Annotated in this window: 59 protein-coding genes and 2 tRNA genes (2 of these 61 cut by a window edge); 19 read left to right on the top strand and 42 right to left on the bottom strand. The window is 63.4% G+C overall.

Annotated elements, in window-relative coordinates; translation table 11 throughout:
* From B7G53_RS10250 to B7G53_RS10220, 7 genes are all read right to left on the bottom strand, one after another.
* On the bottom strand, positions 1-354 hold the 5' portion of the coding sequence (locus tag B7G53_RS10250) for a sodium:solute symporter family protein (protein ID WP_096667225.1). It extends 1,092 nt beyond the left edge of the window; the window shows 354 of its 1,446 coding nt (coding positions 1-354); the start codon lies at positions 352-354; its stop codon lies off the left edge, out of view.
* 44 nt (positions 355-398) lie between these two features.
* On the bottom strand, positions 399-1,952 hold the full coding sequence (ubiB, locus tag B7G53_RS10245) for a ubiquinone biosynthesis regulatory protein kinase UbiB (protein WP_096667224.1): 1,554 nt from the start codon (positions 1,950-1,952) through the stop codon (positions 399-401).
* Positions 1,949-2,530, bottom strand: a complete 582-nt coding sequence (locus tag B7G53_RS10240; RefSeq protein WP_096667222.1) for a hypothetical protein — start codon at positions 2,528-2,530, stop codon at positions 1,949-1,951. The genes ubiB and B7G53_RS10240 overlap by 4 nt, the downstream gene beginning before the upstream one ends.
* A 127-nt stretch (positions 2,531-2,657) precedes the next feature.
* On the bottom strand, positions 2,658-3,608 hold the full coding sequence (locus B7G53_RS10235; protein ID WP_096667220.1) for a Tim44 domain-containing protein: 951 nt from the start codon (positions 3,606-3,608) through the stop codon (positions 2,658-2,660).
* A 35-nt stretch (positions 3,609-3,643) separates the two neighbouring features.
* Positions 3,644-4,375, bottom strand: a complete 732-nt coding sequence (gene ubiE, locus B7G53_RS10230; RefSeq protein WP_096667218.1) for a bifunctional demethylmenaquinone methyltransferase/2-methoxy-6-polyprenyl-1,4-benzoquinol methylase UbiE — start codon at positions 4,373-4,375, stop codon at positions 3,644-3,646.
* Between the two features lie 160 nt (positions 4,376-4,535).
* Positions 4,536-4,949, bottom strand: a complete 414-nt coding sequence (locus B7G53_RS10225; RefSeq protein ID WP_096667216.1) for a gamma-butyrobetaine hydroxylase-like domain-containing protein — start codon at positions 4,947-4,949, stop codon at positions 4,536-4,538.
* A 19-nt stretch (positions 4,950-4,968) separates the two neighbouring features.
* The gene (locus tag B7G53_RS10220; protein WP_255249962.1) at positions 4,969-8,922 is read right to left on the bottom strand and encodes a DUF3683 domain-containing protein; all 3,954 of its coding nucleotides are present in this window, start codon (positions 8,920-8,922) and stop codon (positions 4,969-4,971) included.
* A gap of 187 nt (positions 8,923-9,109) precedes the next feature.
* Between B7G53_RS10220 and ugpB the strand changes: the two genes are divergently transcribed.
* The 5 genes from ugpB to ugpQ all read left to right on the top strand — a co-directional run bounded on the left by ugpB (position 9,110) and on the right by ugpQ (position 14,004).
* Positions 9,110-10,423 (top strand): sn-glycerol-3-phosphate ABC transporter substrate-binding protein UgpB, encoded by a 1,314-nt coding sequence (ugpB, locus tag B7G53_RS10215; RefSeq protein WP_096667214.1) that lies wholly within the window; start codon positions 9,110-9,112, stop codon positions 10,421-10,423.
* A 95-nt stretch (positions 10,424-10,518) separates the two neighbouring features.
* Positions 10,519-11,400 (top strand): sn-glycerol-3-phosphate ABC transporter permease UgpA, encoded by an 882-nt coding sequence (gene ugpA, locus B7G53_RS10210; RefSeq protein ID WP_096667212.1) that lies wholly within the window; start codon positions 10,519-10,521, stop codon positions 11,398-11,400.
* Entirely contained in the window at positions 11,400-12,254 is an 855-nt protein-coding gene (gene ugpE, locus B7G53_RS10205; protein ID WP_096667210.1) for a sn-glycerol-3-phosphate ABC transporter permease UgpE, read from the top strand. The genes ugpA and ugpE overlap by 1 nt, the downstream gene beginning before the upstream one ends.
* Positions 12,254-13,270 carry a sn-glycerol-3-phosphate import ATP-binding protein UgpC gene (locus B7G53_RS10200; protein ID WP_096667208.1) on the top strand — a complete coding sequence of 339 codons (1,017 nt, stop codon included), beginning with the start codon at positions 12,254-12,256 and terminating at the stop codon, positions 13,268-13,270. The genes ugpE and B7G53_RS10200 overlap by 1 nt, the downstream gene beginning before the upstream one ends.
* On the top strand, positions 13,267-14,004 hold the full coding sequence (gene ugpQ / locus B7G53_RS10195) for a glycerophosphodiester phosphodiesterase (RefSeq protein WP_096667207.1): 738 nt from the start codon (positions 13,267-13,269) through the stop codon (positions 14,002-14,004). Before B7G53_RS10200 ends, ugpQ begins: the two co-directional genes overlap by 4 nt.
* Before the next feature lie 9 nt (positions 14,005-14,013).
* On the opposite strand, the gene B7G53_RS10190 is transcribed toward ugpQ, so the two are convergent.
* Complete coding sequence (locus tag B7G53_RS10190) at positions 14,014-14,304, bottom strand: hypothetical protein (RefSeq protein ID WP_096667205.1); 291 nt, start codon at positions 14,302-14,304, stop codon at positions 14,014-14,016.
* Between the two features lie 127 nt (positions 14,305-14,431).
* Between B7G53_RS10190 and hemA the strand changes: the two genes are divergently transcribed.
* The 4 genes from hemA (at position 14,432) to grxD (ending at position 18,319) form a co-directional block, all read left to right on the top strand.
* Positions 14,432-15,712 (top strand): glutamyl-tRNA reductase, encoded by a 1,281-nt coding sequence (gene hemA, locus B7G53_RS10185; RefSeq protein ID WP_096667203.1) that lies wholly within the window; start codon positions 14,432-14,434, stop codon positions 15,710-15,712.
* A 97-nt stretch (positions 15,713-15,809) separates the two neighbouring features.
* Positions 15,810-16,928 (top strand): peptide chain release factor 1, encoded by a 1,119-nt coding sequence (gene prfA, locus B7G53_RS10180; protein WP_096667201.1) that lies wholly within the window; start codon positions 15,810-15,812, stop codon positions 16,926-16,928.
* A gap of 81 nt (positions 16,929-17,009) precedes the next feature.
* Complete coding sequence (gene prmC / locus B7G53_RS10175; protein ID WP_255249961.1) at positions 17,010-17,900, top strand: peptide chain release factor N(5)-glutamine methyltransferase; 891 nt, start codon at positions 17,010-17,012, stop codon at positions 17,898-17,900.
* 98 nt (positions 17,901-17,998) lie between these two features.
* Positions 17,999-18,319, top strand: coding sequence for a Grx4 family monothiol glutaredoxin (grxD, locus tag B7G53_RS10170; RefSeq protein ID WP_096667198.1), 321 nt, complete (start codon positions 17,999-18,001; stop codon positions 18,317-18,319).
* 72 nt (positions 18,320-18,391) lie between these two features.
* Here grxD and B7G53_RS10165 read toward each other — a convergent pair whose 3' ends face one another.
* The 9 genes from B7G53_RS10165 to B7G53_RS10125 all read right to left on the bottom strand — a co-directional run bounded on the left by B7G53_RS10165 (position 18,392) and on the right by B7G53_RS10125 (position 25,512).
* Positions 18,392-18,637 carry a hypothetical protein gene (locus B7G53_RS10165; protein ID WP_141396317.1) on the bottom strand — a complete coding sequence of 82 codons (246 nt, stop codon included), beginning with the start codon at positions 18,635-18,637 and terminating at the stop codon, positions 18,392-18,394.
* A gap of 80 nt (positions 18,638-18,717) precedes the next feature.
* Positions 18,718-18,924 (bottom strand): DNA gyrase inhibitor YacG, encoded by a 207-nt coding sequence (locus B7G53_RS10160; protein WP_096667289.1) that lies wholly within the window; start codon positions 18,922-18,924, stop codon positions 18,718-18,720.
* A 56-nt stretch (positions 18,925-18,980) separates the two neighbouring features.
* Positions 18,981-19,736 (bottom strand): cell division protein ZapD, encoded by a 756-nt coding sequence (gene zapD / locus B7G53_RS10155; RefSeq protein ID WP_096667194.1) that lies wholly within the window; start codon positions 19,734-19,736, stop codon positions 18,981-18,983.
* A 38-nt stretch (positions 19,737-19,774) separates the two neighbouring features.
* Positions 19,775-20,374, bottom strand: coding sequence for a dephospho-CoA kinase (gene coaE / locus B7G53_RS10150; RefSeq protein WP_096667192.1), 600 nt, complete (start codon positions 20,372-20,374; stop codon positions 19,775-19,777).
* A 4-nt stretch (positions 20,375-20,378) separates the two neighbouring features.
* On the bottom strand, positions 20,379-21,239 hold the full coding sequence (locus B7G53_RS10145; protein ID WP_096667190.1) for a prepilin peptidase: 861 nt from the start codon (positions 21,237-21,239) through the stop codon (positions 20,379-20,381).
* Complete coding sequence (locus tag B7G53_RS10140; protein ID WP_096667188.1) at positions 21,239-22,456, bottom strand: type II secretion system F family protein; 1,218 nt, start codon at positions 22,454-22,456, stop codon at positions 21,239-21,241. Before B7G53_RS10140 ends, B7G53_RS10145 begins: the two co-directional genes overlap by 1 nt.
* A gap of 83 nt (positions 22,457-22,539) precedes the next feature.
* Positions 22,540-24,276, bottom strand: a complete 1,737-nt coding sequence (gene pilB / locus B7G53_RS10135; RefSeq protein ID WP_096667186.1) for a type IV-A pilus assembly ATPase PilB — start codon at positions 24,274-24,276, stop codon at positions 22,540-22,542.
* 156 nt (positions 24,277-24,432) lie between these two features.
* A tRNA-Pro gene (locus B7G53_RS10130) sits at positions 24,433-24,509 on the bottom strand.
* Between the two features lie 19 nt (positions 24,510-24,528).
* Positions 24,529-25,512, bottom strand: a complete 984-nt coding sequence (locus tag B7G53_RS10125; RefSeq protein WP_096667184.1) for a polyprenyl synthetase family protein — start codon at positions 25,510-25,512, stop codon at positions 24,529-24,531.
* Between the two features lie 159 nt (positions 25,513-25,671).
* Here B7G53_RS10125 and rplU point away from each other — a divergent pair, with 159 nt between their 5' ends.
* The 4 genes from rplU to proB all read left to right on the top strand — a co-directional run bounded on the left by rplU (position 25,672) and on the right by proB (position 28,713).
* Positions 25,672-25,983, top strand: a complete 312-nt coding sequence (gene rplU, locus B7G53_RS10120; RefSeq protein WP_096667182.1) for a 50S ribosomal protein L21 — start codon at positions 25,672-25,674, stop codon at positions 25,981-25,983.
* Positions 25,984-26,011: 28 nt separating this feature from the next.
* Positions 26,012-26,269: a 50S ribosomal protein L27 gene (gene rpmA, locus B7G53_RS10115; RefSeq protein ID WP_096667180.1), complete on the top strand. Its 258-nt coding sequence runs from the start codon at positions 26,012-26,014 to the stop codon at positions 26,267-26,269.
* Between the two features lie 131 nt (positions 26,270-26,400).
* On the top strand, positions 26,401-27,486 hold the full coding sequence (gene cgtA, locus B7G53_RS10110) for an Obg family GTPase CgtA (RefSeq protein WP_096667178.1): 1,086 nt from the start codon (positions 26,401-26,403) through the stop codon (positions 27,484-27,486).
* A gap of 90 nt (positions 27,487-27,576) precedes the next feature.
* Positions 27,577-28,713, top strand: coding sequence for a glutamate 5-kinase (gene proB, locus B7G53_RS10105; RefSeq protein WP_096667176.1), 1,137 nt, complete (start codon positions 27,577-27,579; stop codon positions 28,711-28,713).
* On the opposite strand, the gene B7G53_RS10100 is transcribed toward proB, so the two are convergent.
* Positions 28,703-29,200: a CNP1-like family protein gene (locus B7G53_RS10100; RefSeq protein WP_096667174.1), complete on the bottom strand. Its 498-nt coding sequence runs from the start codon at positions 29,198-29,200 to the stop codon at positions 28,703-28,705. The genes proB and B7G53_RS10100 overlap by 11 nt on opposite strands.
* Positions 29,190-29,879, bottom strand: coding sequence for an RNA pyrophosphohydrolase (locus B7G53_RS10095; protein ID WP_096667172.1), 690 nt, complete (start codon positions 29,877-29,879; stop codon positions 29,190-29,192). The genes B7G53_RS10100 and B7G53_RS10095 overlap by 11 nt, the downstream gene beginning before the upstream one ends.
* 113 nt (positions 29,880-29,992) lie before the next feature.
* Between B7G53_RS10095 and B7G53_RS10090 the strand changes: the two genes are divergently transcribed.
* Together B7G53_RS10090 and B7G53_RS10085 are read left to right on the top strand one after the other, a co-directional pair.
* On the top strand, positions 29,993-31,738 hold the full coding sequence (locus B7G53_RS10090; RefSeq protein WP_096667171.1) for a proline--tRNA ligase: 1,746 nt from the start codon (positions 29,993-29,995) through the stop codon (positions 31,736-31,738).
* 5 nt (positions 31,739-31,743) lie between these two features.
* Positions 31,744-32,427, top strand: a complete 684-nt coding sequence (locus tag B7G53_RS10085) for a lytic transglycosylase domain-containing protein (protein WP_255249960.1) — start codon at positions 31,744-31,746, stop codon at positions 32,425-32,427.
* A 126-nt stretch (positions 32,428-32,553) separates the two neighbouring features.
* Here the strand turns inward: B7G53_RS10085 and B7G53_RS10080 are convergent, their stop codons facing one another.
* The 5 genes from B7G53_RS10080 to B7G53_RS10060 all read right to left on the bottom strand — a co-directional run bounded on the left by B7G53_RS10080 (position 32,554) and on the right by B7G53_RS10060 (position 39,179).
* A complete protein-coding gene (locus B7G53_RS10080; RefSeq protein WP_096667169.1) occupies positions 32,554-33,024 on the bottom strand; it encodes an NUDIX domain-containing protein in 471 nt (156 codons plus the stop codon).
* A complete protein-coding gene (locus tag B7G53_RS10075) occupies positions 33,021-34,001 on the bottom strand; it encodes an ATP-binding protein (RefSeq protein WP_096667167.1) in 981 nt (326 codons plus the stop codon). The genes B7G53_RS10080 and B7G53_RS10075 overlap by 4 nt, the downstream gene beginning before the upstream one ends.
* A 17-nt stretch (positions 34,002-34,018) precedes the next feature.
* A complete protein-coding gene (argJ, locus tag B7G53_RS10070) occupies positions 34,019-35,260 on the bottom strand; it encodes a bifunctional glutamate N-acetyltransferase/amino-acid acetyltransferase ArgJ (protein ID WP_096667285.1) in 1,242 nt (413 codons plus the stop codon).
* A 37-nt stretch (positions 35,261-35,297) separates the two neighbouring features.
* Complete coding sequence (gene secA, locus B7G53_RS10065) at positions 35,298-38,063, bottom strand: preprotein translocase subunit SecA (protein WP_096667165.1); 2,766 nt, start codon at positions 38,061-38,063, stop codon at positions 35,298-35,300.
* Between the two features lie 135 nt (positions 38,064-38,198).
* Positions 38,199-39,179 carry a M23 family metallopeptidase gene (locus tag B7G53_RS10060; RefSeq protein ID WP_096667163.1) on the bottom strand — a complete coding sequence of 327 codons (981 nt, stop codon included), beginning with the start codon at positions 39,177-39,179 and terminating at the stop codon, positions 38,199-38,201.
* 35 nt (positions 39,180-39,214) lie between these two features.
* On the opposite strand from B7G53_RS10060, the gene B7G53_RS10055 reads away from it, so the two are divergent.
* Positions 39,215-39,532, top strand: a complete 318-nt coding sequence (locus B7G53_RS10055) for a hypothetical protein (protein ID WP_096667161.1) — start codon at positions 39,215-39,217, stop codon at positions 39,530-39,532.
* A 111-nt stretch (positions 39,533-39,643) separates the two neighbouring features.
* On the opposite strand, the gene B7G53_RS10050 is transcribed toward B7G53_RS10055, so the two are convergent.
* The 6 genes from B7G53_RS10050 to petA all read right to left on the bottom strand — a co-directional run bounded on the left by B7G53_RS10050 (position 39,644) and on the right by petA (position 43,988).
* A tRNA-Thr gene (locus tag B7G53_RS10050) sits at positions 39,644-39,719 on the bottom strand.
* Positions 39,720-39,731: 12 nt separating this feature from the next.
* Positions 39,732-40,262, bottom strand: coding sequence for a ClpXP protease specificity-enhancing factor (locus B7G53_RS10045; protein ID WP_096667283.1), 531 nt, complete (start codon positions 40,260-40,262; stop codon positions 39,732-39,734).
* A gap of 141 nt (positions 40,263-40,403) precedes the next feature.
* A complete protein-coding gene (locus tag B7G53_RS10040; RefSeq protein WP_096667159.1) occupies positions 40,404-41,015 on the bottom strand; it encodes a glutathione S-transferase N-terminal domain-containing protein in 612 nt (203 codons plus the stop codon).
* Positions 41,016-41,102: 87 nt separating this feature from the next.
* Positions 41,103-41,870: a cytochrome c1 gene (locus tag B7G53_RS10035; protein ID WP_096667282.1), complete on the bottom strand. Its 768-nt coding sequence runs from the start codon at positions 41,868-41,870 to the stop codon at positions 41,103-41,105.
* A 19-nt stretch (positions 41,871-41,889) separates the two neighbouring features.
* Positions 41,890-43,290 carry a cytochrome b gene (locus B7G53_RS10030; RefSeq protein WP_176491328.1) on the bottom strand — a complete coding sequence of 467 codons (1,401 nt, stop codon included), beginning with the start codon at positions 43,288-43,290 and terminating at the stop codon, positions 41,890-41,892.
* 74 nt (positions 43,291-43,364) lie between these two features.
* Positions 43,365-43,988 (bottom strand): ubiquinol-cytochrome c reductase iron-sulfur subunit, encoded by a 624-nt coding sequence (gene petA / locus B7G53_RS10025; RefSeq protein ID WP_096667155.1) that lies wholly within the window; start codon positions 43,986-43,988, stop codon positions 43,365-43,367.
* 237 nt (positions 43,989-44,225) lie between these two features.
* Between petA and mscL the strand changes: the two genes are divergently transcribed.
* Positions 44,226-44,648, top strand: coding sequence for a large conductance mechanosensitive channel protein MscL (gene mscL, locus B7G53_RS10020; RefSeq protein ID WP_096667153.1), 423 nt, complete (start codon positions 44,226-44,228; stop codon positions 44,646-44,648).
* A gap of 105 nt (positions 44,649-44,753) precedes the next feature.
* On the opposite strand, the gene pdxA is transcribed toward mscL, so the two are convergent.
* Positions 44,754-45,806: a 4-hydroxythreonine-4-phosphate dehydrogenase PdxA gene (gene pdxA, locus B7G53_RS10015; RefSeq protein ID WP_096667151.1), complete on the bottom strand. Its 1,053-nt coding sequence runs from the start codon at positions 45,804-45,806 to the stop codon at positions 44,754-44,756.
* Positions 45,807-46,005: 199 nt separating this feature from the next.
* On the opposite strand from pdxA, the gene B7G53_RS10010 reads away from it, so the two are divergent.
* Positions 46,006-47,298: a GGDEF domain-containing protein gene (locus B7G53_RS10010; RefSeq protein ID WP_096667149.1), complete on the top strand. Its 1,293-nt coding sequence runs from the start codon at positions 46,006-46,008 to the stop codon at positions 47,296-47,298.
* 13 nt (positions 47,299-47,311) lie between these two features.
* Here B7G53_RS10010 and B7G53_RS10005 read toward each other — a convergent pair whose 3' ends face one another.
* A complete protein-coding gene (locus B7G53_RS10005; RefSeq protein ID WP_096667147.1) occupies positions 47,312-48,103 on the bottom strand; it encodes a Nif3-like dinuclear metal center hexameric protein in 792 nt (263 codons plus the stop codon).
* Positions 48,100-49,023: a cysteine synthase A gene (gene cysK, locus B7G53_RS10000; RefSeq protein ID WP_096667145.1), complete on the bottom strand. Its 924-nt coding sequence runs from the start codon at positions 49,021-49,023 to the stop codon at positions 48,100-48,102. Before cysK ends, B7G53_RS10005 begins: the two co-directional genes overlap by 4 nt.
* 236 nt (positions 49,024-49,259) lie before the next feature.
* On the opposite strand from cysK, the gene B7G53_RS09995 reads away from it, so the two are divergent.
* Positions 49,260-50,414, top strand: a complete 1,155-nt coding sequence (locus B7G53_RS09995; RefSeq protein WP_096667143.1) for a S1C family serine protease — start codon at positions 49,260-49,262, stop codon at positions 50,412-50,414.
* Positions 50,415-50,482: 68 nt separating this feature from the next.
* Here B7G53_RS09995 and tatC read toward each other — a convergent pair whose 3' ends face one another.
* The 9 genes from tatC to hisA all read right to left on the bottom strand — a co-directional run.
* Positions 50,483-51,283 carry a twin-arginine translocase subunit TatC gene (gene tatC, locus B7G53_RS09990; protein ID WP_096667141.1) on the bottom strand — a complete coding sequence of 267 codons (801 nt, stop codon included), beginning with the start codon at positions 51,281-51,283 and terminating at the stop codon, positions 50,483-50,485.
* A 64-nt stretch (positions 51,284-51,347) separates the two neighbouring features.
* Positions 51,348-51,827 carry a Sec-independent protein translocase protein TatB gene (gene tatB / locus B7G53_RS09985; protein WP_096667140.1) on the bottom strand — a complete coding sequence of 160 codons (480 nt, stop codon included), beginning with the start codon at positions 51,825-51,827 and terminating at the stop codon, positions 51,348-51,350.
* A gap of 43 nt (positions 51,828-51,870) precedes the next feature.
* Positions 51,871-52,113 (bottom strand): Sec-independent protein translocase subunit TatA, encoded by a 243-nt coding sequence (tatA, locus tag B7G53_RS09980; protein ID WP_096667138.1) that lies wholly within the window; start codon positions 52,111-52,113, stop codon positions 51,871-51,873.
* Positions 52,114-52,386: 273 nt separating this feature from the next.
* Positions 52,387-52,761: a histidine triad nucleotide-binding protein gene (locus B7G53_RS09975; protein WP_096667136.1), complete on the bottom strand. Its 375-nt coding sequence runs from the start codon at positions 52,759-52,761 to the stop codon at positions 52,387-52,389.
* 24 nt (positions 52,762-52,785) lie between these two features.
* Complete coding sequence (locus B7G53_RS09970; RefSeq protein ID WP_096667134.1) at positions 52,786-53,160, bottom strand: DUF4870 family protein; 375 nt, start codon at positions 53,158-53,160, stop codon at positions 52,786-52,788.
* A gap of 22 nt (positions 53,161-53,182) precedes the next feature.
* A complete protein-coding gene (locus tag B7G53_RS09965) occupies positions 53,183-53,551 on the bottom strand; it encodes a phosphoribosyl-ATP diphosphatase (RefSeq protein ID WP_096667132.1) in 369 nt (122 codons plus the stop codon).
* A gap of 3 nt (positions 53,552-53,554) precedes the next feature.
* Positions 53,555-53,950 (bottom strand): phosphoribosyl-AMP cyclohydrolase, encoded by a 396-nt coding sequence (hisI, locus tag B7G53_RS09960; RefSeq protein ID WP_096667130.1) that lies wholly within the window; start codon positions 53,948-53,950, stop codon positions 53,555-53,557.
* A gap of 132 nt (positions 53,951-54,082) precedes the next feature.
* Entirely contained in the window at positions 54,083-54,862 is a 780-nt protein-coding gene (hisF, locus tag B7G53_RS09955) for an imidazole glycerol phosphate synthase subunit HisF (protein WP_096667128.1), read from the bottom strand.
* A gap of 27 nt (positions 54,863-54,889) precedes the next feature.
* Positions 54,890-55,037 carry the 3' end of a 1-(5-phosphoribosyl)-5-[(5-phosphoribosylamino)methylideneamino]imidazole-4-carboxamide isomerase gene (hisA, locus tag B7G53_RS09950; protein ID WP_096667126.1) on the bottom strand. Its footprint extends 593 nt past the window's final position, so 148 of the gene's 741 nt are visible here — the last part of the coding sequence; its start codon lies beyond the right edge, outside the window — the gene reads right to left on this strand; the stop codon is at positions 54,890-54,892.

The raw sequence follows: 55,037 nt of genomic DNA, 5'->3' as shown, positions 1-55,037 counted from the left end.
GGAGCACACCACTTCAATGCTGCGACCGTAACGCTCGCGGTAGTAGTCGCTGATGGTCAGCAAGGACATCTTGTAGAGCTTGCCCGCAAAAAACAGGCCCACCAGAATCAGACAGGTGCCGGCGCCAAACGGGTCTTCCACCACGCCGTTGAGGCCGCTGCTGACGAACTTCGCCGGAATGCCGAGCACGGTTTCCGAGCCGAACCAGGTCGCAAACGTCGTTGTCACAATCATGATCAGCGGCAGATTGCGCCCCGCGATCGCGTAGTCGGCGGTGTTTTTAACGCGCCGGGCGGCGTACAGGCCGATGATGATGGTGATCAGAAGATAGACAAAAACCAGGGTCAAGAGCACGGCGATCTCCTCAGGAATGCGTGATTATCACCAGATTTTCCGGCTCAAAAAACCCGGATTCTCAGCAGAATTTGCATGGCCAGCAGGCCCAGCGCAAAACCCAGACCACCATAAATCAGGCTTTGCAGCAGTTTGTTGGTGCGCCGCTGCTCCTGCAACAGGGCCTGAAGCTCCTGGCGGTTTCCGCCGCTCTGGCCCTTGAGGTACTGCTGCAACAGGCGCGGCAGGCCGGGCAGCAGCTTGGCGTAGGTCGGCGCCTCGGCCTTGAGTTGCTCCAGCAGTTTTTCCGGACCAACCTGCTCCAGCATCCAGGTCTCCAGAAAGGGCTTGGCCGTGCTCCACAGGTCCAGCTCGGGGTCGAGTTCCCGACCCAGGCCCTCGATGTTGAGCAGGGTTTTCTGCAGCAGCACCAGCTGCGGCTGGATTTCCACATGGAAACGGCGCGAGGTCTGGAACAGGCGCATCAGCACCATGCCCAGCGATATTTCCTTGAGCGGCCGGTCGAAGTAAGGTTCGCAGCAGGCGCGTATGGCCGACTCCAGTTCATCGACCCGCGTCTGCGGCGGCACCCAGCCCGACTCGATGTGCAGCTCGGCCACCCGTTTGTAGTCACGCTGGAAAAAGGCGCTGAAATTCTGCGCCAGGTATTCCTTGTCGACCTCGGTGAGCGTGCCGACGATGCCGAAGTCCAGCGAGATGTAGCGGCCAAAGGTCGCGGGATCCAGGCTGACCTGGATGTTGCCGGGATGCATGTCGGCATGAAAAAAACCGTCGCGGAAGACCTGGGTGAAAAAGATGGTGACGCCGTCGCGCGCCAGTTTTTTCATGTCCACGCCGGCGTCCCGCAGGCGCTGCACCTGGCTGATGGGCACGCCGTCCATGCGCTGCATCACCATCACGTCGGGCATGCAGAAATCCCAGACCATCTCCGGAATCAGCACCAGGTTCAGGTCCTGCATGTTGCGGCGCAGCTGGGCCGCATTGGCGGCTTCGCGCAGCAGGTCGAGCTCGTCATGCAGGTACTTGTCGAACTCGCCGACCACTTCACGCGGCTTCAGGCGCTTGCCGTCGGCCGACAGGCCTTCGACCCAGCCGGCCATCATGTGCATCAGCGCCAGGTCTTTTTCGATCGCGGGCAGCATGTTGGGACGCAGCACCTTGACCGCCACCTCACGGCCACCGGGCAACGTGGCGAAGTGAACCTGCGCAATCGAGGCGCTGGCCACGGGCTGGCGCTCGAAGGTCGCAAAGATCTGGCCGATCGGCCGGCCGAAGGCCTTTTCAATGATGGCAATGGCCACATCCGAGTCGAACGGCGGGACCCGGTCCTGCAGCCGGGCCAGTTCGTTGGCGATGTCCAGCGGCAGCAGGTCGCGGCGGGTCGACATGACCTGGCCGAACTTGACAAAAATCGGTCCCAGGCTTTCCAGGGCTTCGCGCAGGCGCTCGCCGCGGGGCGCTTTCAGGTTCCGGCCCAGCGACACAATACGCGTCAGTCTCCTGACCCAGGGCCTGCTGAAACTGGAAAGCACCAGCTCGTCGAGGCCGAAGCGCAGCACCGTCCAGACAATGAAAACGCCCCTGAACAGGCGGCTCATGCGGAAGCCTTCGGAGGCTCCGTCACCGGCGGCACACCGGGCTGCACCGGTGAAGCGGACGAAGACGGCCGCGGTGCCTGGGCCAGAAACTGCCGCAAGCCCGCCAGGCCCTGGCGCGCCGCGCTGCCCAGCGTATGGGCCGGCACATCGCCGATCAGGCGCGACAGGTCTTCCTCCACATCCCAGCGCAGGTTGTCCGCCAGCCAGCCGAGTTCGGCGGCAAGCTGGACATCGCCCTCGATCTTGACCGGCGGCGCTTTGCCTGCCAGCACCGACTGCAGCACCACGCCCGGGGACTCTGTCGCCACCGCCAGCAACAAATCCGGCCTGGCCGCGGCCGGCGCACGGTCCACGAGTCCCGCGGGGGTGATCAGCAAATCCAGCGCAAACGCACCCCAGCGGACATGGACCACGCTGCCCTTTTTGCGCAGAAGGCGGTTTTGCGCCTCCTTTTCCTGCATCAGGACATGGTTGAGCAACAGGACCAGCTTCTGCTGCCCTTCATCAACCGCCCAGGCAGGGGGCTGAAAACGGGTGGCCAGGGACTGCAGAAAAGAAAAAGGGGACGTGTTATTCATACGTCCCCGATTTTGCAGCAGATTGAAGAAAGCCCCTCCATCGACCAAACGATTGAAGGGGCTTTAATTCAGCAGGGGCCGCGGATCCGGCTTCGTCGGTCCGCAGGCGCAACGCGCGAACGTGGGGCTATTGCAATGCCTGCACGCCGGCGACCAGCCAGCCACCACCGTTGCGCGGCTTGGTCATGTTCCAGACTTCGCGGAATGGACTCGGGCCTGCCGAAGCGTCTTCCCGGATCATGCCGGAGAACTCCACGCTGGCCATGTAGACATCGCTGAGCTCTTCAATGCCCAGCAGCTGCGCATCGAGCATGACCACGTCGGTCTTGTTGGTCACGCCACCGGTGTGCGATTCACGGTCGGCCAGTTGCGCCTTGATCTGCTCGAGCATCTCGTCGGTCATCATGGCGCGCAGGCTGTTGACATCGGAGCGGTCCCAGGCGTCCTGCAGGGTCACGAAGTTGGCCTTGCAGGCCTTGAGAAAACCTTCGGCATCAAAGCCGGCCGGCACACCCCAAGACTGCGACCCGCCAAGGGAGGAGCCGATCATCGATCCGCCGGCAGCGGCGCCCGCGCCGGCCTTGTTGGCCTCAAACGCCATGCTGCCACGCTCCCAAGGCCGGGCTGACGCGTCGTTGCCGACATTTTCGGGACTGTAGTTGCGCGGTGTGGTGGCGTTGCCCGCCCCCTGCATGGCGTAAGGCGTCGCGCCCTGGCCGTTGTTGGCCTTGAGCCTGCGCATGATGAAGCCGACGGCCACCATCACCAGCATGGCGAGCAAGGCAAACATGATGATCTGCCCAAAAGCGCCGCCCAGACCGAGCGAGGAAGCCAGCCAGGCCAGACCCAGACCCGCGGCCAGCCCGCCCAGCATCGCGCCCCAAGGCTTCTTGGGCGCTGCTGCAGCGGCCCCGGTGTTGGCCGGCGCGGCCGGCGGTGTCGCCTGGCGCTGCGTCACGTTGGACGATTGCCGTCCGACGGAGCCGCCGCCGCCCATGCGTTTGGCTTCCGCTGGCGCGTACGCCAGCAGCATGGTGGTGGCCAGGACAGCCGCCAGAATCGCAGACCAAAGTTTCATACCGTCTCCTCTAATTAAATGTCTCAGGAAATATCTCAACACTTGATTCCAACATGCAATGCCACTACCCCGCCGGTGAGGTTGTGATAGTCCACATGGCCGAAACCACCTTTATGCATCAGGGCCTTTAGCTCTTCCTGGCTGGGATGCATGCGGATGGACTCCGCCAGATAGCGGTAACTCGAGTCGTCGTTGGCCACCAGCTTGCCCAGACGGGGCAAGACCTTGAAGGAATACCAGTCGTAGGCTTTTTCCAGCGGCTTGGCAATTTTGGAGAATTCCAGCACCAGCAGCTTGCCGCCCGGCTTGAGCACGCGGTTCATCTCCCTGAGCGCCTCGTCCTTGTGCGTCATGTTGCGCAAACCGAAGGCCACCGTCACCAGATCGAAACGGGCATCGGGAAACGGCAGGTGCTCGGCATCACAGACGGTGGTCGGCAAGACCTTGCCGGCGTCGAGCATGCGGTTGCGGCCTTCGCGCAGCATGGCTTCATTGATGTCGGTGTGCACCACGCAGCCGGTGCTGCCGACCTTGGGAGCGAACGCCAGGGCCAGGTCGCCGGTGCCGCCGGCGATGTCCAGCACATACTGGCCCTCCCGGACATCGGCCACCATCACGGTGTAGGCCTTCCAGACCCGGTGCAGCCCCATGGACATCAGGTCGTTCATCACGTCGTATTTCGGCGCCACGGAATCGAACACGCCACGCACACGGCGTGCCTTGTCCTTTTCGTCAACCGACTCAAATCCGAAATGGGTACTGCTCATAAGTCAATGCTAGGGGTGAATGCCGGCAATGCAAGCGACAACCCTGCCCCTGATTGGGGCATTGCCGCGGATTTATGTTGAAAAACAACAGCTGCGCGCCAACGCCGGACGCCAGCAGCTATGAAAACGATAGCGAATGAGGGTTTGCCCGCGTCAACCATCAATGGCTGCCACAGGCATGGCCGCCCGCCGCCACCATGGGCGCATCGCGCTGCATGCCGGCTGCCTCCAGGCGCTGCAGGTAATCGGTCCACAAACGCGCCTGCTCCGAGCCCAGGAAATAAAGGTAGTCCCAGGAAAAAATGCCGCTCTCGTGGCCGTCCGAAAACACCGGCTTGACCGCATAGTTGCCGATGGGTTCGAGTTCGACCACCGTGACCTCGCGTTTGCCGGTCTGCAGCACTTCCTGGCCAGGGCCGTGGCCCTGGACTTCGGCCGAGGGCGAATAAACACGCATCAGTTCGAACGGAATCCTGAACGCGGTGCCGTCCGAAAAGGCGATCTCGAGCACCCGCGACTGGGCGTGCACGGTCAGCGCGGTCGGGGTGGGGGTGTCGGGGGTCAGGCCTGCCATGAATGTCTCCTTCGGTGAATCAGACCAGCACGCGCTCGATGCCGCCGTTGTTGGCCGCCTCGACATAGCCGGGCAGCCATTGCTTGCCGAGGATCTGGTTGGCCATTTCCACCACAATGTAGTCGGCCTCGAGCAAGCCGTTTTGCAGGTCGTCGCCGTAGCGGGTCAACCCCTGCAGGCAGCTCGGGCAGCTGGTCAGGATCTTGACGTTCCCGGCGTCGGCCACGGCACCGCTGGCACGCAGTTTGGCTTCGTCCCTGCGCAGCTCTTCTTCCTTGCGAAAGCGGATCTGGGTAGAGATGTCGGGGCGCGTCACGCCCAGCGTGCCGGACTCGCCGCAGCAGCGCTCGGACTTGAGCACCTGGTCGCCGAGCAGCGCCTTGACGGTTTTCATCGGCTCCTGCAGCTTCATCGGGCTGTGGCAGGGGTCGTGGTACAGGTAACCCTGGCCCGGCTGATCCGTCCTCAGGGTAATGCCCTTTTCCAGCAGGTACTCGTGGATGTCGATGATGCGGCAGCCCGGGAATATCTTGTCGAACTCATAACCCTGCAGCTGGTCGTAGCAGGTGCCGCAGCTCACAACCACGGTCTTGATGTCGAGGTAGTTCAGTGTGTTGGCCACGCGGTGGAACAGCACCCGGTTGTCGGTGATGATTTTCTCGGCCTTGTCGAACTGGCCGCTGCCCCGCTGCGGGTAACCGCAGCACAGGTAACCGGGCGGCAGCACGGTCTGCACGCCGGCATGCCAGAGCATGGCCTGGGTCGCGAGGCCCACCTGCGAAAACAGGCGTTCCGAACCGCAACCGGGGAAATAAAACACCGCCTCGGTTTCGGCCGTGGTGGTTTTCGGATCGCGGATGATGGGGACGTAGTCCTTGTCCTCGATGTCCAGCAGCGCGCGTGCGGTTTTCTTGGGCAGGCCGCCCGGCATCTTCTTGTTGATGAAGTGGATCACCTGTTCCTTGACCGGCGCCGGGCCGACGGTCGCCCGTGGTCGGGCCGTCTGTTTGCGCGCCAGGCGCTTGAGCAGCTCGTTGGCCACGCGCTGGGCCTTGAAGCCGACGTCCACCATCGCGCTGCGCATGAACTTGATGGTCTGCGGGCTGGTGGCGTTGAGGAAAAACATGGCGGCGGCATTGCCGGGACGGAAGGACTTCTGCCCCATCTTGCGCAGCAGGTTGCGCATGTTCATGGACACCTCGCCGAAGTCGATGTCCACCGGGCACGGGCTCAGGCACTTGTGGCAGACCGTGCAGTGGTCGGCCACGTCCTCGAACTCTTCCCAGTGCTTGATGCTGATGCCGCGCCGCGTCTGCTCTTCGTAGAGAAAGGCCTCAACCAGCAGCGAGGTCGCCAGGATCTTGTTGCGCGGGCTGTACAGCAGGTTGGCGCGCGGCACATGGGTGGCGCAGACCGGTTTGCACTTGCCGCAGCGCAGGCAGTCCTTGACACTGTCGGCGATCGCACCGATGTCGGACTGCTGCATGATCAGCGACTCGTGGCCCATCAGGCCGAAGCTGGGCGTGTAGGCGTTGGTCAGGTCGGCCAACAGGCTCTCCGGCGCAGAATCATCAGTATTTTTGGTCTTTTGCGCAGTAGCCACGGGCGCAATCAGCTCCTGATTTCGTAGCAGCTTGCCCTTGTTGAAGCGCCCTTCGGGATCGACCCGGGTCTTGTAATCGGCAAAAGGCTGGAGCTCGGCGTCGGTCAGGAACTCCAGCTTGGTGATGCCAATGCCGTGTTCACCGGAGATCACGCCGTCCAGCGAACGCGCCAGCACCATGATGCGCGCCACCGCATGGTGCGCGGTCTGCAGCATCTCGTAGTCGTCGCTGTTGACCGGCAGGTTGGTGTGCACATTGCCGTCACCGGCATGCATGTGCAGGGCGGCCCAGACGCGGCCCTTGAGCACCTGTTTGTGGATGGCGCTGCACTCCGCCAGGATGGGCGCAAAAGCGGCGCCCGAAAAAATCGTTTGCAGGGGCGCGCGCAGCTGGGTTTTCCAGCTGGCGCGTAGCGAATGGTCCTGCAGCTGCGGGAACAGCGTGTCCACATCGCGCAGCCAGCCCGACCACAATGCGCGCACCTCGGCAATCAGCGCCACGGCCTGGCCAACGCGGTCCTCCAGCAGCTCGGCCGAGGGGATCTCGCCGGCGTCGTCCGACTTGCCCAGCGGCAGCTTGCCCTTGAGGAAAAAGGCCTCCAGCGCGTCGCACAGCCGGACCTTGTTGGCCAGGCTCAGCTCGATGTTGATGCGCTCGATGCCGTCGGTGTATTCGGCCATGCGCGGCAGCGGAATCACCACGTCTTCGTTGATCTTGAAGGCGTTGGTGTGGCGCGAAATGGCGGCGGTGCGCTTGCGGTCCAGCCAGAATTTCTTGCGCGCGTCCGGGCTGATGGCGATAAAACCCTCGCCGCGGCGCGAATTGGCGATGCGCACGACTTCCGAGGTCGCGCGCGCCACCACGTCGGCGTCGTCGCCGGCGATGTCGCCGAACAGCACCATCTTGGGCAGGCCGCCGTGGGTCTTGGACTTGGTCGCGTAACCGACCGCCTTCAGGTAGCGGTCGTCCAGGTGCTCCAGGCCGGCGAGGATGGCGCCGCCGCGCTTTTGCTCGGCGAACATGAAGTCCTTGATCTCGACGATGCTGGGGACCGCGTCCCTGGCATTGCCGAAAAACTCCAGGCAGACGGTGCGGGTGTGCGCCGGCATGCGGTGCACGATCCAGCGCGCGCTGGTGATCAGGCCGTCGCAGCCTTCTTTCTGGATGCCGGGCAGGCCGCTGAGGAACTTGTCGGTCACGTCCTTGCCCAGGCCTTCCTTGCGGAAGGTCTTGCCGGGGATGTCGAGGCGCTCGGTGCGCACCGGCGTCTTGCCGTCGGCCTCGAAATATTTCAGCTCGAAGCTGGCCATCTCGGCGTCGTGGATCTTGCCGAGGTTGTGGTTCAGGCGGGTGACTTCCAGCCACTGCGCCTCGGGCGTGACCATGCGCCAGGAGGCGAGGTTGTCCAGCGCCGTGCCCCAGAGCACGGCCTTCTTGCCGCCGGCATTCATGGCGATGTTGCCGCCTATGCAGGAGGCTTCGGCCGAGGTCGGGTCCACCGCAAAGACATAACCACCGCGTTCGGCCGCATCGGCCACGCGCTGCGTGACCACGCCGGCTTCGGTCCAGACGGTCGCCACGGGCTGGTCCAGCCCGGGCAGCGCCACCTGCTCAACCTCGGTCATGGCCTCGAGTTTTTCGGTGTTGATGACGGCCGACTTCCAGCTCAGCGGAATCGCGCCGCCGGTGTAGCCGGTGCCGCCGCCGCGCGGAATGATGGTCAGGCCGAGCTCGATACAGCCCTTGACCAGGCCGGCCATCTCGACTTCGGTGTCCGGTGTCAGCACCACAAACGGGTATTCGACGCGCCAGTCGGTGGCATCGGTCACATGCGAGACACGCGACAGGCCGTCGAACTTGATGTTGTCCTTGAGCGTGAACTTGCCCAGCCGGCGCGCGGTTTGGCGGCGCAGGTCGGCCATGTCCTCGAACGAGGTGGAAAAACGGTTGACGGCGGCGCGCGCGGTTTCGAGCAGCTCGCCTACGATGGCGTCGCGCTGGCTGTCCGCCTCGGGCGTGCGGCGTTTTTCGACCTCGAAGAGGCGGTGCTGCAGGGCCTCGACCAGCATCCGGCGGCGCTTGGGGTTGTCCAGCAGGTCGTCCTGCAAATAGGGGTTGCGCTGCACCACCCAGACATCGCCCAGCACCTCGTACAACATGCGCGCCGACCGGCCGGTGCGGCGCTCGTCGCGCAGCAGGTTCAGCAGGTCCCAGGCCCGTTCGCCGAGCAGGCGGATCACGACTTCGCGGTCGGAAAACGAGGTGTAGTTGTAGGGAATCTCGCGAATGCGGGCTTGCCCATGCTCCGCGTCGGGTGTCGCGTCGGAAGCGAAAACGTTCAGGTCTTGAAGGGTGTCAGGGGCGTTCATCGTGGGGGAAATTCCGCCGCGCTCAGCGGCCGTGCGTGCTGTGGGCCTATGTTACCGCAGTGCAACAAGACCCTGACACCGTCGCCGGCCTCATGGAAATCCCGCTTGTTAAAGCACCATGGGGTCGTTTAAATGACTTGTCACAATCAGTTCGTACACTGAACGTTACCCCAACTCAGGAGTTTTCATGAAGAACCGTTTTACGGCGGCGGCCCTTGCTGCCTGCGCTTTTTGCCTTCCGCTGGCCAGCCAGGCACAAACCGAAGTCCAGTGGTGGCACTCCATGGGCGGCGCCCTCGGCGAATGGGTCAATGACCTGGCCAAGGATTTCAATGCCAGCCAGAAGGACTACAAGATCACGCCCACCTTCAAGGGCAGCTACGACGAGTCCATGACCGCCGCCATCGCCGCCTACCGTGCCGGCAATGCGCCGCACATCCTGCAGGTCTTTGAGGTCGGCACCGCCACCATGATGGCCTCCAAGGGCGCGATCAAGCCGGTCGGCGAAGTCATGAAGCAATCCGGCCTGCCGTTCGATCCGGGCGCCTACGTGCCTGCGGTCGCCGGCTACTACACGGCACCCAACGGCCAGATGCTGAGCTTCCCCTTCAACAGCTCGACCCCGGTCTTCCACTACAACAAGGACGCGTTCAAGGCCGCCGGCCTGGACCCCGAGAAACCACCCACCACCTGGCCCGAAGTGGCGCTGGCCGCCGCCAAGCTCAAGGCCTCGGGCCACAAGTGCCCGTTCACCACCAGCTGGATCAGCTGGACGCAACTGGAAAGTTTCTCGGCCTGGCACAACGTGTTGTACGCCACCAAGAACAACGGCTTCGGCGGCCTGGACACACGTCTGGCCTTCAACACCCCGCTGCATGTGCGCCACATCGAAAACCTGGCGAACATGGCCAAAACCGGCCTGTTCGTCTACAAGGGCCGCAACAACGCGGCTGACGCGACCTTTGTCTCGGGCGAATGCGCCATGGCGACCGGCTCGTCGGCGCTCTACGGCAGTGTGGTGCGCAACGGCAAGTTCGGCTACGGCATCGGCACCCTGCCCTACTACCCCGATGTCCCGGGCGCACCGCAGAACACCGTGATTGGCGGCGCCAGCCTGTGGGCCATGTCGGGCAAAAAGCCGGAAGAATACAAGGCCATCGCCTCCTTCTTCAGCTACCTGTCCAAGCCTGAAGTGGCTGCGGCCAGCCACCAGCGCACCGGTTACCTGCCGGTCACCAAGGCTTCGTTCGAGATGACCGACAAGTCCGGCTTCTACAAGAAAAACCCGGGCACCGATGTGTCGGTCACCCAGATGATCCGCAAAACCACGGACAAGTCGCGCGGCGTGCGTCTGGGCAACTTCGTGCAGATTCGCACTATCATTGACGAGGAACTCGAAGGCGTCTGGAAAGGCAGCAAAACCCCGAAAGATGCGCTCGATACGGCCGTCAAGCGCGGCAACGAGCAGCTCGAGCGCTTCCAGAAAGCCAACAAGTCCTGATCAGGCGGGGCGGTGTCCGCACCGCCCTTTAAAGCCAATATAGCTGTCGACCCCCGTTCTACGGGATTCGGCGGCTATTATTTTTATAGCGTGTCATGGAAAAACGGGTTCTTTTCAAATCGGTCTGGCTGCCCTGGGTGCTGATTGCACCGCAGATGGCGGTGATCCTGGTTTTCTTTTTCTGGCCGGCCGGTCAGGCGCTCTACCAGAGCCTGCTGCTCGAAGATGCCTTCGGCTCCTCCAGCGAATTTGTCGGCCTGGAAAACTTCCGCCGCCTGTTCGCCGATCCGTCCTACCTCGAGTCCTTCTACACCACCGCCCTCTTCTCCGGCCTGGTGGCGGTCTCGGGACTGACCATCGCCCTGCTGCTGGCGGTCATGGCGAACCGCGTCGTGCGCGGCGCCGGCATCTACAAGACGCTGCTGATCTGGCCGTACGCCACCGCGCCCGTCGTGGCCGGCGTGCTCTGGCTGATGATGTTCGCCTCGCCCTACGGCGTGCTGGCCTATGCCCTGCGTGAAGTCGGCTTCGAGTGGGACCATGTGCTCAACGGCAACCACGCGATGGCGCTGATCGTCATGGCCGCGGTCTGGAAGCAGATTTCCTACAACTTCCTGTTCTTCCTGGCGGGCCTGCAGTCGATTCCGCATTCGCTGATCGAGGCCGCCACCATCGACGGCGCATCCCCGTGGAAACGTTTCTGGAGCATCGTGTTCCCGCTGCTGTCGCCGACCACCTTTTTCCTGCTGGTCGTCAACATCGTCTACGCCTTCTTCGACACCTTCGCCATCGTCGATGCGGCCACGCACGGCGGCCCCGGCAAAGACACCTCCATCCTGGTCTACAAGGTCTATTACGACGGTTTCAAGGCGCTCGACATCAATGGTTCTGCCGCGCAATCGGTGGTGCTGATGGTGATCGTCGTTGCACTGACGGTGATCCAGTTCAAGTTTGTCGAGAAGAAGGTGAATTACTGATGATCCAGAAAAACCCCATCCTCGATTTCTTCTCGCACCTGATCCTGATCCTCGGGGTGCTGATCGTGTTTTTTCCGATCTACGTGACCTTCATCGGGTCCACGCAAACCGCCGCGCAGATCATGACCAGCAACCCGATCTCGCTGCTGCCGGGCAACAATTTCATCGAGAGCTACAGGCTGGCGCTGTTCGGCGGCAAGACCGAAGCCGGCGCCAGCATCGGCGCGGCCGGGCCGATGATGCTGATCAGCCTGTCCAGCGCGCTGATCATCGCCATCGGCAAGATCGCGATTTCGCTGCTCTCGGCCTTTGCCATCGTGTACTTCCGCTTTCCCTTCAAGAACCTGGTGTTCTGGATGGTGTTCGTCACGCTGATGCTGCCGGTCGAGGTGCGCATCGGTCCGACCTACGAGGTGGTGTCCAACCTGGGCATGCTCAACAGCATGGCGGGCCTGACGGTGCCACTGATCGCCTCGGCCACGGCCACGTTTTTGTTCCGGCAGTTTTTCCTGACCGTGCCCGATGAGCTGGTGGAGGCCGCACGCATGGACGGCGCCGGCCCGATGCGCTTTTTCAAGGACGTGTTGCTGCCGCTGTCGAAAACCTCGATCGCCGCGCTGTTCGTGATCCAGTTCATCTACGGCTGGAACCAGTACCTGTGGCCGCTGCTGGTCACCACCGATGAAAGGATGTACCCCATCGTGATGGGCATCAAGCGCCTGATCTTCGGCGAGGTGTACATCGAATGGAACGTGGTGATGGCGACGGCCATCCTGGCCATGCTGCCGCCGGCCATCGTCGTGATGCTGATGCAGAAGTGGTTCGTCAAGGGTCTTGTGGATACGGAAAAATAATGGCTTCAATTCAACTCAAAGACGTCGTCAAGAAGTACGGCAAGGGCAAGCAGGAACTGCAGGTCATCCACGGCGTGAGCGCCGAGATCGCCGACCACGAATTCATCGTCATCGTCGGGCCGTCGGGCTGCGGCAAGTCCACCCTGCTGCGCATGGTGGCCGGCCTGGAAGAAATTTCCGGCGGCGAGATCTCCATTGGCGGGCGCGTGGTCAACGAGCTGGAGCCGGCCGAACGCGACATCGCCATGGTGTTCCAGAACTATGCGCTGTACCCGCACATGAGCGTGTTCGACAACATGGCCTACGGCCTGAAGATCAAGAAAATGCCGATTGCCGAGATCAAGCAGCGCGTCGACAAGGCCGCCGGCATCCTGGAGCTGGGCCACCTGCTCGACCGCAAGCCGCGCCAGCTCTCGGGCGGCCAGCGCCAGCGCGTCGCCATGGGCCGCGCCATCGTGCGCCAGCCGCAGGTGTTTTTGTTCGACGAGCCGCTGTCCAACCTGGACGCCAAGCTGCGGGTGCAAACCCGGCTGGAGATCCAGAAACTGCACCGCGAGCTCGGCATCACCTCGCTGTTCGTCACCCACGACCAGGTCGAGGCCATGACGCTGGCGCAACGCATGATTGTCATGAACGCCGGCCGCATGGAGCAGTTCGGCACGCCCGAAGAGGTTTACAACCGTCCGGCCACCACCTTTGTCGCGAGTTTCATGGGCTCACCGCCGATGAACCTGCTCAAACACGCGCCCAACGCCGACTTCGGCGGCCAAGCCGGCACCATCCTCGGCATCCGGCCTGAGCACCTGCAGATCGGCAGCACCGGCTGGGCCGTGCAGGTCGACACGATGGAAATGCTGGGTGCCGAGCGGCTGGTTTACTGCCGTTTCGGCAACGAATTCCTGATTGTCCGCACCGATGAAAGCCAGGCCACGCCCGAGATTGGCGCCACCATCCATGTGGCCCCCCGCGTGGACCGGCTGCACTGGTTTGACGCCGAAACGGGCAAACGGCTTTGACCCCCTGGCCCTATCCGCGCTGGATCGCCCACCGCGGTGCGGGCAAGCTGGCGCCGGAAAACACGCTGGCCGCTTTCCGGCTCGGGGCCAGCCACGGCTACCGCATGTTCGAATGTGATGTGAAGCTCAGTGCCGACGACCTGCCCTTCCTGATGCATGACGCCACGCTGGAACGAACGACCAGCGGCCAGGGCACCGGCGGCGCGCAGCCCTGGGGCGCGCTGTCGCGGCTCGACGCCGGCAGCTGGCACTCGCGCGCCTATGCCGGCGAGCCGCTGGCCAGCCTGGACCACGTGGCACGTTATTGCCTGCGCAACGGGTATTTCCTGAACATCGAGATCAAGCCCACCCCCGGCCTCGAGGCCCGGACGGGCACGGTCGTGGCCAACGCCGCGGCTCGTCTGTGGCAAGGCGCCGCCGTCCCGCCGCTGCTGACTTCTTTTCAGCCCGAGGCGCTGCAAGCTGCCCAAGCCGCGCAAGCGCAGCTGCCGCGTGGCCTGCTGCTCGACCATTTGTGGAAGGGCTGGCTGGAAACGGCGCTGACGCTGGACTGCGCGGCGCTGGTCTGCAACCAGGCCCTGTGGGACAGCTCCACCGTGCTGCAGGCCAAAAGCGCCGGGTTTCGCTGCCTGAGTTACACCGTCAACGACGAGTGGGCGGCCCAGCGCCTGCTTGATCTGGGGACCGACGGCATCATCACTGACCGGCTCGACCTGTTCGCGCCCGACGCCTGAGGCGGGCGGTCAGGCTCTCCAGCCGCGCAGCAACACCCACTGGCAGGTCGCCGCGCCCACGGCCAGCAAGGCATAACTGGCCATCTTGCCGTCGCGGCCAAAAATGACCAGCCCGGCCACCAGCAGGGCCAGAGAGACTACAAAAACAATAGCAAACTGCGCAACAGGGGAAAGGACAAACGGCCTTTTTGATCTGAAAAACCGGGCAAAGACACGGGCCACCAGCACCACGAACAGCGCCACAAAAGCGGCCGGGGCCATGAAATTGAGCAGCTGGTTGGTCAGGTTGAGTGCAGTCATGCCGGTGGCGGATTGAAAGAAGTCATTCGAAAAGGCAGACGGGCCGTCGGCACCCCGGCTTGCCCTGTATCAAGGGCATTGAAAGAATGTCCGCGTCCGGCCATCTCTTCAATTTTATAATCAGGCCATGTCAGTCTGGACCTTGGGCATCAACCATACCACCGCACCGCTCGATTTGCGCGGGCGGTTTGCGTTCGCCATCGACCAGATCGAGCCCACCTTGAGGGGCTTGCGCGAGTCGCTGGCGCGCCAGCCCGAAGCCACGCTGCTGTCGACCTGCAACCGCACCGAGATCTATTGCGCCGGTGACAAGTCCGACCTCGAGCACACGCTCGAATGGCTGGCGCACCGCGGCGGCGTCTCGCCGGCCCTGCTGCGCTCCCACGCCTACACGCTGGAAAACGACCATGCCGCGCGCCACGCTTTTCGCGTCGCCAGCGGGCTGGACTCCATGGTGCTGGGCGAGCCGCAAATCCTGGGCCAGATGAAGGACGCGGTGCGCGCCGCCGAAGACGCCGGCGCCATGGGCACCACGCTGCACCAGCTGTTCCAGCGCTCGTTCGCGGTCGCCAAGGAAGTCCGCACCAGCACCGAAATCGGCGCGCACAGCATCAGCCTGGCGGCCGCCTCGGTGCGCCTGGCCGGTCAGCTGTTCGAGGATCTGAGCGACATCAAGGTGCTGTTTGTCGGCGCGGGCGAGATGATCGACCTGGCCGCCACCCACTTTGCTGCCAAAAACCCGAAAGCCATGACCGTGGCCAACCGCACCCTGGAGCGCGGCGAAAAACTCGCCGGGCGCTTCGGTGCCGAGGTCATGCGCCTGGCCGACCTGCCGAGCCGCCTGCACGAGTTCGACGCGGTGATCAGCTGCACCGCCAGCACCCTGCCCATCATCGGCCTGGGCGCGGTCGAGCGCGCCGTCAAGCTGCGCAAGCACCGCCCGATGTTCATGGTGGACCTGGCCGTGCCGCGCGACATCGAGCCGGAGGTCAAGGAACTGCCGGACATCTACCTCTACACCGTCGACGATCTGGCGCATGTGGTGCAAACCGGCAAGGACAGCCGGCAGGCCGCGGTGGCCGAGGCCGAAGTCATCATCGACGCCGGTGTGCAGAACTTCATGCACTGGCTGGACCAGCGGCGCACCGTGCCGCTGATCCAGCAGCTCAACGCCCAGGCCGACGAATGGCGAGCGCTGGAAATTGCCCGCGCCAAAAAACTGCTGGCCAAAGGCGAACCTGTCGATGCGGTCCTCGAGGCGCTGTCGCGCGGGCTGACGCAGAAAATGCTGCACGGCGCACTCGCCGAGCTGCATGCCGGCAATGCGGACAACCGCGAAGCGACGGCGCAAACCGTCTCGCGGCTGTTTTTGCGCGGCAACCTGCCCCGGGAACAGAAAGAGCGTTAGCGCCACTGTCGCGCGAACCACAGCCCGCGCAGCGGGCTGAACGCGGGGCCGGGTCACCGGCCGCCTGTCTCCTGAACGTTTTTGCCCCCGGCCTTCAATGAAACCCTTTCTCCGCCAGACCCTTGACCGCCAGATTTTCCGGCTGCACGAGCTCGACGCGCTGCTGTCGGCCGCCGACGTGGTCAGCAACATGGAGCGTTTTCGCAACCTGACGCGTGAACACGCCGAGGCCAGCATCGTGGTCACCCAGTACCAGCAGCTGACGGCGCGCGAGGCTGATCTGGCCAGCGCGCAGGCCATGCTGGCCGAGGCCAGGGACGACCCCGAGATGGCGACCATGGCGGAAGAAGAGATCATGGCCGCGCAGGCCGACATTGCCCGCCTGGATGAAGCCCTGCAGCTGATGCTGATTCCCAAGGACCCGGACGATGCGCGCCCGGCGTTCATCGAGATCCGCGCCGGCGCCGGCGGCGACGAATCCGCGCTGTTCGCGGCCGACCTGTTTCGCATGTACACGCGTTACGCCGAGCGCAAGCGCTGGGCCGTCGAGATCATCAGCGAGTCGGTCAGCGAGCTCGGCGGCTACAAGGAAGTGGTGCTGCGCGTCGACGGCCCGCCTGATGCCTTGGGCGTCGGCGTTTACGGCAAGCTGCGTTTCGAGTCCGGCGGCCACCGCGTGCAGCGCGTGCCGGCCACCGAAACCCAGGGGCGCATCCACACCAGCGCCTGTACGGTCGCGGTGCTGCCCGAACCCGACGAGGCGGTGGCCATCCAGGTCAACCCGGCCGACCTGCGCATCGACACCTACCGCGCCAGCGGTGCCGGCGGCCAGCACATCAACAAGACCGATTCGGCGGTGCGCATCACCCACCTGCCGACCGGCATCGTCGCCGAGTGCCAGGAGGGCCGCAGCCAGCACGGCAACAAGGCCCAGGCGCTGAAGGTGCTGACCGCCCGCATCCATGAAAAAGACCGCTCCGAACGCGCCGCCAAGGATGCGGCCATGCGCAAGGGCCTGATCGGAAGTGGCGATCGAAGCGACCGGATACGGACCTACAACTTTCCGCAGGGGCGGCTGACCGACCACCGCATCAACCTGACGCTGTACAAGCTGCTGTCCATCATGGAAGGCGACCTGGACGACGTGGTCACCGCCCTGCAGGTCGCCCGCGGCGCCGAACTGCTGGCGGAGCTGGAAACCTCGTCCAACGGCTGAGGGCTGCATGTTTAATGCAAAATTGGCCTCCAACCCTTTATTGGCAAGCGCCGCTAGCTCCTGTTTTAATAGCAAATCACCGTGACTGACGCCCTCCCCGTGACCACCCTCACCTGCGCGCAGGCACTGACCGCCGCCCGGACATTGGGGCTGGAGCGGCTGGACGCCCAGCTGCTGCTGCTGCACGCGCTGGGCAAACCCGGCGCCGACCGCGCCTGGCTGCTCACGCATGACACGACCCCTTTGCCGGCAGAGGCGGCGCAGTATTTCCACGAACTCAGCCTGCGCCGCACCGCCGGTGAACCGCTGGCCTATCTGGTCGGCAGCAAGGCGTTCTTCGGCCTGGAACTGCAGGTTGATGGCCGCGTGCTGGTGCCGCGTCCGGACACGGAAACCCTGGTGGAATGGGCGCTGCAACAACTGGCCCAAGCGGGCATGCCGGCGTCCGCCCGGGTGCTCGACCTGGGCACCGGCAGCGGCGCGATTGCCCTGGCACTAAAAAAAACCCGGCCCGCACTTGAGGTCACGGCGGTCGATGCCAGCAGCGATGCGCTGGCGGTGGCGGTGGCCAACGCCGAGCAGCACCAGTTGCCAGTTCATTTCCTGCAAAGCAACTGGTTCGAAAATATAGGTGGGCCCTTTCACCTGATTGTCAGCAATCCGCCCTATGTGGCCGATGCCGATCCGCATTTGCCCGCCCTGCACCATGAACCCATCCAGGCATTGACGGCAGGAAAAGACGGCCTGGACGATCTCCGGCGAATCATCGCGCAGGCGCCGGCCTACCTGCAGCCGCAAGGCTGGCTGCTGCTCGAACACGGCTACGACCAGGCCCGGGCGGTGTGCGAACTGCTCCAGCAGCGGGGCTTTGCCGAAGTGCAAAGCCGGGCCGACCTGGCGGGCACCCTCCGCTGTTCGGGCGGGCGCTGGCCCGCCCCCGTTCTGCCCACCAACAGCCAAACGGCGGGATAATCCCCCATTGATTTACCGCGTCTGACATCCATTTATTTGAGCAAAGCAAAGGCCGACTTTCCCTCGGCCGCCAACCACTCCCATCCAAAGGACCCCTCATGAACGATACCCAGCAACGCATTGACCAGATCGTCAAGTCCAGTGAGGTTGTGCTTTTCATGAAAGGCACGGCCCAGTTCCCCATGTGCGGTTTTTCCGGACGCGCGATCCAGGTGCTCAAAGCCTGCGGCGTGACCAAGCCCGCCACCGTGAACGTGCTCGAAGACGAAGAGATCCGCCACGGCATCAAGGAATACAGCAACTGGCCGACCATTCCCCAGCTGTATGTGAAAGGCGAATTTGTCGGCGGCTCTGACATCATGATGGAGATGTACGAGAGCGGCGAATTGCAGCAGGTGTTGGGCACACCCGCCGAATAAAACCCTTCCCAGACCTTCCCCGCAAGCCTGCCCGGCACCGGCAGGTCATGGCGCCTTCAGGTCTGCCGGCTTTTACTGGGTGTACCCTTCACACGCCCCGGCATTGACGCGGCCCTTGCACTCGCGCTTGAGCCTGGCAGAGCGCTCCCTGGCGGTTTCCTGCGAGCCGGGCATGAACTTGACGCTTTTGCCTGGCGGGGCGCTGACCTTTTTCTGGGCCTTCTTGCTGGCCGCCAGGCTGGGGCCAGCCGCAAAGCCGAGCAGCAGGGTCGCCGCCAACACGGCCGCCGTGCGGCGCGCCAAGGATGCTTGAGTCATGGTCCCTCTCCTCCCTGTTGACCGACGGCCTGCCATTTTTTCCGTTCTGCCGTCTTGCCGTTTTTACACGATGACCGGCCCTATTGCAATCGGGCGTCGCCGTAGATCTGGTCATCCGGCGGTGCGTCGGCCGGCATGCGAAAACCCTCGCTGGCCCAGGCGCCCAGATCGATATTTTTGCAGCGCTCACTGCAAAAAGGCCTGAACCGGTTTTCCGGCGCATAAATGCTGGGGCCGCCGCAGGTGGGGCAGACCACTGTTTTGGGTGGGGGCTGGTCTGGGTTCATCATCGGGAATTCAAGCTGGAAATCAGGGGGTCAGCACTTGCGTCGACAGGCCGGTTTCAGGAACAAAGCGTCAGTTCAAACGCGGCGTCGTCGGTGCAGGCGTGCAGCCGGTCGTCGCTTTCATGGCGCATGAGGCGCACGGAAACCATCAGGCGGTTGCCGCTGATCTCCGGAATCAGCCCCAGGCCCGGATCGATCAGCAGGCGCAGAAGCTGGAAAGTACGTCCCTGCGGCAGGGTTTGCTGGTACTGCCCGCCCGCCGCCACGACTTTTTGCGGCAGACCGGAGTCGCGCAGCAGCTTGAGCAACATCCGGACCGACTCGGCCAGCGGCACCAGCGTGGCGATCCAGCGCTGCAAGTCCTGCTGCCGCTGGTGTGCGTCAAAGTGTTGCCAGGCAAAATAGGCGGGAAGATCGAATTCACAGGTTCCGCCGGGGATGCCGATGCGGCTGCGAATGCTCATGAGCCAGTCGTTTTCGGTCAGGGACTGCCCCGCTTTTCCGGGCAGGCTGTTCAAGGCCGCAAAACAACCATCGAGCCGACCGGTGACCTCATCCAGCACCGCCTCGGAAATCGCCGGGTTGCCGCGGTAGCCGTTGAGCGTGTGTTTCTGCCGGTCCAGGTCCTTGAGTACATCGGTCTTCAGGTCGGCACGGGCCGCCACGTCCATGATTTCGAAAATGGTCGTGATGGCGTAATGGTGGTCGGTCGGATGTTCACGCACGGCCAGCTCACCCAAGCGGTGAAACAAATGCTCAAGTCGCAAATAGGTACGAATGCGTTCGTTGAAGGGATACTCGTAAAGGATCACTGCGATATATCTTTTTCAGCGGGTTGGTTGTCCATCCATCATAGCCCGAAGCGCTGCGACAGTTGCTGAACCATCACCGCCAGCGCGGCCAGTGACAGGGGCGCATCGTTGTAAATGCAGATGTCGGCGGCGGCGAGCCGCTGGTCGCGGCTGGCCTGTCCGGCCATGACACGTTCTACCGCTTCACGCGTCCATCCGTTACGCGCCATCACCCGGCTGACCTGGGTTGCCTCGCTGCAGTCCACCACCAGCACCTGGTCCACACGCTGGCGCCAGCGCCCTGACTCGACCAGCAGGGGAACATCAAACACGATGCAGGCACTGGCGGCCCGCGCTGCCAGACGGGCGGTTTCTTCGCCGACCAGCGGATGCACAATGGCTTCCAGCTGCTTTTTTGCCCCGGCATCCGCAAAAACCAGCTCGCGCATCGCGTCGCGGTTCAAGCCGCCTTCCGGCGTGATGAACCGGGTACCAAACTGCCTGGCAAGCTGGTCCATGGCAACTCCCCCCGGCGCCGTGACCTGGCGCGCGATGGCGTCGGAATCAATCACTGCGGCGCCGCAGTCGGCCAGCATGGCGGCAACCGTGCTTTTTCCGCTGCCAATGCCGCCCGTCAAGCCCACACGCAACGCCCGCATAAGGCTACAAGCCGATGAAGCGCAGGATGGACTGGGGACCAAACACCATGGCCGTCAACCCCGCACCTGCCAGGAAAGGACCAAAGGGCACATACCCTCCTTCACGCAAGCCGCTGGAGAACTTCAACGCGATGCCGACCAGGGCACCGATCACCGACGCCATCAGGATCATCGGCACCAGCGCGCTCCAGCCGAACCAGGCCCCCAGGGCCGCAAAAAGCTTGAAATCTCCGTAACCCATGCCTTCCTTGCCGGTCACCAGTTTGAAAACCCAGTACACCAGCCACAAGGACAGGTAACCGGCCACCGACCCCCACAGGGCATCCATGAGTTGCACCGCCGGGTTCCAGCCCAGCGCGGCGACGATCAACCCCGCCCAGAGCAGCGGCAGGGTCACGTCGTCCGGCAACAGCGTGGTGTCCCAGTCAATCAGCGCCAGTGCCAGCAAGGTGGCGGCAAAACCGCTCCAGGCCAGGCCGGTGGCGGTCAAGCCCCAGCGCCAGGCGCAAAAAAAGAACAAGGCACCGGTGACGGCCTCCACCAGCGGATAGCGCCAGCCGAATTTCGTGCCACAGACAGAACATTTCCCCCGCAGAAAAAGGTAACTCAGGACGGGAATATTTTCGTACCAGTCAATCACATGACCGCAGCTTGAGCAGCGGGAACGGGGCACCATCAGATTGAATTTTTCGGCGCTGTCTGCGGCCTTGCCGGCAAGCTCGGCGCATTCCGCTGCCCACTGCCGCTCCATCATTTTCGGCAAGCGGTAAATGACCACATTGAGGAAACTGCCAACCAGCAGCCCCAGGATACCGGCCAGCGCGGCGTTGAATTCGACCGGCAAGCCGAGCGCGAGCCCGGGCATCAGACCACTTGACCCAGTTTGAAGATCGGCAGGTACATGGACACCACAATCCCGCCGATCAGGCCACCGAGGAACACGATGATGATGGGTTCCATCAGGCTGGACAGGCCTGCCACCATTTCATCGACTTCGGCCTCATAAAAGTCTGCCGCTTTGCCAAGCATGTGATCCACGGAACCCGACTCCTCGCCGATGGCGCACATCTGCAACACCATGGTCGGAAACAGGTTGGCATTGCCCATCGCCGCTGTCAGGCTGGTGCCGGTCGAGACTTCCTGCTGGATTTTCCGGGTGGCATCCTCGTAAAGGGAGTTGCCGGAGGCGCCCCCGACCGAGTCCAGCGCCTCCACCAGCGGCACACCGGCGGCGAACATGGTCGACAGCGTGCGCGTCCAGCGGGCGATGCAGGATTTTTCAATCAGGGCGCCAAACACCGGCACTTTCAGCAAGAGCCGGTCCATGAATCGCTGCACTTTTTCGTTGCGTTTCCAGGCCTGCATGAAAAAGTAGACTCCCCCGCCCACGCTGCCAAAAATAAGCCACCAGTAAGCCACAAAAAACTCGCTGATCGCCATCACAAACAAGGTCGGGGCCGGCAAATCCGCACCGAAAGAGGAGAACACCTCCTTGAACGCGGGAATGACGAAAATCATGATCACCGCGACCACCACAAACGCCACCACCACCACCGAGGTCGGGTACATCAGTGCCGACTTGATTTTCGACTTGATGGCCTCGGTTTTTTCCATGTAAACCGCGAGGCGGTCCAACAAGGCCTCCAGAATACCCGCCGCCTCGCCGGCTTCCACCAGATTGCAATACAGCGCATTGAAGTACAGCGGGTACTTGCGGAAGGCGGCGCTCAGGGACGTCCCGGTTTCCACATCGGTGCGCACGTCATTGAGCAGTTTGGTCACGCTGGCATTGGGGTTGCCGCGCCCGACAATGTCGAAAGCCTGCAGCAGCGGCACGCCGGCCTTCATCATGGTGGCCAGCTGACGCGTGAAAATGGCGATATCCCGGGGCTTGATGGACTTGCCCGAACGCATGCTGCGCTTCTTGATCTTGGTCGCCAGTACGCCCTGCCGGCGCAAGGAGGCCTTGACCTGGTTTTCCCCCACAGCCCGGGTTTCACCCCGCACCTGCTTGCCATTGCGATCCTTGCCTTCCCACTCGAAGACAAATTCCTTGATGTCTCTGGATGCTGCAGTTGCCATGGTGCCTTCTTCAGTAAGGAAGTGATGTTGGGGACTCGAAACGTCCTGCGACGCGACCGACCAGCCTGTTGGACAGCCAGTGCCTACACATTGGTGCAGGCCAGGACTTCCTCGAGCGAGGTCATGCCGAGTTTGACTTTGTGCAGACCCGCTCCGCGCAGACTTTTGACACCTTCGCTCTCTGCCTGCGCAGCGATTTCGAGCGCGCTGCCGTCGCGCAGGATGATGCGCTGGAGTTCCTCGGTGATGGGCATGACCTGGTATACCCCGACCCGGCCCTTGTAACCGTTGTTGCACATGGAGCAGCCGACCGGCCGGTAAGGCGTCCATGTGCCATCCACATCCTCTTCCTTGAACCCGGCTTCCAGCAAGGTCTCACGCGGGATATCGGCGGGTGCCTTGCAGTTGGGGCAAAGACGCCGCGCCAGGCGCTGGGCCGTGATCAGGATGACACTCGAGGCAATGTTGAAGGGAGCAATGCCCATGTTGCGCAGGCGCGTCAACGTGGCGGGCGCATCGTTGGTATGCAGGGTGGACAGCACCAGGTGGCCAGTCTGGGCAGCCTTGATGGAAATTTCGGCGGTTTCCAGATCACGGATCTCGCCAACCATGATGATGTCCGGATCCTGCCGCAAAAAGGCTTTCAGGGCCACGGAAAAGGTCAGGCCGGCCTTGTCGTTCATGCTGACCTGGTTGACGCCAGGCAGGTTGATCTCGGCCGGGTCCTCGGCCGTGGCGATGTTCACGCCCGGCTTGTTCAGGATATTCAGGCAGGTGTACAGGGACACGGTTTTGCCGGAGCCGGTCGGACCGGTCACCAGCACCATGCCGTAGGGACGCTGCACAGCCTTGAGCAGGCGCTCCTTTTCAATGGGCTCGTAACCCAGCGCGTCAATGCCGAGTTTGGCGCTGCTCGGATCCAGGATACGGATCACGATCTTTTCACCGAACATGGTGGGCAAGGTGCTGACCCGGAAATCGATCACGCGGTCGGGACCGATCTTCAGCTTCATCTTCCCGTCTTGAGGAACCCGCTTTTCCGAAATGTCCATTTTCGAGATGACCTTGATCCGCGAGGCCAGCTTCTCCTTGATGGCCACGGGCGGCGAGGCAATCTCGCGCAACTCGCCGTCGATGCGAAAACGCACCCGGTAGGTGTGCTCGTAAGGTTCGAAGTGCAGGTCCGAGGCCCGCATGCTGAATGCATCGAGCAGCATTTTGTGCAGGAACTTGACAACCGGCGCGTCCTCGACCTCCGAAACACCGGTGTCGTTGCTGTCCGCGCTGGCCGCCTCGGCGGTGGATTCATCAAATTCAAAATCATCGCCAATGATGCTGTCCATGGCCTCGGACGCGGTGGTGGCAGACGCCTCCACCATCTTGGACAGCTTGTCGTATTCGGCGATGACCCAGTCCACCCCCATCTGGGTGGAAAACTTGATCTTTTCTGCAGCCTCCTGATCGGACGGGTCCGCCGTCGCGACGATCAGCCGGTTGCTGCGCTTGCTGAGAACCACAATCCGGTATGCCTGACAGATTTTGGCGTCCAGCAAACCCTTGGGCAGGCGCTGTGTGTCTATCGCATTCAAGTCAAGAAGGGGGGCCGCAAACGCGGTGGACATGGTGTGCGCGAGGTCCGACGGGGATACCGCGCCGGAACCCGTCAATTCGGCGATAAAGCTGGTACGCCCGCTTTGGGCCTTGCGAAAGATGTCCTCCGCAGCCTTCTGCCCCAGCTTGCCGGCAATGACCAACGCCCTGCCCAAGCCGGGCAATGCCAGCGCGGCGGGTGCATTGCTTACAGAATCGACAGCTGCCATGGTTTTTAGAATCCAGCCCGAATTGACAAAATTGACATCATCGCCGATAGATCTGGCGGTGTAAATCTAAATGCGTTCTGCCTCTGACCCGGTGTTGGAACAAAGCAAAGATCAGCCATCCGCGGACGGGATGGGGGAACGGGAGGGACCCAGGAATGGTCGGGGTGAGAGGATTCGAACCTCCGGCCTCTACGTCCCGAACGTAGCGCTCTACCAGGCTAAGCTACACCCCGACAGGTGCCCAGTCCGGCGTCAGGAACGACGCTGCAGCAGCTGGGATGCCAATTGTAGCAAGGCCCCGCTGTAGGGGTTGACCCCAAGCGCCGTGAGTGCCTGGACAGCGCGTTGAGCCTCCGCCGCGGCGGCGTCCCGCGTCGCCTGCAGGGCGCCAGTCTTTCGGACAATGGCCACAATTTCGGGCAGCTGCCCCGTCCCGCCGGTTTCGATGGCTTGCCGGATGGTGGCCTGCTCATCCGCGGTGCCGCGCTGCATGGCGATGATCAGCGGCAGCGTCGCCTTGCCCTCGCGCAGGTCGTCCCCGAGGTTTTTCCCCATTTCCTCGGCATCACCGTCATAGTCCAGCACATCGTCAATCACCTGGAAGGCGGTTCCCAATGCCTGTCCGTAATCGGCGCAGGCAAGCTCTATGTCAGCCGGCGCCTGCGCCAGCAATGCAGCCAGCCGGGCGCTCGCCTCGAACAGCTTGGCGGTTTTGGAGCGGATCACACGCAAATAGCCTTCTTCGGACAGGCCGGCGTCGTGCATGTTCATCAATTGCAGCACTTCACCTTCGGCAATGATGTTGGTGGCCTCGGCCAGGGTTTGCATGACGCGCATGTCGCCAGCATCGACCATCATCTGGAAGGCCCTGGAATACAGAAAATCCCCCACCAGAACACTGGCCGGGTTGCCAAAAGCAGCGTTGGCGGTGGCCCGGCCCCGGCGCAGGGCAGACTCGTCCACCACGTCATCATGGAGCAAGGTCGCCGTATGTATGAATTCCACCACGGCGGCCAGATTGAAACGCTGCTCGCCCCGATAACCCAAAGCGCCGCACATCAGCAGCAGCAGCGCAGGGCGAAGGCGCTTGCCACCGGCGGCGATGATGTACTGCGATACCTGGCTGACCAGGGGCACCTCGGTGCTCAGGCGGCGTGCGATCACGGCGTCCATGGCCTGCATGTCGTCGGCAATCAGGGCCAGTGCGGCGGCGGTGCTAGAAGAATTTACAGACAAAACGGTCCAGACATGAGATTTCAGGAATTATAGAAAGCAAGCCCCCAGCCGGCACACCCGGCGGCGCCGAAACGAGGGTTCTGCGCCAAATAATGGCGCCGTGCTAGAATATAAGGCTCTGTGGAAATCCGTCCGCAGAACTCACATACGAGGTCTCACATGTACGCGGTCATAAAAACCGGCGGCAAACAATACAAAGTTGCCACTGGTGAAAAAATTAAAGTAGAACAGATTGCTGCGGACGTAGGCCAAGAGATCGTTATTGACCAGGTATTGGCTGTCGGAAGCGGCAGCACAATCACGGTTGGTACGCCCTTGGTGTCCGGCGCTACTGTTACGGTAACTGTCCTGTCTCACGGCAGGGGCGACAAAGTGCGCATTTTCAAAATGCGTCGTCGCAAGCACTACCAAAAACGTCAAGGTCACCGTCAGAACTTCACGGAACTGCAAATCGGCGCCATCGCCGGTTAAGCAGCGACGCACCAAGGAGTATTGAAAAATGGCACAGAAAAAAGGCGGCGGCTCTACGCGAAACGGGCGCGATTCCAAGCCAAAGATGCTGGGCGTCAAGAAGTTCGGCGGCGAAGTGATCAACGCAGGCAGCATCATCGTGCGCCAGCGTGGCACCAAGTTCCATCCGGGCGTCAATGTCGGCATCGGCAAGGACCACACCCTGTTTGCACTGGTGGACGGTTCGGTATCGTTTGCTGTCAAGGGCGCGCTGAACAAGCACACCGTCAACGTGACTCCAGCGTAAGCTGATCACTTCGATGGCATCGAAGCCCCGCTTGGTCGGGGCTTTGTTGTTTGAGCCCCCTCTTGTTTTCCAATCTTTGTAACCTATCTTCAGAATACAGGCAGCCCCTGCTGCCGGCCCCCTTTTAAATCATGAAATTTGTCGACGAAGCCTATATTGACATCGCCGCTGGCGATGGCGGGAGTGGCTGCGTCTCCTTCCGCCATGAGAAGTACAAGGAGTTCGGTGGCCCCAACGGGGGGGACGGCGGCCGCGGCGGGCATGTGTATGCCCTGGCGGACGTGAACCTGAACACCTTGGTGGATTTCCGGTTTTCGCGCCGCCACCATGCGCGCAATGGCGAGCATGGCATGGGCTCGGACATGTTTGGCGCCAAGGGCGACGACATCATCCTCAAGATGCCGGTAGGCACCATCCTGACCGACGCCGAAACCGGCGAGGTTCTGTATGAGCTGCTGGTCCCCGGCGAGGAAGTGCTGATCGCCAAGGGCGGCGACGGCGGCTTTGGCAACCTGCGCTTCAAGAGTTCGACCAACCGCGCGCCGCGCAGCAAGACGCCAGGCTGGCCCGGTGAACACAAAAGCCTCAAGCTGGAATTGAAAGTGCTGGCCGACGTCGGCCTGCTGGGCATGCCCAATGCGGGCAAGTCCACCTTCATTTCGGCCATTTCCAACGCCAGACCGCGTATTGCCGACTACCCCTTTACCACCCTGCACCCCAACCTGGGCGTGGTACGTGTGGGGCCGGAGCAGAGTTTTGTGGTCGCCGACCTGCCCGGTCTGATCGAGGGCGCATCCGAAGGTGCCGGCCTGGGACACCTGTTCCTGCGCCATCTGCAGCGCACCCGGCTGCTGCTGCACATCGTGGACATGGCGCCGTTTGACGACAACGTCGACCCGGTTGCACAGGCCAAGGCGATTGTCGGCGAGCTCAAGAAGTACGATGCGGCGCTGTATGACAAGCCGCGCTGGCTCGTGCTCAACAAGCTCGACATGGTGGATGCGGACAAGCGTGCCGCGCTGGTCAAGGACTTTGTCAAACGCTTCAAGTTCAAGGGACCGGTCTTCGAGATCTCGGCCCTGACGCGCGAAGGCTGCGAGCAGCTGGTCAAGACGATTTACCAGCATGTCAAGTCGGTGCAAAAAAGCGAGCAGGAGCCGGAAGAGGTCGACCCGCGTTTTGCGGAGTTGCCGGCAGAGCCACCGGCGGCCGCCTGAAACGCCCGCAGCCGCCCTTTTGCCGCGCTACTTAAACAGTAGCTACTCGCATCCAGCCACCATGGGCTGGAGCACTAAAATACCCTGACCATGCAGGAAAAAACAGCGTCCACCGTCCTCCTCAACGCCAGACGCATCGTCGTCAAGGTCGGCTCCAGCCTGGTCACCGACGAAGGCCGGGGGCTGGATGCGCAGGCCATCGGGCAGTGGTGCCAGCAACTCGCCGTGCTGGTCAAAAGCGGGCGTGAAGTCATCATGGTCAGCAGCGGCGCCATCGCCGAGGGCATGAAACGGCTGGGCTGGGCCACGCGCCCCAAGGCCATCCATGAACTGCAGGCCGCTGCCGCGGTCGGCCAGATGGGTCTGGTGCAGGTCTACGAAAGCCAGCTGCGCGAAAACGGCGTCGGCAGTGCCCAGGTGCTGCTCACCCACGCCGACCTCGCCGATCGCGAACGGTATCTCAATGCCCGCTCCACCCTGCTGACCTTGCTGCAGCTCGGTGTGGTGCCGGTGATCAATGAAAACGACACCGTGGTCAACGACGAGATCAAGTTCGGCGACAACGACACCCTGGGTGCGCTGGTGGCCAACCTCGTGGACGCGGACGTGCTGGTCATCCTGACGGACCAGAAGGGCCTGTACACCGCCGACCCGCGCAAGGATGCCTCGGCGCGGTTTGTCCATGAGGCCCATGCCGGTGACCCGGCGCTGGAAGCCATGGCGGGCGGCGCCGGCTCCAGCATCGGCAAGGGCGGCATGATCACGAAAATCCTGGCGGCCAAACGTGCCGCTGGCTCCGGCGCCTCCACCGTGATTGCCTGGGGCCGTGAACCGAATGCCCTGATCCGCCTGACGCAAGGCGAGGCCATCGGCACGCTGCTGGTTGCCCAGACCGGGAAGACCCAGGCCCGCAAGCAATGGATCGCCGACCACCTGCAACTGCGTGGTGCGGTGACAGTCGACGCCGGCGCGGCCATCAAGGTGCGCGACGAGGGCAAAAGCCTGCTGCCCATCGGCATGACCACCGTGCAGGGCGAATTTTCCCGGGGAGACGTGATTGCCATCCGCGACGGTGACGGCACCGAAGTCGCCCGCGGGTTGGCCAACTACTCCAGCGCGGAGGCCCGGCTGATCTGCCGCAAACCTTCTTCAGAATTTGAAAAGCTGCTGGGTTACACCGGTGAAGCCGAAATGATTCACCGGACCAACCTGGTGCTTACGGCCTGAGCCCCTGGGTCTTCAGCAGGCGGACCATTTCCTCGACCGAGGTCGGGGGCGCAGAGTTGTTGCAGGCCCCTGCCCTGGCCAGCTGCAGCGCATGCCGCGTCGCCGGGTTGCCGAAAAGCGAGCGCCACTGCGGCTCGTTCACCTTGACCCAGACGCCTTCCGGGGTGTAGCGGGCATAGGTCTTGAGCTCCCCGCTGACACAGCGCAGGCCTTCATAAAACACATTGCGCGCACCGCTGGCACTGCTCGCAACCATCACGTAGCGGACAATTCCGTCGTCCGAGATGCGCAAGGTGGCCGGATCCACGCCAAAAACCAGCGAGGAACCCGCCACCTCAAAAGTCAGAAGTTTTCGCGTGTCAAAAGCCGATGGCGCTGGCACCTCGCCTTCTTTCCAGTCGAGGGGATCGGTATTGACATGGGGCTGCGCCCAGGCCGTCAGGGAAAGGCCCAGCAAACATGCCACCCCCCAGGATTTAAATGTCATGCTTGTCTTTTCTGGTAGCCGCCATGAAGCTGGTTTGGGGATCGGGTTCAAAGGTTGCGCCGGGCGGCAACTCGAACGATGCGCCGGGCATGCCGGCACCGCGCAGCCCCGGCTCGCCCGGACCGGCATCGGCTGGATCGCGGTGGCGCATGCCGCCGCGCAGATAGCGGTTCCGGTGGTCGGGCCGCGGCTCGAAGCGATTTTCAAAACGCGGTACAAAACGCGACAGTTCGGTCAGCGCCATTTCATAGACGCCGCGCTTGAATTCAACGACCACATCCAGCGGAACCCAGTAGTCGTTCCAGCGCCAGGCGTCGAACTCCGGATGGTCGGTCGCGCGCAGGTTCAAGTCCCAGTCGTGACCGACCAGTTGCAGGAGAAACCAGATCTGTTTCTGGCCTTTGTAATGTCCGCGCGCATCGCGGCGGATAAACCGGTCAGGCACCTCATAGCGCAACCAGTCCCGGGTCCGGGCAAGCAACTGCACATGTTGCGGCATCAGCCCCACTTCTTCGTGCAGTTCGCGGAACATGGCCTGCTCGGGATTTTCGCCCCGATCAATGCCACCCTGCGGAAACTGCCACGAGTGGGTACGGATACGCTTGCCCCAAAATACCTGACTTCTCTGGTTGAGCAAGATGATGCCGACGTTGGGCCGAAAGCCGTCCCGGTCAAGCATAATCAAACCTCAATTTTTTAAACTGAGTCCATTATGCACAGCAGAATGCTCAGAGCCAAGCGCACGCCGGGGCGGCAGTCCCAAAAACCTCACGAAGCCCGGAAAAACCGTCCATGAAAGCCTCCCAGTTCTTCATTTCCACCCTCAAGGAAGCGCCCGCCGACGCCGAGGTGGTGAGCCACCAGCTGATGATGCGCGCCGGCATGATCAAGAAACTGGGCGCCGGCATCTACAACTACATGCCCATGGGCCTGCGCGTCATCCGCAAGGTGGAAGCCATCGTGCGCGAAGAGATGAACCGCGCCGGCGCCGTTGAAATGAGCATGCCAGTGATCCAGCCGGCCGAGCTCTGGCAGGAAACCGGCCGGTTTGCATCCATGGGGCCGGAGCTGCTGCGCATCAAGGACCGCCATGGCCGCGACTTTGTGGTGCAGCCGACCAGCGAGGAAGTCGTGACCGACGTGATGCGCCAGGACATCAAGAGCTACAAGCAGTTGCCGAAGAACCTGTACCAGATCCAGACCAAATTCCGCGACGAACGCCGGCCGCGCTTTGGCCTGATGCGCGGGCGTGAGTTCGTCATGAAGGACGCCTACAGCTTTGACCGCGACCAGACCGCCGCCAAAGCCAGCTACCAGGTGATGGCGCAGGCCTACCGCCGGATTTTTGACCGCTTCGGCCTGACCTACCGCGCCGTCGCGGCCGACAGCGGCGCGATTGGCGGCGACCTCAGTGAAGAGTTCCAGGTGATTGCCGCGACCGGCGAAGACGCCATCGTCTACTGCCCGGCCAGCGACTACGCCGCCAACATGGAAAAAGCCGAGGCGTTGGCGCCCCAGGCGGCGCGCCCCGATCCGGCGCAAGCCATGACCAGGACACCGACGCCGGGCAAGGCCACCTGCGCCGACGTGGCCGAACTGCTGGGGCTGCCGCTGGCTCGCACCGTCAAGTCGCTGGTGCTGGCCACCGATGAACTCAACGACTACGACGAAGTGGTCAAGACCCAGGTCTGGCTGCTGCTGCTGCGCGGCGACCACGACATGAACGAAGTCAAGCTTGGCAAGTTGCCGGGGCTCAGTGCAGGCTTCCGTTTTGCCACCGGAGAAGAGATTGACGCGCACTTTGGCTGCAAGCCGGGTTACCTCGGACCGGTGGGCTTGAAGAAGCCGCTCCACATCGTGGCCGACCGGGAGGTGGCGGTGATGAGCGACTGGATCTGCGGCGCCAATGAGGCAGACTTCCACATCACTGGCGTGAACTGGGGCCGGGACCTGCCCGAGCCCGACCTGATCGCCGACATCCGCAATGTGGTGGCTGGTGACGCCTCGCCCGACGGCCAGGGCGTGCTGGCGATCGAGCGCGGCATCGAAGTCGGCCATGTGTTCTACCTCGGCACCAAATACAGCCAGACGATGAACGCGACCTTTCTCGACGAAAACGGCAAGCCGCAATTCCTCGAAATGGGCTGTTACGGCATCGGCATCACACGCCTGCCGGCCGCCGCCATCGAGCAGAACCATGACGAGCGCGGCATCATCTGGCCGGACGCGATTGCCCCCTTCACCGTGGTGCTCTGCCCCATCAGCCCGGACCGCTTTCCCGAGGTGAAGGCGGCGGCGGAAAAGCTGCATGACGAACTGGTCACGGCCGGCGTGGACGTGATCCTGGACGACCGGGGCGAACGGCCCGGTGCCATGTTTGCCGACTGGGAACTCATCGGGGTGCCGCACCGCGTCACCATCGGCGACCGCGGCCTGAAAGACGGCCAGCTGGAATACCAGCACCGCCGCGACGCCGCATCGAGCAAGATCGCCATTGCCGACGCCTTCACTTTCCTCAAGGAAAAACTGGCCCTCTGAGCGCAATGCGGCCGTCCCACGTCTTCCTGTCGCCACCGGCACCTGTGGTCCCCGCCCTCCCCTCGGCTGCCGGACTTTCAAGAAGAAAGTGCCTGCAGTCCTTTTCCGTTCTGGGGGGATCGCTCCTATTTTCGGAGCAATCCTGGGCCGGCGCACAGATCGAAGAACCCCTGATCGACTCGGTGCGCACGGCGTTGAGTTCAGCCATCGCCAGCCAGGCGCCACCGGTGCCCGAATTTCGCGACACCGAAAGCCGCCTCGCCTACCTGCGCTGGCTGGGCGCCATGAGCGACCGGCTCTGGAAGAAAAAGCCGGAATGGCAAATCCGCAAGGAATTCCTGCAGACGGTCTGGTACGAAAGCAAACGCGCCGGCCTGGACGTGGCGCTGGTGCTGGGCCTGATCCAGGTCGAAAGCAACTTCCGTAAATTTGCGGTCAGCCGCGTCGGCGCGCGGGGTTACATGCAGGTCATGCCCTTCTGGACCCGGGTCATTGGCGACGGCGACGCCGGCAAGCTGTTTCACATGCAGACCAACCTGCGCTTTGGCTGCGTGATTCTGCGGCACTACCTGGACCGGGAAAAAGGCGACCTGTTCCTGGGCCTGGGCCGCTACAACGGCTCACGCGGCAAGGCGCCCTACCCGGATGCGGTGCTGGGTGCGAGAAAACAGTGGGAACTCACGGCCTGAGGCCGGCAATCCGGCAGCACGCCGGATTTACGAGTACAAAGTGCCGCTAGCCCTTATTCGGCAAGCGCAAGCAGCTATCAATAACAGAGCACCCCAGCGCCGCCTGCATGTAAACCGGTCAAACGGTTAAACGGCGGTGTGCGTCACGCCGGCAAACTGGCGTTCGGCTGCGAACCAGCCCAGCACCGGCAGCGTGCCCGGCAACACCGGCCTGACCGCCACCGGCAGGCGCTGCCAGGCAAACAGCTGGCCTTCGCGCATGTGCAGCTCGCCCGTCCAGTCGAAGACCTTGCAGAAGTTCAGCCGCACCAGCGCGTGCGGGTAGTCCACCAGCTCGACCTTCCAGGGCTGCACCGCGCCTATCGTGATGCCGATTTCTTCATGCAGTTCGCGGCGCAGCGCCTGCTCCACCGTCTCGCCGGCCTCCAGCTTGCCGCCCGGGAACTCCCAGTAGCCCTCGTAGACCTTGCCCGGCGGGCGCGAGGTCAGCAGGAAGTCGCCGTCCGGCCGCAGCAACACACCCACCGCGACATCCACCACCTGGCGGTCGGCGCCGCCCTCGCGCGGGCGCTCGCCGTCGGCGATCAGCACACTCATGTTGCGTGATCAGCCGCCGCGTCGCCAGGGTCGGACGCCGCAGCCGCGCTAGCAGCGGCAGCGGGCCGCTCGTAGGCGGCGATGGGTGCGGCGGCGGTGGGCCGCTGATCACTGTCACGGCCGGCGTAGTCGCGGGCGAACTGGTAGGCCACGCGGCCGCTGCGTGAGCCGCGCTCCAGTGCCCAGACCAGCGATGCCGGTTTGGCCGCGTTGATCGCCTCCTGGCCCACGCCAAACGACGACAGCCACTGCGCAACGATGGTCAGGTACTCGTCCTGGCTGAACGGGTAGAAGCTGACCCACAGGCCGAAGCGTTCGGACAGCGAGATCTTTTCCTCGACGACCTCGCCCGGATGCACCTCGCCGTCCTCGCTGCGGCTGTAGGTCAGGTTCTCGGTCATGTACTCGGGCAGCAGGTGGCGCCGGTTGCTGGTCGCGTAAATCAGCACGTTCGGCGTGGCCGCGGCGATGGAGCCGTCGAGGATGGACTTGAGTGCCTTGTAGCCGGGCTCGCCTTCCTCAAAACTCAGGTCATCACAAAACACGATGAATTTTTCGCTCAGGCCGGAGACCACGTCGACGATGTCGGGCAGGTCGGTCAGGTCGGTCTTGTCGACCTCGATCAGGCGCAGGCCGCGCGCCGAATAGGCGTTGAGGCAGGCCTTGATCAGCGAGGACTTGCCGGTGCCGCGGGCGCCGGTCAGCAGCACGTTGTTGGCGGGTTTGCCGAGCACGAACTGCTCGGTGTTGCGCCGGATTTTTTCCTTCTGGTCCTCGATTTCCTTGAGGTCGGTGAGGCGCATGTTGCCGATGTGGCGCACCGGCTCCAGCGAACCGTGGCCGGAGCTGCGCTTGCGGTAGCGGTAGGCTACCGAGGCGCTCCAGTCCGGCGCCGACAGCGGCTGCGGCAACACGGATTCAATGCGCGCCAGCAGGGATTCCGCACGCGCCATCAGGCGTTCAAATTGCTCGTTCATGTCGGTGGGGGCAGCACTCAGCTGCGGTAGTCGGCGTTGATCTTGACGTAGTCGTACGACAGGTCACAGGTCCAGACCGTGTCAACGGCTTGGCCGCGGCCCAGCGCCACGCGTACCGTGATTTCGCTTTGTTTCATCACGCGCTGGCCGTCGGCCTCGACATAGCCGGCATGCCGGCCGCCGTTTTTGGCCACCAGCACATCGTCCAGGTAAAGATCGATTTGTGTCTGGTCCAGATCGGCGATGCCGGCATAACCAACCGCCGCCAGGATGCGGCCCAGGTTGGGGTCGCTGGCAAAAAACGCCGTCTTGACCAGCGGCGAATGCGCAATCGCGTAGGCCACCTGGCGGCACTCGGCGCCGGTCTGGCCGCCTTCGACGCGGATGGTGATGAACTTGGTCGCACCTTCGCCGTCACGCACAATCGCCTGCGCCAGCTTTTTTGCGATGTCCAGCATGGCCGCCTTCAGCGCCTGGCCGTCGGGGCTGTCCAGCGCGGTGATGGGCGCATGGCTCGCGCGGTTGGTGGCCATCACCACAAAGGAGTCGTTGGTCGAGGTGTCGCCGTCCACGGTGACGCGGTTGAACGAGCCCTCGGCCAGTTCGGTGGCCAGTTGCGCCATCAGGTCCTGCGCCACACAGGCGTCGGTCGCCAGGAAGCCCAGCATGGTGGCCATGTTAGGCCGTATCATGCCGGCGCCCTTGCTGATGCCGGTGATGGCCACGGGCACGCCGCCCAGGGTGATGCGGCTGGAAAACGCCTTGGCCACGGTGTCCGTGGTCATGATAGCTTCGGCGGCCCGGCCCCAGTTGTCGGCCTTGGCATCGGCCAGTGCAGCGGGCAGGCCTGCGGCGATGCGGTCGTGCGGCAGCGGTTCCATGATCACACCGGTGGAAAACGGCAGGATCTGCTCCGGTGCGACATTGAGCGCGCGCGCCAGCGCAATGCAGCTGGCGTGCGCCCGGCTCAGGCCGTCCGCGCCGGTGCCGGCATTGGCGTTGCCGGTGTTGATCAGCATCGCGCGTATGCCCAGGCTCTGGCCGCCGTTTCGGGCAAGGTGCTCGCGGCAAATCTGCACCGGTGCGGCGCAGAAGCGGTTTTGCGTGAACACCGCACCGACCGAGGCGCCCTCATCGAGCAGCAGCACCGACAGGTCTTTGCGGCCGGCCTTGCGTATGCCCGCCTCGGCAATGCCCCAGCGCACGCCGGGCACGGGATGGAGCTGGTCGGCAGGCGTGGCAAGCAGGTTCACGGGCATGGTGTCTTGGCTCCAGAAGCGGGCCGACGGGCGCAACTCAATTGAGTTTGCCGTGGCAGAGTTTGTATTTTTTTCCCGAGCCGCAAGGGCACGGATCGTTGCGGCCCACGCGTGGCAGCGCACCGGCCGGCAAGGCCTGCTTGTAACGCAGCGATTCCTCGTCCACCGTGGTTTCCACTTCGCCGGTTTCGGTCGGCGCCGTGTAGGTCACGTTGGCGATCCGCTCGGCCCGGTCTTCCATCTCCTCGGCGGCCTGGCCAAGCTGTTCGCCCGACTGGACCTGGACCGTCATGAGCAGTTTGGTGACTTCGTTTTTCACGCTGTCGAGCAACTGGCCGAACAGCTCGAAGGCTTCCCGCTTGTACTCCTGCTTGGGCTGCTTCTGGGCGTAGCCGCGCAGGTGGATGCCCTGGCGCAGGTAGTCGAGCGAGCTCAGGTGCTCGCGCCAGTGCGAGTCAATGCTCTGCAGCAGCACGATGCGCTCGAACTGGGTGAAGTTTTCCGCGCCGATTTTCTCGACCTTGTCGGCAAAGGCGGCATTGGCGGCGGCGAGCACCTTTTCCAGCAGGTCCTCGTCGGTGATGGCGCTGGCCGCCTGGACCTCGTCGTGCAGGGAGATCTCGATCTGCCATTCGTCACGCAGCACTTTCTCCAGGCCCGCAATGTCCCACTGCTCTTCCACGCTTTCGGCCGGGATGTACTGGCGCACCAGGTCGGTGAAGCAGCCCTCGCGCAGGGAGGCAATCTGCCCTTCCAGGCTGGCCGCGTCCATGATGTCGTTGCGCTGCTGGTAAATCACCTTGCGCTGGTCGTTGGCGACGTCATCGTATTCCAGCAGCTGCTTGCGGATGTCGAAGTTGCGTGCTTCCACCTTGCGCTGGGCAGACTCGATGCTGCGTGTCACGATGCCGGCCTCGATGGCCTCGCCGTCCGGCATCTTGAGCCGCTCCATGATGGCGCGGACCCGGTCGCCGGCGAAAATGCGCATCAGCGTGTCGTCCAGGCTCAGGTAAAAACGCGAGGAACCGGGGTCACCCTGGCGGCCCGAGCGGCCGCGCAGCTGGTTGTCGATGCGGCGGGACTCATGCCGCTCCGTCGCAATGATGCGCAGCCCGCCGAGCGCCTTGACCTTCTCGTGGTCCTGCGCCCACTGCGCGCGCAGGCGGGCAATTTCAACGGCTTTGGCATCAGCGTCCAGCGACTCGTCGGCCTCGACCGCCTCAACAAGTTTCTCCACGTTGCCGCCCAGCACGATGTCCGTGCCGCGGCCGGCCATGTTGGTGGCGATGGTGATCATGCCGGGGCGGCCGGCCTGGGCCACGATGTCGGCCTCACGGGCATGCTGCTTGGCGTTGAGCACCTGGTGCGGCAGGTTTTCCTTGTCCAGCAGCTGGTCGATGATTTCCGAGTTTTCGATCGACGTGGTGCCCACCAGCACCGGCTGGCCGCGTTCGTGGCATTCCCGGATGTCCTTGATCGCTGCCTCGTATTTTTCACGCGTGGTCTTGTACACGCGGTCGAGCTGGTCCTCGCGCCGGCTCGGGCGGTTCGGCGGGATCACCGTGGTCTCGAGTCCGTAGATTTCCTGGAACTCGTAGGCCTCGGTGTCGGCCGTGCCGGTCATGCCGGCCAGCTTGCCGTACAGGCGGAAGTAATTCTGGAAGGTGATCGATGCCAGGGTCTGGTTCTCGGCCTGGATCTCCACGCCTTCTTTCGCCTCGACGGCCTGGTGCAGGCCCTCGCTCCAGCGCCGGCCCGACATCAGGCGGCCGGTGAACTCGTCGACGATCACGATTTCGCCGTCCTGCACCACATAGTGCTGGTCGCGGTGATACAGGTGGTTGGCACGCAGGGCCGCATACAGGTGGTGCATCAGCGAAATGTTCGCCGGATCGTACAGCGTGGCGCCTTCGGGAATCAGGCCCAGGCTGAACAGGATGCGTTCGGCGTTTTCGTGGCCTTGCTCGGTCAGGAACACCTGATGGGTCTTTTCATCGAGCGTGAAGTCGCCGGGCTTGATGATGCCCTCGCCGGTGCGCGGGTCGGCCTCGCCTTCCTGGCGCGTCAGCAGCGGAACCACCTTGTTGATGGCCAGGTACATCTCGGTATGGTCTTCGGCCTGGCCGCTGATGATCAGCGGCGTGCGGGCTTCGTCGATCAGGATCGAATCCACCTCGTCGACGATGGCGTAGTTCAGTCCGCGCTGAACGCGGTCGGCCACTTCGTAGACCATGTTGTCGCGCAGGTAGTCAAAACCGAATTCGTTGTTGGTGCCGTAGGTGATGTCGGCAAGGTAGGCTTCCTGCTTCTCGGGGCGCTGCATGTTCGGCAGGTTGATGCCGACCGTCAGACCCAGGAAGTTGTAGAGCTTGCCCATCCAGCGGGCATCGCGGTTGGCGAGGTAGTCGTTGACCGTGACCACATGCACGCCCTTGCCGGTCAGCGCATTGAGGTAGACCGGCAGCGTCGCCGTCAGGGTCTTGCCTTCGCCGGTTCCCATCTCGGAAATCTTGCCGTTGTGCAGCGCCATGCCGCCCAGCATCTGCACGTCGAAGTGGCGCATCTTCATGACACGCTTGCTGCCTTCCCGGACCACGGCAAAGGCTTCGGGGAGGATGTCATCCAGGGTCTCTCCCTTGGTCACGCGGTCTATGAATTCCCGGGTCTTGGCACGCAGCTGCTCATCATCAAGGGCTTCCAGTTGCGCTTCCAGCGCATTGATCTGCTCGATGGATTTGCGGTAGGTTTTGAGCAGGCGGTCGTTGCGGCTGCCGAAGATTTTGGTCAGGATATTGGAAGCCATAAATGCGAGGCCGCGCTGACAGCTCCCATGAGCGGGCAGTGCGGCCGAAATCCTTATTGAGTATCGACTTAGTTGTGGGCGCTGCCAGCTGGTTTCAACTGCGCGCGAAGCGCCGATTTTACCTCTGCCGCGCCCTTACTTCGGCCGGACCGCCTGAATGGACGGTCCCAGGGCCGACGGAACAGTGGCGAGCGCCATCGGCGCGGGCAGTTTCTGGCCCGCCGTCAGGAATTTCTGGGGATCCTGGAACACGCCCTGCACCATCACTTCAAAATGCAGGTGCGGCCCGGTCGAGCGGCCGGTGGTGCCCACCTCGGCAATTTTCTGGCCCCGCTTGATCAGGTCGCCCTTTTTGACCATCACCCTGGAGGCATGGCCATAACGGGACACCAGGTCGTTGCCGTGGTCGATTTCGACCATGTTGCCGTAGGCCGGGTGGTATTCCTGCGTGACCACAACGCCACCCGCCGCGGCAAGAATCGACGTGCCAGGTTCGGCCGGGAAATCCAGCCCCGTGTGCAGCGCGGAGCGCCCGTTCAGCGGGTCGATGCGCCAGCCAAAGGCCGACCCGAGCGCGCCACCCGCGACCGGCTGCTGTGTCGGCACCATCATTTTCTTGATCTTCTGGTCAAACAGCCTGGACTCCATCACGGTCATGAGGTCCACGCGCTGATCCGTCAACTTGTCGAGATCGGCCAGGGTCGCCTGCAGCTCTTCCATGCTCAGCGAACGGCCTTCCACCAGCGCACCGCCGCGCCCGGGCTGGGTCCTGATCTCGCTGGGGTTGACACCGGCCAGGCCCGACACCCGCTCCCCGAGCGATTCGAGCTGCATCATCTTGGCCTGCATTTCGCCCAGACGTTTGGCCATGGCGTCGAGATTTTCCCGCATGAAGCGGTCGCGTTGTTCGAACTCGTCCTTGACCACCAGTTTGACGAGGCCACCGATCACCGGCCAGCCCTCGCGCGCGCCCTTGAGGAAAACCCAGTGGTACATGCCCGCGGCCACCAGCATCAATGCCAGTGCCGCGACAAAACCCGCCACCACCAGCTTCGTTCCGCTTAGATAAATGGCACGGCTTTGCGCCAGCCAGGCATCCGTGATAATCAAATGCACGTGTTTGTCTCCTTCACAATCAGAGCCTGATAACCTTGAACTCCAGCCCCCGCCTTCACCAGGCCGTCACTTTCAGCCAGGCTGTCGAGAACTCGCCATCACTGGCGCGGCTGGCCGGGCTTGTCCGGGAATCCAGCGACAGGCTCAAGGCCGTGGAGTCGCTGATCCCTGAAGCCTTGCGCCCCGCGATTCAGGCCGGCCCGATCGAAGACGGGGTATGGTGCCTGCTGGTCAGCAGCAATGCCGCTGCAGCCAAAGTACGCCAGTTGCTGCCCCTGATCCAGTCCCGCCTGATCGACAAAGGTTGGAAGGTTACCTCAATTCGGTTGAAGATACTAATCCGCGGAAAGTAGCAGAAAACCTGCCCCTGCCCACGGCGAAAGCTTGCCCGCCTTGGGCGGACTGCTATCAAACGGGTAGTTGGCCCTGCCCTTGGGCAGATGACCGGGGCAGGAGGAAATGAATGGTGCCGCTTGTCGGATTCGAACTGACGACCTACCGCTTACAAGGCGGTTGCTCTACCAACTGAGCTAAAGCGGCACAAACTCTATATTACTTGACGCGCGTGAGTGAGGGGCGCTTGCCTTGTGGCGGCTTGGGTGGTTCGGGCGGCTCCGGATCGTCGTCGCGCGCCGAAGAACTGTTGTTGGCTGGCACCAATTGTACGATCTTCGCTTCTGCCGCTGCTGACGGGTCCGCCTCCGTTGCAACAGGCTGCGCTTCCGCCTGGACCGGTGACTGGACAGTTCCCACCGACGGCCCTGCCGCCAGCGGAAACGCCATCCCCTGGCCATTTTCACGGGCGTAAATGGCAATCACACGGCCAATCGGCACCATGATCTCGCGCGCACTTCCGGCAAAACGCGCCTTGAATTCGATGAAGTCATTGCCCAGTTTGAGCGAGCTCGTGGCATCAAAACTGATGTTGAGCACGATCTCGTTGTTCTTCACATATTCACGCGGCACCTGCACGGTTTCGTCCACAGCCACCGCCACATAGGGCGTGAGCCCGTTGTCGGTACACCAGTCGTACAGCGCCCGGATCAGGTAGGGGCGGGTCGATGTGGAGTCGAGCGCGTTCATGAAATCAGCCAAGCCAGATCCAAGACAGCATGCGGGCACCCTCATCACAAACAGGGGCTGCGGAACCGGCTTTGCCGGGCCGCAGGCGCAGCGCCCCTCCGGGGGGCAGCGCAGTACGCGAAGCGACAAGCGTGGGGGTCATTACTTTCTCATGACCTTCTCGGACGGCGTCAGCGCCTCGATGTAGGCCGGGCGCGAGAAAATGCGCTCGGCGTACTTGAGCAGCGGCGCGGCGTTCTTCGACAGGTCGATGTCGTAGTAGTCCAGGCGCCACAGCAGCGGGGCAATCGCCACGTCGAGCATGGAGAAGTTGTCACCCAGCATGAACTTGTTTTTCAGGAACACGGGGGCCAGCTGCGTCAGGCGGTCGCGGATGTGCGAACGGGCCTTTTCGAGTGCCTTTTCGTTGCCCTTGGACGCGCGTGCTTCCAGCGTGCTGACATGGACGAACAGTTCTTTCTCGAAGTTGAGCAGGAACAGGCGAACCCGTGCACGGTCAACCGGGTCACCAGGCATCAGTTGCGGGTGCGGGAAACGCTCGTCGATGTACTCATTGATGATGTTCGACTCGTACAGAATCAGGTCACGCTCCACCAGAATCGGCACCTGGCCGTAGGGATTCATGACATTGATGTCTTCGGGCTTGTTGTACAAGTCCACATCGCGGATTTCGAAGTCCATGCCTTTTTCAAACAGCACAAAACGGCAGCGATGCGAAAAGGGGCAGGTCGTGCCTGAATAAAGGACCATCATGGTTCGGAACTCCTAAATGCAAAGGAGTGGAACCGTTGAAGGCATCCACTCCAGAAGGTGCCGGGAAGCCAGCCCCGGCGAAAAAAATTACTTGATGTCTTTCCAGAACGCCGCGTTCAGGCGCCAGGCAACAAAAGTCAGACCCAGCAGAAACAGCAGCACCCAGGCACCCACCCGGACACGGGTGTTCTGTGCAGGCTCTCCCATCCATTGCAGGTAGCCCACCAGGTCGCCCATGGCCTGGTCGTACTGCAGGTTCGTCATGGTGCCAGGTGTCACTTGCTGCCAGCCCTTGAAGACCGCCACCTTGTGGCCGTGTTCTTCCTTTTCCTCGTACAGCGGCTTGCGCTCACCCGACAGTTCCCACAACACATGCGGCATGGCCACAGTGGGGAACGCCAGGTTGTTCCAGCCGGTGGCGGTGGTGTCGTCACGGTAATAGGTGCGCAGGTAGGTGTAGAGGTAGTCGGCACCCGTGCCGGCATGGCCGGCACGCGAACGGGCGATCACGGTCAGGTCAGGCGGATTCGCGCCAAACCAGTCCTTGGCCTGCTTCGGGTCGATCGAGGCCTTCATGGTTTCGCCCACCTTGTCGGTGGCGAACAACAGGTTGTCCTTGATCTGCTGCTCGGTCAGGCCGATGTCGCGCAGGCGGTTGTACCGCATGAATGCGGCGGAATGGCAGTTCAGGCAGTAGTTGACGAACAGCTTGGCGCCGTTTTGCAGTGCGCCCAGGTCGTTGGTCTTGTTGGGCGCCTTGTCCCAGGCAATGCCCGTGGTCGCCGCATGCGCGCCCGTACCGGCCAGCGCCAGCACGACGGAAAAACCCAGAGCCAGTTGTTTCAGTGTCTTCATCATGTCAGGAGTCTCCGGCTCAATGGGCAGCAAAAGTCACGCGGTCAGGAACCGGCCGGAAAGTGCCCAGGCGGCTCCACCAGGGCATCAGCAGGAAGAAACCGAAATAAAACAGCGTTCCGACCTGCGAGACACGCTCGTTGATCGCTGAGGGCGGATTGATACCCAGATAACCGAGCACCAGGAAGTTGACGACAAAAATGCCGTACATCCACGAATGCCAGGTGGGCCGGTAACGGATCGATTTGGCGGCACTGTTGTCCAGCCAGGGCAGAAAAAACAGGATGATGACCGCGCCGCCCATGACAACCACGCCCCAGAACTTGGCGTCAATCGCCAGCATCGCAGCGATCAGCACCACAGCGGCGCCAACAATCACCAGCTTGAACAGCGCGGCGATTTTGGCCTTGAGCACACCCAGCACCGCACCCGCCAGCACGCAGGCGATCAGCGCATACATCATCTCGCTGGTGATGGCGCGCAGCATCGAGTAATACGGCGTGAAATACCAGACCGGGGCGATGTGCGCCGGGGTCTTGAGCGAATCGGCGGGAATGAAGTTGTTGTACTCGAGGAAATAACCACCGGCCTCGGGTGCAAAGAAGATGATGGCCGAGAAGATCATCAGGAACACGCTGACGGCAAAGATGTCATGCACCGTGTAGTAGGGATGGAACGGAATGCCATCGAGCGGCCTGCCGGCGGCGTCTTTTTTCGCCTTGATTTCCACGCCGTCGGGGTTGTTGGAGCCGACTTCATGCAGCGCGATCAGGTGCGCGACCACCAGGCCCAGCAACACCAGCGGCACGGCGATCACGTGGAAGGCGAAGAAGCGGTTCAGCGTGGCGTCGCCGACCACGTAGTCGCCGCGGATCAGCAGGGCCAGATCGGGACCGATGAAGGGAATGGCGGCAAACAGGTTGACGATCACCTGGGCGCCCCAGTAGCTCATCTGGCCCCATGGCAGCAGGTAACCCATGAAGGCCTCGGCCATCAGCGCCAGGAAAATCGCGCAGCCGAAAATCCAGATCAGCTCGCGCGGCTTGCGGTAGCTGCCGTAGATCAGGCCGCGGAACATGTGCAGGTAGACCACGACAAAAAATGCAGACGCTCCGGTGGAATGCATATAGCGGATCAGCCAGCCCCAGGGCACGTCGCGCATGATGTATTCGACCGAGCCAAACGCCAGCGCGGCATCGGGCTTGTAATGCATGGTCAGGAAAATACCGGTGACGATCTGGATGACCAGCACCAGCAGGGCCAGCGAGCCGAACACGTACCAGAAGTTGAAGTTCTTCGGTGCGTAGTATTCGCTCATGTGCTCTTTGTAGAGCTTGCTCGCCGGGAAGCGGTTGTCGACCCAGTTCATCAGCCTGGCAGCAGCCGGCGCATCGGGGGAGATTTCTTTGAATTCAGCCATAAGGGGTCCTATTTGCTACTCGATGGGGGACTTGGCGGGCGCCACGCGGCGCCGGCGGGTTGTCCAGCAAAGCTTCAGGCTTTTTTGTCCTCACCAATCAGCAGCTTGGCGTCTGACAGGTACATGTGGGGCGGCACTTCGAGGTTGTCCGGCGCCGGCTTGTTTTTGTAGACGCGGCCGGCCATGTCAAAGGTCGAACCGTGGCAGGGGCAGAGAAAGCCGCCCGCCCAGTCGTCCGGCAGCGAAGGCTGGGCGCCCGGCTGAAATTTGTCGCTGGGCGAGCAGCCCAGGTGCGAGCAGATACCGACGGCCACCAGGAATTCAGGCTTGATCGAGCGGTTTTCGTTGCGCGCGTATTCGGGGGTGAGTTCGCCCGGCTTGCGCTCGGACTTCGGGTCGGCGAGCTGGGGGTCCAGCTTGGCCAGCGAAGCCAGCTGCTCGGGCGTGCGCCTGACGATCCAGACCGGCTTGCCGCGCCATTCCACCGTGAGCTTCTCGCCCGGCTTCAGCGCCGAAATATCCACCTCGACGGCCGCACCGGCGGCTTTGGCACGCTCGGAAGGCTGGAAAGTGCTGACGAAGGGCACAGCGACAGCGGCCACACCAGCACCGCCGACGGCGCAGGTGGTCACGATCCAGTTTCTTTTGTTTTTGTCAATCGGTGCGCCGGGCGGCACGTTAAGGCTTGCTTGGGTCATGGATGTCCTACAAGAACAGGGCTTGAAAAACTTGAAAGAGGGCTTATTGGGGTCAACCCGGGATTGTAACGGAGCGCGAATGGCATTTTCAAGCGGCGCGACCCATTCCGACAGCGCGGCTGCGACATCGGCAGGACCGGAGCGTGGCAACCATCCGAACGAAGCTGGACCGTTACGCCCTTGCCTCGCAGCATGGGCACAATGACGGGTGTTTAGCAACCACACCAGGAGCATGTCATGGGAATGATGCAGGAATTCAAGGAATTTGCCGTCAAGGGCAGCGTCGTCGATCTGGCCGTCGGCGTGATCATAGGTGCCGCTTTCGCCAAGATTGTGGACTCGGTGGTCAGCGACCTGATCCTGCCGCTGGTCGGGGCGGTGATTGGCAAGCTCGACTTCTCGAATCTTTTTGTGGTCCTGGGCACGGTGCCCGCGGGCACGGCCATGACGCTGGATGCCCTGAAGAAAGCCGGCGTCCCGGTGTTTGCCTACGGCAACTTCATCACGGTGGCGGTCAACTTCGCCATCCTCGCGTTCATCATCTTCCTGATGATCAAGCAGATCAATCGCCTGAAAAAGGAAACCCCGGCTGCGCCCGCCGTCCCGCCCGAGGACGTGGTGCTGCTGCGCGAGATCCGCGACAGCCTGAAAAACCGCTGAAGCCGCCCCTGGCGCAGCGAGTTGCTATTGAATTAGTAGCTTACTGCGCCCGCCCCTTCCGGGCTGCAGGCGCTTTTTCCTTGAACTTTCGGGCAATGCAGTGGTTCAAGCCACCAAACGCCGCGCCATGCGAATGGCCGCCAGCAAGCTGGACGCGTCGGCCCTGCCCGTGCCGGCGATGTCAAATGCCGTGCCGTGGTCCGGGCTGGTGCGCACCAGCGGCAGGCCCAGCGTGACATTGACGCCCTGCTCCACCCCCAGGTACTTGACCGGGATCAGCCCCTGGTCGTGGTACATCGCCACCACCACGTCGAACTCGCCACCCTGCCCGGCCGGGGCGCGGGCCCTCATGAACACCGTATCGGGGGCGAAGGGGCCGCTCACCTCCAGCCCCTCCTCCCGGGCCCTGGCGATCGCCGGCGCGATGATGTCCACCTCTTCACGGCCGAACAGGCCGCCCTCGCCGGCGTGCGGGTTCAGGCCGGCCACCGCGATGCGCGGCCGGCCGCCCGAGGCACTGCGCACCGCCTGGTGCGTGATGCGCAGGGTCTGCAGCACGTTGTCAAAAGTCACGGCGGCTATCGCCTCGCGCAGGGACAGGTGGATGCTGACCAGCACGGTCTTGAGTTCCTCGTTGGCCAGCATCATGCGCACCGGCAGCGCGGACACGTCCTTGCCGAGAAAAGCCGCGGCTTCGGCCTGCAGCAGCTCGGTATGGCCGGGAAAACGCGCAAACGCCGCGCCGGCGGCGGCGAGCGCCTCCTTGTGGATGGGCGCGGTGACCATCGCCGCGCATTCGCCGGCCAGGGTCGCCCGGGCCGCCCAGACAATGCTGTCCGCCGCCGCCTTGCCGGCCAAAGCACTGATTTCCCCAAAAGGCACAGGGGCGGGCAGCTCACATTTTTGTAGCACAGGAATGCAGCGCGGCGGCACCGACTGCCAGTGGCTGACCGCATCGAGTTGGGCCACGGGCAAAGCCAGGGCCGGACCGCCGCCCACCAGCTGCGCGGCGCGGCGCAAGGTGGCGACATCACCGACCACAACGCAGCCGGACAGTTCGGCCGGAGCGTCGCGAAAGGCCCTGGCAATGATTTCCGGCCCGATCCCGGCCGGATCGCCCATGGTGATGGCCAGCGGCCGGTTTCTCAGGTCCTGCATGTCTTCCCCTGGCGGTCTGTACGTCCCATAATGGTTTGCATGGCGTTGGCGCGCCACGGTGTCCACCAGCTGCTTGCCGGCCCACCTGACGGACAGGCAGCCGGCAAGGCCACTGAACAGGGGAAAGCGACGACATGCATCCTGCCGGTATTCTCGCGCAAACCCAGGCCCGCGCCCCCGCGCTGTGGCGGAAGGCGGCATGAACACGGCTGAAACCGTCATCTGGAGCGCCGCCGCGGGATCGATGGGACTGGTGGTCCTGCTCGGCGCGGCAGACGCGCTCTTCAGCCGAAGCCGCGCCAGTGTGCAAAGCCTGATTTACCTCACGGCCTGCTGGCTGTTTTTCATGCTGCTCAGCGGTCTGGCGGCCACCATGCTGCCAAGCCCCGGCGCTCCCTGGCTGCCTGCCGCCCAGGTGCTGATCGGGCCCCTGTGCGGCGGCCTGGGCACTTACGGTGCGGGCCAGTGGCTGGCCGCCGCCCGGCGCGACCGGCTCACCGACCTCAGCTTTCGCGCTGTCAGCACCCTGTGCCTGGCGGGCGGGCCGCTGTGCCTGCTGCTGGCGCCAGGCCTGCAGCTGCCAGCTTCGGCGGGGCTGACCCTGCTGAGCCTGTCGGTGGCGTTGTGGCTGGCCGTGCGCGCGGCGCAGCAGGGCGACCGGCTCGCCTGGGGGCTGGCAGCCGGCTGTCTGCTGACCCTGCCGCTGCAGCTCGGGCTGTACCGGCTGGCGCTCAACCCCAGCCGGCCCTCGGCCCTGCTGCAGGCCGGTGTGGCCCTGCTTGGCTTGCTCAGCGTCTCGGTGATTGGCGTGACCCTGTGGCTGCGCAACCACCAGGACCTGGAAATCCGCCATGCCGGCCAGTCGCGGCGCGACCCCACCACCCAGCTTTACAGCAGTGTCGTGCTGGTGCAGAAAATCCTGCGTGCGCAACGCCGGCTGGCGCGCACCCGGCGCGACGGGGCGATCATGGCGGTGCGGGTGTTCGAGCCCGAGCGGCTGCTCGACCAGGTGGGCCAGCACGGCCTCAACGAAATTTACGCGCAGCTGGCGCGGCGCATGCAGCGCCACACCGGCGTCGTCAACCCCGCGGGGCGGTATTACGACCGCTGTTTTGTGGTGTTGATCGAAAGCCTGCATTCGCCCGGCTGGATACGCACCCTGGGACTGCGCGTGGCCTCCAGCCTGCGGCGGCCGCTGGAGATCAGCGCGCTGAACGGCGAGCGCATCCGGATCAGTGCCGATATCAGCGTCGGCATGGTCCATCTGACAGGCGCGGGCCGGGACGTGGCCCAACTGCTGCACGAGGCCGAGGAAATGGCCGCAGCCGCCCGCGGCATGCGCTCACGCGCCGCCCTGCTCGACGAGATCAGCCACCAGGCCGTGCCGGTGGAAAATGCCCAGCTCGGCGCGAGCTGGCATGCCATGCGCTCGGGGCGGCCGCACTATGCACGCAACGGCCACGGCGCCCGGCCCCGCAGGGCGCCGGCCTGACCGCAGCCGGCACTCAGGCCGGGTTGTCGATGTCGATGAACTCGTGCGCCAGCCCGAACCGCGCGGCCACGTGCGCCGCCACCGCGGGCGCGCCGTAACGCTCGGACGCATGGTGGCCGCAGGCGATGAACGCCACGCCCATTTCGCGCGCGTAATGCGCCTGCGGCTCGGAGATCTCGCCGGTGATGAAGGCGTCGGCCCCGGCGGCAATCGCGTCCTCGAAGTAGCCCTGCGCGCCGCCACTGCACCATGCTATGTTTTTAATAGCTACCGGCGCATTACCAACAAGGATAACAGGCCGATTTAATGCATTTCTGACATGCAGCGCCAGGCTGTCGGCGCTGTCAAAGCCTTCACTGGTGCCGCTGCGCCCGCCAAGGAAACCCAGCTTGTTCTCGCCGAACCAGCGATCCGCCTTCAGCCCGAGCTGCAGACCCAGCTGGGCGTTGTTGCCGAGTTCGGGGTGGGCGTCGAGCGGCAGGTGGTAGGCGTAGAGATTGATGTCGTGCGCCAGCAGCAGGCCCAAGCGCTGCTTCATCCAGCCGGTGACGCGGCCGTCCTGGCCGCGCCAGAACAGGCCATGGTGCACAAAAATCGCGTCGGCCTGCGCGGCAACCGCCGCTTCGATCAGCGCCAGGCTGGCGGTGACGCCGGAGACGATCTTGCGCACCTCGGCCTTGCCCTCGACCTGCAGGCCGTTCGGCCCATAGTCCTTGAAGCCTTCGGGCTGCAGCAGCTGGTCGAAAGCAGCCAGCAGCAGCGCGCGCGGCGCTACCGGTGCTCCGGAAGCCTGGGGGGAGTTCAAGGAAGAAAGCCCTCGATGGACAGATAACGCTCACCGGTGTCGTAGTTGAAACCCAGCACCGTGCTGCCGGCAGGAATCTCTGGCAGCTTCTGCGCGATGGCCGCCAGTGTGGCGCCTGAGGAAATGCCGACCAGCAGGCCCTCTTCGGTCGCGCTGCGGCGGGCGTAGTCCTTGGCGGCATCCCCTTCGACCTGGATCACGCCGTCCAGCAGGCTGGTTTTCAGGTTGGCCGGAATGAAGCCCGCACCTATGCCCTGGATCGGATGCGGCGAGGGTTTGCCGCCGCTGATCACCGGCGAAGCCGACGGTTCCACCGCATACACCTTGGTGTTCGGAAATTTGGCCTTCAACACCTGCGCCACGCCGCTCAGGTGGCCGCCGGTGCCGACCCCGGTGATCAGGTAGTCCACGCCGTCCGGAAAGTCGGCCAGGATTTCTGCGGCCGTGGTGCGTACATGCACCTCGATGTTGGCCGGGTTTTCAAACTGCTGCGGCATCCAGGCACCCGGTGTTTGCGCCACCAGCTCTTTGGCACGGGCGATCGCGCCGTTCATGCCTTTTTCGCGCGGCGTCAGCTCGAAACTGGCGCCGTAGGCCAGCATCAGGCGGCGCCGCTCGATGCTCATGCTGTCCGGCATCACCAGCACCAGCGTGTAGCCCTTGACGGCCGCCACCATGGCCAGGCCCACGCCGGTGTTGCCCGAGGTCGGCTCGATGATGGTGCCGCCGGGCTGGAGCGCGCCCGACTGCTCGGCCGCTTCCACCATGGACAGCGCAATCCGGTCCTTGATGGAGCCGCCCGGGTTGCTGCGCTCGGACTTGATGTAGATCTGGTGGGTCTGGCAGGCCGCACCAAAAAGCCGGTTGATCCGGATGTGCGGTGTATTGCCGATGGTGGCGAGGACGCTGGCAGCTTTCATGGCGGATTCCTTGTGTGTTGGCCCGGAACCGGAGCGGTTGCGCGAACGCCGGGCTGCTGCAAATTATGGCCTCTCCCACCGCTGCGCGCAGGACACAGACCGCCGGCCGGCCGCGCCCCCGCAAAGTGGGGGAAAATCGCAACTCTTGGTAATTCCCTGTCGGCCCCCAACTTTTCTGCCCAGCCGCTTTTTTTTGTTTTTTTCTGTCTTCCCGGCCGTTTCCTTCTGGACCCACCATGCGCAAATTCTGGCTTCTGTTCTCCCAAACCGTGACGGTTTTTCTGGCCGCCTACTTTGTCGTGGCCACGCTCAAGCCCCAGTGGCTGAACCGGCCTGGCATGGGCGCGGTGGCGGTGATCGAGGCACCGGCCGGCCTGCCGGGCGCCCCGGCACCGGCCGGCAGCTTTGCCGCGGCGGCCAAGTCGGCTTCGGCGGCGGTGGTCAGCATCAACACCAGCAAGGCGGCAGCACGCAACCCGAACATGGACGACCCCTGGTTCAAGTTCTTTTTTGGCGACCAGGGCGGGCAAAACGAGCCGCAGGTCGGGCTGGGCAGCGGCGTGATCGTCAGCCCCAGCGGTTACATCCTGACCAACAACCATGTGGTCGAAGGCGCGGATGACATCGAAGTCATCCTCAACGACACGCGCAAGGCCAAGGCGAAAATCATAGGCACCGACCCTGAAACCGACCTGGCGATCCTGAAAATCGAACTCGACAAGCTGCCGGTCATCGTGCTGGGCAGCTCGGACACCCTGCAGGTCGGCGACCCGGTGCTGGCCATCGGCAACCCCTTCGGCGTCGGCCAGACCGTCACCAGCGGCATTGTCAGCGCCCTGGGCCGCAACCAGCTGGGCATCAACACCTTCGAGAACTTCATCCAGACCGACGCCGCCATCAACCCGGGCAATTCCGGCGGCGCGCTGGTCGACACCCAGGGCCGGCTGCTCGGCATCAACACTGCGATTTATTCCCGTTCGGGCGGCTCCATGGGCATCGGTTTTGCCATTCCGGTGTCCACCGGCAAGCAGGTGCTCGAAAGCATCGTCAAGGACGGGCAGGTCACGCGCGGCTGGATAGGCGTGGAGCCGCAGGACCTGAGCCCCGAGGTGGCCGAGACCTTTGGCATCAAGCCCGAGGCACTGGGCGCAGGCGGCGTGATCATCACCGGTGTGCTGCAAAACGGTCCGGCCGCGCAGGCCGGCATCGTGCCGGGCGACGTGATCACCACCGTGGCAGGCAAGCCGGTGCGCACCGTGACCGAACTGCTGAGCGCGGTGGCGGGCCTCAAGCCTGGCGTGGCGGCACCGCTGGGGGTCCTGCGCAAGGACAAGAAAACGGAAATCGCGGTGGTTCCGGGAACCCGGCAGCGGCCGAAAATCCAGCGCTAATCGCCCCGAACGCTATCAATTCAAGAGCTGCCTGCACCCTGTAGACAAGGGCTGCAGGCCTTTTTTGCCTAGGGCTTGGCGGCTTCGGTGTCGCTGTCGGTGTCGGGTTTTTTGGTGTGTTTGGCGAACATCTGCGCGGCCACAATGCCAACCTCGTACAGACTACCGACCACCAGCAGCAAAATGATCATCGAGCCCGCGTCGGGCGGCGTGACCAGCGCGGTGGCAATCGCCGCGATCACCCAGAAATAACCGCGGTACTCGCGCAGCTGGGCCACGGTGAGCACGCCCATGCGCACCAGCAGGATCACCGCGATCGGCACCTCGAACGCCAGGCCGAACGCCAGGAACATGCCGAGCACGAAGTTGAGGTATTCCTCGATATCCGGTGCGGCGGTGATCGACTTGGGCGCAAAGCTCTGGATGAAGCTGAAGACCTGGCCGAACACAAAGTAGTAGGAAAAGGCCACGCCGATAAAAAACAGCAAGGTGCTGGAGATGACCAGCGGCATCACCAGCTTTTTTTCGTGCGAATACAGGCCGGGCGCGACAAAGGCCCAGACCTGGTACAGCACCACCGGCAGCGCAATCATGAAGGCGGCCATGAAGAGGATCTTGATCGGCACCACAAACGGCGAGATCACGTTGGTGGCGATCAGCGTGGCGCCCTTGGGCAGGGCTGCCACCAGCGGCGCCGCGAGCAGGTCGTACAGCGCGCCCGGGCCGGGGTACAGCGCCAGCAGGGCAGCGCAGACGCCAATCGCGATGACCACCTTGATCATCCGGTCGCGCAGCTCCATCAGGTGCTGCACAAAAGGCTGCTCGGTGCCCGCGAGTTCGTCGGGCTTGTCGGTGTTGGGGTCGCTCATGAGGGGTGTTTGCGCTGATGGGGTGGCGCCGGGAGGTGCGCGGAGAAAGAAGGATCAGGAAGGATCAGGCATTGCGCCCGGAGGAAGCGCCGGAGCGGGGGCGGTAACGCGCCACACGCGCCGCGCCCGACAGGGCGCGCGTGCGCGTGCCGGAGCGGGCCTTGTACCACTGCGGCGTGGCGCCCTGCTTGAGGCGCCAGTTCTTTTTCGGGTGTTTGTACTCGGGGAAACTGATCATGCCGGGCAGCTCGTCGCTGGCGGCCGTGCCGGTGGTTTCCGCCCATGATTTCTCGAAATCACTGGCGTTGGTCTGGATGGAGTTTTCGACGTCGCGGGCGGCGCCCTCCATCGTTTCCTTCATTTTCTTGAGCTCGTCGAGCTCCATCGAGCGGTTGACTTCCTGCTTGACGTCGGCCACATAACGCTGCGCCTTGCCCAGCAGGGTGCCCACTGTGCGCGCCAGGCGCGGCAGTTTTTCCGGGCCGATCACGATCAGGGCCACAGCGCCTATCAGCGCGATTTTTGAAATGCCGAGATCAATCAATTCCGTTCAGCCCGGTAGACCGCCAAGAGGAAAACACTGCGCGTCAAGACTTCTGCTTGGCTTCCACGTCGATCGTGGCTTTGTCGGTGGCCTGGGCATGGCTGACCTGGCCGGGCGGGGTGTCCTTGGCATCGGCGGCGCTCTGACCGCCCTCTTTCATGCCGTCCTTGAAACCCTTGACGGCGCCACCGAGGTCGCTGCCCATGTTCTTGAGTTTTTTGGTGCCGAACACCATCACGACGATCAACAGCACGATCAGCCAGTGCCAAATGGAAAATGAGCCCATGGTTCTCTCCTAAACTTTAATTGCAAGCTTGCACAACATTGTGTCCATTCTAAAGGCCTTGTCAGGGGGATGGACGGGAATGACCCGCATTGACCACCCTGGCAACACGCCTGCCTTAATTGGGGCCCGGTCCGGCCGCTGCAAGTGGGAATTTACCCTGCGAACGTGGAACTCTTTAACCCAGTAGGGGCCCCGGAACCGGCTCTGCCGGGCCGCAGGCGCAGCGGCCCCCTCGGGGGGCAGGGCGCTACGCGAAGCGAGCAACCGTGGGGGTCAACCTTTCAGCCAGGGCCGCGGGCCGCCCATCACGTGGAGGTGCAGGTGGTGCACTTCCTGTCCGCCTTCCGCGCCGGTGTTGCTCACCATGCGGAAGCCGCCCTCGGGGTAGGGGTTGCAGCCCTGCGCCGCCGCAAGCTGCGGGGCCAGCACCATCATGCGGCCCAGCAGGGCCGTGTGTTCAGGCCCGACCTGCGCCAGCGACGCAATGTGCACCTTCGGGATCATCAGGAAATGCACCGGCGCCCAGGGGTTGTGGTCGTGGAAAACGAAAATCTCGTCGTCTTCATACACCTTGCGGCTGGGGATCTGGCCGGCGGCAATCTTGCAGAAAATGCAGTTGTCGGGGGCGTGTGTGCGGGACGGGCTCATGGCAGGCTCTTGCGGGAAAAGGGGTCAGAGGGATGAGGAGGTGTTGCGGGCGGGCCGGTGGCTGTTGAAACGCATCCAGCCGCGCACGCAGCGGTACAGGTACCAGAGCCAGACGATGCCGTAGGCAATGGCGCCCGGCAGGACCAGCAGCAGCCACAGCGGCGACAGCAGGACCAGCCACATCAGCGTCCACCAGAAGGTCTGGATCATGTAGTTGTGGTGGTCGATGTACAGCGCGTCGGACTCTTCGCCACGCCGGATGTAATTGACAATCAGCGCAATCACCGCAAAAACGCCGCCGCTGAACCAGGCCAGCGTGTGCAGGCCGTAAAGCACCTGCATGACGATGCGGTCATTGGGGTTTTTGGTGTCGAATTCGGCCAGGTCGGTCTCGCTCATGGATTCCCTTTCTTGCTTCGTTTTATTTTTCAGTCGCCGCGCGGGCCTGCACCTTGCGCAGGGCTTTTTCCTCGATGCCGCTGGTGCCTTCGCGGCGCTCCAGCTCGGCAATCACGTCGGCCGGCGACAGGCCGTAATGCGCCAGCGCGATCAGGCTGTGAAACCACAGGTCGGCGACCTCGCCGACCAGTTTGGCGGGGTCTCCGCCACGGTCGAGGTCTTTCGCCGCCATGACGGTCTCCGTGGCTTCTTCGCCGATTTTTTTCAGGAAGGCGTCCGGCCCCTGGTGCAACAGACGCGCCACGTAGCTGGTTTGCGGGTCGCCGCCGCGGGCCGGCTTGCGGCTTTCGATGATTTGCGCGAGGCGCTGCAGGGAGTCGTTGGAAGTCATGGCTTACTTGTAAATGGTTGTCGGGTCTTTGAGGACCGGCTCGGTCACCACCCATCGCCCGCCTTTGTAGACGCTGAAAAAGCAGCTGTGGCGCCCGGTATGGCAGGCAATGCCGGGTTCATGGCCGAGCTGCGTGACCTTCAGCAAGATCACGTCGTTGTCGCAGTCCAGCCGGATCTCGTGCACCGTCTGCAGGTGGCCGGACTCCTCGCCCTTGTGCCACAGGCGCCCGCGCGAGCGGCTGAAATACACGGCCTGGCCGAGTTCTGCGGTCTTTTGCAGCGCCTCGCGGTTCATCCAGGCGAACATCAGCACGTCGCCGCTCGATGCCTCCTGCGTGATGACCGGGATCAGGCCCTTTTCGTCCCATTGGATGTCGTCTAGCCAATTTTGAGTCATGCGCCAATTGTCATGGATTTGGAGAGGCTTCAGAGATTTCCCAGGCCGGGATATCGCGGGACCGGCTCCGCCGGACCGCAGATATTGCCCCCGCAGGGGAAGGCGCTACACGCAGTGAGCGTCCGACGGGGCTTACAGCCGTACCGGAATGCCGCGGGCCGCCATGTGGGCCTTGGCCTGCTGCACCGTGTATTCGCCGTAATGGAAAATGCTGGCGGCCAGCACCGCGTCGGCGCCGCCGAGCTGGATGCCGTCGGCCAGGTGGTCGAGGTTGCCAACGCCGCCGGAGGCGATCACCGGCACGCTGACCGCGTCGCTGACCGCGCGGGTCAGCGCCAGGTCGAAGCCGGACTTGGTGCCATCGCGGTCCATGCTGGTCAGCAGGATCTCACCGGCGCCGCGTCGCGCCATCTCGGTCGCCCAGGCCACCGCGTCCAGCCCGGTGTTCTTGCGGCCACCGTGGCTGTAGACGTCCCAGCCCGGCCCGCGTGTGATCGCCTCGTCGTCGGAGCGGCGCTTGGCGTCGATGGCCACCACGATGCACTGCGCGCCGTATTTGCCGGCGGCGTCTTCGATCACCTGCGGATTGGCCAGCGCGGCCGAGTTGAAGCTGGTCTTGTCGGCCCCGGCGTTGAGCAGCCGGCGCACGTCATCGACCGTGCGCACGCCGCCGCCCACCGTCAGCGGAATAAACACCTGCGAGGCCACCGCCTCGATGATGTGCAGGATCAGGTCGCGGCCGTCGCTGGTGGCCGTGATGTCCAGGAAGGTCAGCTCGTCGGCGCCCTGCTCGTTGTAACGCGCGGCAATTTCCACCGGATCACCGGCGTCGCGCAGCTCGACAAAGTTGACCCCCTTGACCACGCGGCCGCCGGTGACGTCGAGGCAGGGAATAATTCTTTTCGCGAGCATGCTGATCCGATGGGTAAGGGCCGTCGATCAGCCGTTCAGCTCATCCGCTCTGGTCTGCGCCGCCGCAAAGTCCAGGTCGCCGCTGTAAATCGAGCGGCCGCAAATCACGCCTTCGACGCCTTCGTCTTCCACCGCACACAGCGCCTCGATGTCGGCCATGTTCGACAGGCCACCC

The organism is Polaromonas sp. AET17H-212, from assembly GCF_002379085.1.
Taxonomy (GTDB): domain Bacteria; phylum Pseudomonadota; class Gammaproteobacteria; order Burkholderiales; family Burkholderiaceae_C; genus Polaromonas.
Note: the sequence above shows the minus strand (reverse complement) of the source record. Positions and strands in the feature narration are given on the sequence as shown.

Coding starts and splice junctions, on each gene's coding strand:
- ubiB (WP_096667224.1), bottom strand. CDS start 1,952: ATGAGCCGCCTGTTCAGGGGCGTTTTCATTGTCTGGACGGTGCTGCGC.
- B7G53_RS10240 (WP_096667222.1), bottom strand. CDS start 2,530: ATGAATAACACGTCCCCTTTTTCTTTTCTGCAGTCCCTGGCCACCCGT.
- B7G53_RS10235 (WP_096667220.1), bottom strand. CDS start 3,608: ATGAAACTTTGGTCTGCGATTCTGGCGGCTGTCCTGGCCACCACCATG.
- ubiE (WP_096667218.1), bottom strand. CDS start 4,375: ATGAGCAGTACCCATTTCGGATTTGAGTCGGTTGACGAAAAGGACAAG.
- B7G53_RS10225 (WP_096667216.1), bottom strand. CDS start 4,949: ATGGCAGGCCTGACCCCCGACACCCCCACCCCGACCGCGCTGACCGTG.
- B7G53_RS10220 (WP_255249962.1), bottom strand. CDS start 8,922: ATGAACGCCCCTGACACCCTTCAAGACCTGAACGTTTTCGCTTCCGAC.
- ugpB (WP_096667214.1), top strand. CDS start 9,110: ATGAAGAACCGTTTTACGGCGGCGGCCCTTGCTGCCTGCGCTTTTTGC.
- ugpA (WP_096667212.1), top strand. CDS start 10,519: ATGGAAAAACGGGTTCTTTTCAAATCGGTCTGGCTGCCCTGGGTGCTG.
- ugpE (WP_096667210.1), top strand. CDS start 11,400: ATGATCCAGAAAAACCCCATCCTCGATTTCTTCTCGCACCTGATCCTG.
- B7G53_RS10200 (WP_096667208.1), top strand. CDS start 12,254: ATGGCTTCAATTCAACTCAAAGACGTCGTCAAGAAGTACGGCAAGGGC.
- B7G53_RS10190 (WP_096667205.1), bottom strand. CDS start 14,304: ATGACTGCACTCAACCTGACCAACCAGCTGCTCAATTTCATGGCCCCG.
- hemA (WP_096667203.1), top strand. CDS start 14,432: ATGTCAGTCTGGACCTTGGGCATCAACCATACCACCGCACCGCTCGAT.
- prfA (WP_096667201.1), top strand. CDS start 15,810: ATGAAACCCTTTCTCCGCCAGACCCTTGACCGCCAGATTTTCCGGCTG.
- grxD (WP_096667198.1), top strand. CDS start 17,999: ATGAACGATACCCAGCAACGCATTGACCAGATCGTCAAGTCCAGTGAG.
- B7G53_RS10165 (WP_141396317.1), bottom strand. CDS start 18,637: ATGACTCAAGCATCCTTGGCGCGCCGCACGGCGGCCGTGTTGGCGGCG.
- B7G53_RS10160 (WP_096667289.1), bottom strand. CDS start 18,924: ATGAACCCAGACCAGCCCCCACCCAAAACAGTGGTCTGCCCCACCTGC.
- coaE (WP_096667192.1), bottom strand. CDS start 20,374: ATGCGGGCGTTGCGTGTGGGCTTGACGGGCGGCATTGGCAGCGGAAAA.
- B7G53_RS10145 (WP_096667190.1), bottom strand. CDS start 21,239: ATGCCCGGGCTCGCGCTCGGCTTGCCGGTCGAATTCAACGCCGCGCTG.
- B7G53_RS10140 (WP_096667188.1), bottom strand. CDS start 22,456: ATGGCAACTGCAGCATCCAGAGACATCAAGGAATTTGTCTTCGAGTGG.
- pilB (WP_096667186.1), bottom strand. CDS start 24,276: ATGGCAGCTGTCGATTCTGTAAGCAATGCACCCGCCGCGCTGGCATTG.
- rplU (WP_096667182.1), top strand. CDS start 25,672: ATGTACGCGGTCATAAAAACCGGCGGCAAACAATACAAAGTTGCCACT.
- rpmA (WP_096667180.1), top strand. CDS start 26,012: ATGGCACAGAAAAAAGGCGGCGGCTCTACGCGAAACGGGCGCGATTCC.
- cgtA (WP_096667178.1), top strand. CDS start 26,401: ATGAAATTTGTCGACGAAGCCTATATTGACATCGCCGCTGGCGATGGC.
- proB (WP_096667176.1), top strand. CDS start 27,577: ATGCAGGAAAAAACAGCGTCCACCGTCCTCCTCAACGCCAGACGCATC.
- B7G53_RS10100 (WP_096667174.1), bottom strand. CDS start 29,200: ATGACATTTAAATCCTGGGGGGTGGCATGTTTGCTGGGCCTTTCCCTG.
- B7G53_RS10095 (WP_096667172.1), bottom strand. CDS start 29,879: ATGCTTGACCGGGACGGCTTTCGGCCCAACGTCGGCATCATCTTGCTC.
- B7G53_RS10090 (WP_096667171.1), top strand. CDS start 29,993: ATGAAAGCCTCCCAGTTCTTCATTTCCACCCTCAAGGAAGCGCCCGCC.
- B7G53_RS10085 (WP_255249960.1), top strand. CDS start 31,744: ATGCGGCCGTCCCACGTCTTCCTGTCGCCACCGGCACCTGTGGTCCCC.
- B7G53_RS10080 (WP_096667169.1), bottom strand. CDS start 33,024: ATGAGTGTGCTGATCGCCGACGGCGAGCGCCCGCGCGAGGGCGGCGCC.
- B7G53_RS10075 (WP_096667167.1), bottom strand. CDS start 34,001: ATGAACGAGCAATTTGAACGCCTGATGGCGCGTGCGGAATCCCTGCTG.
- argJ (WP_096667285.1), bottom strand. CDS start 35,260: ATGCCCGTGAACCTGCTTGCCACGCCTGCCGACCAGCTCCATCCCGTG.
- secA (WP_096667165.1), bottom strand. CDS start 38,063: ATGGCTTCCAATATCCTGACCAAAATCTTCGGCAGCCGCAACGACCGC.
- B7G53_RS10045 (WP_096667283.1), bottom strand. CDS start 40,262: ATGAACGCGCTCGACTCCACATCGACCCGCCCCTACCTGATCCGGGCG.
- B7G53_RS10040 (WP_096667159.1), bottom strand. CDS start 41,015: ATGATGGTCCTTTATTCAGGCACGACCTGCCCCTTTTCGCATCGCTGC.
- B7G53_RS10035 (WP_096667282.1), bottom strand. CDS start 41,870: ATGAAGACACTGAAACAACTGGCTCTGGGTTTTTCCGTCGTGCTGGCG.
- B7G53_RS10030 (WP_176491328.1), bottom strand. CDS start 43,290: ATGGCTGAATTCAAAGAAATCTCCCCCGATGCGCCGGCTGCTGCCAGG.
- petA (WP_096667155.1), bottom strand. CDS start 43,988: ATGACCCAAGCAAGCCTTAACGTGCCGCCCGGCGCACCGATTGACAAA.
- mscL (WP_096667153.1), top strand. CDS start 44,226: ATGGGAATGATGCAGGAATTCAAGGAATTTGCCGTCAAGGGCAGCGTC.
- pdxA (WP_096667151.1), bottom strand. CDS start 45,806: ATGCAGGACCTGAGAAACCGGCCGCTGGCCATCACCATGGGCGATCCG.
- B7G53_RS10010 (WP_096667149.1), top strand. CDS start 46,006: ATGAACACGGCTGAAACCGTCATCTGGAGCGCCGCCGCGGGATCGATG.
- cysK (WP_096667145.1), bottom strand. CDS start 49,023: ATGAAAGCTGCCAGCGTCCTCGCCACCATCGGCAATACACCGCACATC.
- B7G53_RS09995 (WP_096667143.1), top strand. CDS start 49,260: ATGCGCAAATTCTGGCTTCTGTTCTCCCAAACCGTGACGGTTTTTCTG.
- tatC (WP_096667141.1), bottom strand. CDS start 51,283: ATGAGCGACCCCAACACCGACAAGCCCGACGAACTCGCGGGCACCGAG.
- tatA (WP_096667138.1), bottom strand. CDS start 52,113: ATGGGCTCATTTTCCATTTGGCACTGGCTGATCGTGCTGTTGATCGTC.
- B7G53_RS09975 (WP_096667136.1), bottom strand. CDS start 52,761: ATGAGCCCGTCCCGCACACACGCCCCCGACAACTGCATTTTCTGCAAG.
- B7G53_RS09970 (WP_096667134.1), bottom strand. CDS start 53,160: ATGAGCGAGACCGACCTGGCCGAATTCGACACCAAAAACCCCAATGAC.
- B7G53_RS09965 (WP_096667132.1), bottom strand. CDS start 53,551: ATGACTTCCAACGACTCCCTGCAGCGCCTCGCGCAAATCATCGAAAGC.
- hisI (WP_096667130.1), bottom strand. CDS start 53,950: ATGACTCAAAATTGGCTAGACGACATCCAATGGGACGAAAAGGGCCTG.
- hisF (WP_096667128.1), bottom strand. CDS start 54,862: ATGCTCGCGAAAAGAATTATTCCCTGCCTCGACGTCACCGGCGGCCGC.